The sequence below is a fragment of the Massilia sp. SYSU DXS3249 genome, from assembly GCF_053668055.1.
Genome location: NZ_JBSIPX010000022.1, coordinates 1 through 57,671, shown reverse-complemented (window position 1 = coordinate 57,671; position 57,671 = coordinate 1). Strand labels below are relative to the sequence as shown.

At 65.2% G+C, this 57,671-nt stretch carries 50 protein-coding genes (1 of these 50 running past the window's edge); 31 read left to right on the top strand and 19 right to left on the bottom strand.

All coding sequences use genetic code 11. The features are described 5' to 3' along the window. The 3 genes in view from ACWCIA_RS20525 to ACWCIA_RS20515 are tightly spaced (at most 12 nt apart) and all read left to right on the top strand, a layout consistent with a single transcriptional unit that may run on beyond the window. A protein-coding gene (locus ACWCIA_RS20525) for an indolepyruvate ferredoxin oxidoreductase family protein (RefSeq protein ID WP_454166314.1) crosses the window boundary here: on the top strand, positions 1-3,033 show its 3' portion. The gene continues 528 nt to the left of window position 1, outside the view; the window shows 3,033 of its 3,561 coding nt (coding positions 529-3,561); the start codon falls outside the window, past its left edge; its stop codon occupies positions 3,031-3,033. A gap of 2 nt (positions 3,034-3,035) precedes the next feature. Further along, on the top strand, positions 3,036-3,785 hold the full coding sequence (locus ACWCIA_RS20520) for an electron transfer flavoprotein subunit beta/FixA family protein (protein WP_454166313.1): 750 nt from the start codon (positions 3,036-3,038) through the stop codon (positions 3,783-3,785). 12 nt (positions 3,786-3,797) lie between these two features. After that, positions 3,798-4,733, top strand: coding sequence for an electron transfer flavoprotein subunit alpha/FixB family protein (locus ACWCIA_RS20515; RefSeq protein ID WP_454166311.1), 936 nt, complete (start codon positions 3,798-3,800; stop codon positions 4,731-4,733). Between the two features lie 113 nt (positions 4,734-4,846). On the opposite strand, the gene ACWCIA_RS20510 is transcribed toward ACWCIA_RS20515, so the two are convergent. From ACWCIA_RS20510 to ACWCIA_RS20480, 7 genes are all read right to left on the bottom strand, one after another. Next, positions 4,847-5,293: a MarR family winged helix-turn-helix transcriptional regulator gene (locus ACWCIA_RS20510; protein ID WP_454166309.1), complete on the bottom strand. Its 447-nt coding sequence runs from the start codon at positions 5,291-5,293 to the stop codon at positions 4,847-4,849. A 176-nt stretch (positions 5,294-5,469) separates the two neighbouring features. Then, positions 5,470-6,390, bottom strand: a complete 921-nt coding sequence (locus tag ACWCIA_RS20505; RefSeq protein WP_454166307.1) for a VOC family protein — start codon at positions 6,388-6,390, stop codon at positions 5,470-5,472. Between the two features lie 23 nt (positions 6,391-6,413). Then, positions 6,414-7,172, bottom strand: a complete 759-nt coding sequence (locus tag ACWCIA_RS20500; protein WP_454166305.1) for an SDR family NAD(P)-dependent oxidoreductase — start codon at positions 7,170-7,172, stop codon at positions 6,414-6,416. 105 nt (positions 7,173-7,277) lie between these two features. Beyond that, positions 7,278-7,493, bottom strand: a complete 216-nt coding sequence (locus ACWCIA_RS20495; RefSeq protein ID WP_454166303.1) for a ferredoxin — start codon at positions 7,491-7,493, stop codon at positions 7,278-7,280. 94 nt (positions 7,494-7,587) lie between these two features. Next, entirely contained in the window at positions 7,588-8,376 is a 789-nt protein-coding gene (locus ACWCIA_RS20490) for an IclR family transcriptional regulator (RefSeq protein WP_454166302.1), read from the bottom strand. Positions 8,377-8,500: 124 nt separating this feature from the next. Beyond that, positions 8,501-9,694: a thiolase family protein gene (locus ACWCIA_RS20485; RefSeq protein ID WP_454166300.1), complete on the bottom strand. Its 1,194-nt coding sequence runs from the start codon at positions 9,692-9,694 to the stop codon at positions 8,501-8,503. After that, positions 9,691-10,089 (bottom strand): Zn-ribbon domain-containing OB-fold protein, encoded by a 399-nt coding sequence (locus ACWCIA_RS20480; protein WP_454166298.1) that lies wholly within the window; start codon positions 10,087-10,089, stop codon positions 9,691-9,693. Before ACWCIA_RS20480 ends, ACWCIA_RS20485 begins: the two co-directional genes overlap by 4 nt. Before the next feature lie 136 nt (positions 10,090-10,225). On the opposite strand from ACWCIA_RS20480, the gene ACWCIA_RS20475 reads away from it, so the two are divergent. From ACWCIA_RS20475 to ACWCIA_RS20460, 4 genes are all read left to right on the top strand, one after another. Next, complete coding sequence (locus tag ACWCIA_RS20475; RefSeq protein ID WP_454166297.1) at positions 10,226-10,924, top strand: SDR family NAD(P)-dependent oxidoreductase; 699 nt, start codon at positions 10,226-10,228, stop codon at positions 10,922-10,924. A gap of 69 nt (positions 10,925-10,993) precedes the next feature. Then, positions 10,994-11,980 carry a fumarylacetoacetate hydrolase family protein gene (locus ACWCIA_RS20470; protein ID WP_454166295.1) on the top strand — a complete coding sequence of 329 codons (987 nt, stop codon included), beginning with the start codon at positions 10,994-10,996 and terminating at the stop codon, positions 11,978-11,980. A gap of 84 nt (positions 11,981-12,064) precedes the next feature. Further along, positions 12,065-13,330, top strand: coding sequence for an MFS transporter (locus tag ACWCIA_RS20465; RefSeq protein ID WP_454166293.1), 1,266 nt, complete (start codon positions 12,065-12,067; stop codon positions 13,328-13,330). A gap of 29 nt (positions 13,331-13,359) precedes the next feature. Further along, complete coding sequence (locus ACWCIA_RS20460; RefSeq protein ID WP_454166292.1) at positions 13,360-14,592, top strand: NAD(P)/FAD-dependent oxidoreductase; 1,233 nt, start codon at positions 13,360-13,362, stop codon at positions 14,590-14,592. 15 nt (positions 14,593-14,607) lie between these two features. Here ACWCIA_RS20460 and ACWCIA_RS20455 read toward each other — a convergent pair whose 3' ends face one another. Further along, on the bottom strand, positions 14,608-15,324 hold the full coding sequence (locus ACWCIA_RS20455; protein ID WP_454166290.1) for a DUF2889 domain-containing protein: 717 nt from the start codon (positions 15,322-15,324) through the stop codon (positions 14,608-14,610). A gap of 104 nt (positions 15,325-15,428) precedes the next feature. Here ACWCIA_RS20455 and ACWCIA_RS20450 point away from each other — a divergent pair, with 104 nt between their 5' ends. The 18 genes from ACWCIA_RS20450 to ACWCIA_RS20365 all read left to right on the top strand — a co-directional run bounded on the left by ACWCIA_RS20450 (position 15,429) and on the right by ACWCIA_RS20365 (position 35,877). Further along, entirely contained in the window at positions 15,429-16,229 is an 801-nt protein-coding gene (locus tag ACWCIA_RS20450; RefSeq protein WP_454166288.1) for an SDR family NAD(P)-dependent oxidoreductase, read from the top strand. 3 nt (positions 16,230-16,232) lie between these two features. After that, positions 16,233-16,904, top strand: a complete 672-nt coding sequence (locus ACWCIA_RS20445; RefSeq protein ID WP_454166286.1) for a TetR/AcrR family transcriptional regulator — start codon at positions 16,233-16,235, stop codon at positions 16,902-16,904. Positions 16,905-17,084: 180 nt separating this feature from the next. Next, on the top strand, positions 17,085-18,179 hold the full coding sequence (locus ACWCIA_RS20440) for an amidohydrolase family protein (protein WP_454166284.1): 1,095 nt from the start codon (positions 17,085-17,087) through the stop codon (positions 18,177-18,179). Then, positions 18,176-19,048 carry a fumarylacetoacetate hydrolase family protein gene (locus ACWCIA_RS20435; RefSeq protein ID WP_454166282.1) on the top strand — a complete coding sequence of 291 codons (873 nt, stop codon included), beginning with the start codon at positions 18,176-18,178 and terminating at the stop codon, positions 19,046-19,048. The genes ACWCIA_RS20440 and ACWCIA_RS20435 overlap by 4 nt, the downstream gene beginning before the upstream one ends. Before the next feature lie 13 nt (positions 19,049-19,061). After that, complete coding sequence (locus ACWCIA_RS20430) at positions 19,062-19,967, top strand: 3-hydroxyacyl-CoA dehydrogenase (protein WP_454166280.1); 906 nt, start codon at positions 19,062-19,064, stop codon at positions 19,965-19,967. Beyond that, positions 19,964-21,136, top strand: a complete 1,173-nt coding sequence (locus tag ACWCIA_RS20425) for a thiolase family protein (protein WP_454166278.1) — start codon at positions 19,964-19,966, stop codon at positions 21,134-21,136. The genes ACWCIA_RS20430 and ACWCIA_RS20425 overlap by 4 nt, the downstream gene beginning before the upstream one ends. Positions 21,137-21,207: 71 nt before the next feature. Then, positions 21,208-22,059 (top strand): SDR family oxidoreductase, encoded by an 852-nt coding sequence (locus ACWCIA_RS20420; RefSeq protein ID WP_454166277.1) that lies wholly within the window; start codon positions 21,208-21,210, stop codon positions 22,057-22,059. Positions 22,060-22,284: 225 nt separating this feature from the next. Beyond that, positions 22,285-23,964 carry a DUF1302 domain-containing protein gene (locus tag ACWCIA_RS20415; RefSeq protein ID WP_454166275.1) on the top strand — a complete coding sequence of 560 codons (1,680 nt, stop codon included), beginning with the start codon at positions 22,285-22,287 and terminating at the stop codon, positions 23,962-23,964. 24 nt (positions 23,965-23,988) lie between these two features. Then, entirely contained in the window at positions 23,989-25,344 is a 1,356-nt protein-coding gene (locus ACWCIA_RS20410) for a DUF1329 domain-containing protein (protein ID WP_454166273.1), read from the top strand. Positions 25,345-25,420: 76 nt separating this feature from the next. Then, positions 25,421-26,527: a WD40/YVTN/BNR-like repeat-containing protein gene (locus ACWCIA_RS20405; protein ID WP_454166271.1), complete on the top strand. Its 1,107-nt coding sequence runs from the start codon at positions 25,421-25,423 to the stop codon at positions 26,525-26,527. Positions 26,528-26,586: 59 nt separating this feature from the next. Then, a complete protein-coding gene (locus tag ACWCIA_RS20400; protein WP_454166269.1) occupies positions 26,587-29,037 on the top strand; it encodes an efflux RND transporter permease subunit in 2,451 nt (816 codons plus the stop codon). A gap of 22 nt (positions 29,038-29,059) precedes the next feature. Next, on the top strand, positions 29,060-30,025 hold the full coding sequence (locus ACWCIA_RS20395; RefSeq protein WP_454166267.1) for a lactoylglutathione lyase: 966 nt from the start codon (positions 29,060-29,062) through the stop codon (positions 30,023-30,025). Position 30,026: 1 nt separating this feature from the next. After that, a complete protein-coding gene (locus ACWCIA_RS20390) occupies positions 30,027-30,863 on the top strand; it encodes an enoyl-CoA hydratase/isomerase family protein (protein ID WP_454166265.1) in 837 nt (278 codons plus the stop codon). A gap of 20 nt (positions 30,864-30,883) precedes the next feature. Further along, positions 30,884-31,714 (top strand): SDR family NAD(P)-dependent oxidoreductase, encoded by an 831-nt coding sequence (locus tag ACWCIA_RS20385; RefSeq protein WP_454166264.1) that lies wholly within the window; start codon positions 30,884-30,886, stop codon positions 31,712-31,714. Positions 31,715-31,723: 9 nt separating this feature from the next. Then, on the top strand, positions 31,724-32,650 hold the full coding sequence (locus ACWCIA_RS20380) for a quinone oxidoreductase family protein (RefSeq protein WP_454166262.1): 927 nt from the start codon (positions 31,724-31,726) through the stop codon (positions 32,648-32,650). Between the two features lie 38 nt (positions 32,651-32,688). Next, positions 32,689-33,645: a Rieske 2Fe-2S domain-containing protein gene (locus tag ACWCIA_RS20375; protein WP_454166261.1), complete on the top strand. Its 957-nt coding sequence runs from the start codon at positions 32,689-32,691 to the stop codon at positions 33,643-33,645. Continuing rightward, entirely contained in the window at positions 33,642-34,676 is a 1,035-nt protein-coding gene (locus ACWCIA_RS20370; protein ID WP_454166260.1) for an oxygenase, read from the top strand. The genes ACWCIA_RS20375 and ACWCIA_RS20370 overlap by 4 nt, the downstream gene beginning before the upstream one ends. Then, positions 34,669-35,877 carry a multidrug effflux MFS transporter gene (locus ACWCIA_RS20365; protein WP_454166259.1) on the top strand — a complete coding sequence of 403 codons (1,209 nt, stop codon included), beginning with the start codon at positions 34,669-34,671 and terminating at the stop codon, positions 35,875-35,877. Before ACWCIA_RS20370 ends, ACWCIA_RS20365 begins: the two co-directional genes overlap by 8 nt. 68 nt (positions 35,878-35,945) lie before the next feature. On the opposite strand, the gene ACWCIA_RS20360 is transcribed toward ACWCIA_RS20365, so the two are convergent. From ACWCIA_RS20360 to ACWCIA_RS20350, 3 genes are all read right to left on the bottom strand, one after another. Then, entirely contained in the window at positions 35,946-36,530 is a 585-nt protein-coding gene (locus ACWCIA_RS20360) for a 3-phenylpropionate/cinnamic acid dioxygenase subunit beta (protein WP_454166258.1), read from the bottom strand. Between the two features lie 41 nt (positions 36,531-36,571). After that, a complete protein-coding gene (locus tag ACWCIA_RS20355) occupies positions 36,572-37,972 on the bottom strand; it encodes an aromatic ring-hydroxylating dioxygenase subunit alpha (RefSeq protein WP_454166257.1) in 1,401 nt (466 codons plus the stop codon). A 116-nt stretch (positions 37,973-38,088) separates the two neighbouring features. Continuing rightward, the gene (locus ACWCIA_RS20350; protein ID WP_454166256.1) at positions 38,089-38,556 is read right to left on the bottom strand and encodes a bacteriohemerythrin; all 468 of its coding nucleotides are present in this window, start codon (positions 38,554-38,556) and stop codon (positions 38,089-38,091) included. Positions 38,557-38,835: 279 nt separating this feature from the next. Between ACWCIA_RS20350 and ACWCIA_RS20345 the strand changes: the two genes are divergently transcribed. Continuing rightward, entirely contained in the window at positions 38,836-41,121 is a 2,286-nt protein-coding gene (locus tag ACWCIA_RS20345) for an ATP-binding protein (RefSeq protein WP_454166254.1), read from the top strand. 1,114 nt (positions 41,122-42,235) lie between these two features. After that, a complete protein-coding gene (locus tag ACWCIA_RS20340; protein WP_454166252.1) occupies positions 42,236-43,309 on the top strand; it encodes a DNA-binding protein in 1,074 nt (357 codons plus the stop codon). Positions 43,310-44,567: 1,258 nt separating this feature from the next. Here the strand turns inward: ACWCIA_RS20340 and ACWCIA_RS20335 are convergent. The 4 genes from ACWCIA_RS20335 to ACWCIA_RS20320 form a co-directional block, all read right to left on the bottom strand. After that, on the bottom strand, positions 44,568-45,749 hold the full coding sequence (locus tag ACWCIA_RS20335) for an NADH:flavin oxidoreductase/NADH oxidase (RefSeq protein ID WP_454166251.1): 1,182 nt from the start codon (positions 45,747-45,749) through the stop codon (positions 44,568-44,570). 58 nt (positions 45,750-45,807) lie between these two features. Continuing rightward, on the bottom strand, positions 45,808-46,398 hold the full coding sequence (locus ACWCIA_RS20330) for a hypothetical protein (protein ID WP_454166250.1): 591 nt from the start codon (positions 46,396-46,398) through the stop codon (positions 45,808-45,810). A 10-nt stretch (positions 46,399-46,408) separates the two neighbouring features. After that, positions 46,409-47,596, bottom strand: coding sequence for a zinc-dependent alcohol dehydrogenase (locus ACWCIA_RS20325; RefSeq protein WP_454166249.1), 1,188 nt, complete (start codon positions 47,594-47,596; stop codon positions 46,409-46,411). Between the two features lie 132 nt (positions 47,597-47,728). Then, positions 47,729-48,877 carry a glutathione-independent formaldehyde dehydrogenase gene (locus ACWCIA_RS20320; RefSeq protein ID WP_454166248.1) on the bottom strand — a complete coding sequence of 383 codons (1,149 nt, stop codon included), beginning with the start codon at positions 48,875-48,877 and terminating at the stop codon, positions 47,729-47,731. Positions 48,878-49,196: 319 nt separating this feature from the next. Between ACWCIA_RS20320 and ACWCIA_RS20315 the strand changes: the two genes are divergently transcribed. The 4 genes from ACWCIA_RS20315 (at position 49,197) to ACWCIA_RS20300 (ending at position 54,666) form a co-directional block, all read left to right on the top strand. Then, positions 49,197-50,438 carry a low temperature requirement protein A gene (locus ACWCIA_RS20315; protein ID WP_454166246.1) on the top strand — a complete coding sequence of 414 codons (1,242 nt, stop codon included), beginning with the start codon at positions 49,197-49,199 and terminating at the stop codon, positions 50,436-50,438. A gap of 238 nt (positions 50,439-50,676) precedes the next feature. Next, on the top strand, positions 50,677-50,892 hold the full coding sequence (locus ACWCIA_RS20310) for a hypothetical protein (protein WP_454166244.1): 216 nt from the start codon (positions 50,677-50,679) through the stop codon (positions 50,890-50,892). Between the two features lie 191 nt (positions 50,893-51,083). After that, a complete protein-coding gene (locus ACWCIA_RS20305) occupies positions 51,084-53,900 on the top strand; it encodes an EAL domain-containing protein (protein ID WP_454166242.1) in 2,817 nt (938 codons plus the stop codon). A 328-nt stretch (positions 53,901-54,228) separates the two neighbouring features. Next, entirely contained in the window at positions 54,229-54,666 is a 438-nt protein-coding gene (locus ACWCIA_RS20300; protein WP_454166240.1) for a universal stress protein, read from the top strand. A 21-nt stretch (positions 54,667-54,687) separates the two neighbouring features. Here the strand turns inward: ACWCIA_RS20300 and lpxO are convergent, their stop codons facing one another. The 4 genes from lpxO to ACWCIA_RS20280 all read right to left on the bottom strand — a co-directional run bounded on the left by lpxO (position 54,688) and on the right by ACWCIA_RS20280 (position 57,369). Continuing rightward, positions 54,688-55,587: a lipid A hydroxylase LpxO gene (gene lpxO / locus ACWCIA_RS20295; protein ID WP_454166238.1), complete on the bottom strand. Its 900-nt coding sequence runs from the start codon at positions 55,585-55,587 to the stop codon at positions 54,688-54,690. Positions 55,588-55,742: 155 nt separating this feature from the next. Beyond that, positions 55,743-55,967, bottom strand: a complete 225-nt coding sequence (locus tag ACWCIA_RS20290; protein WP_454166236.1) for a DUF6139 family protein — start codon at positions 55,965-55,967, stop codon at positions 55,743-55,745. A 129-nt stretch (positions 55,968-56,096) separates the two neighbouring features. After that, positions 56,097-56,297 carry a hypothetical protein gene (locus ACWCIA_RS20285; protein WP_454166234.1) on the bottom strand — a complete coding sequence of 67 codons (201 nt, stop codon included), beginning with the start codon at positions 56,295-56,297 and terminating at the stop codon, positions 56,097-56,099. Positions 56,298-56,433: 136 nt separating this feature from the next. Then, positions 56,434-57,369 (bottom strand): methyltransferase domain-containing protein, encoded by a 936-nt coding sequence (locus tag ACWCIA_RS20280; protein WP_454166232.1) that lies wholly within the window; start codon positions 57,367-57,369, stop codon positions 56,434-56,436. Positions 57,370-57,671 lie beyond the last annotated feature (302 nt).

The following is a 57,671-nucleotide window of genomic DNA, read 5'->3' as shown; positions in this document are numbered from 1 at the left end:
GGGATACCGGTGCTGTACCCGTCGAGCGTGCAGGAATTCCACGACTACGGCCTGCATGGCTGGGCGATGAGCCGCCATGCGGGGCTGTGGGTGTCGATGAAATGCGTCACCGACGTGGTCGAATCGTCGGCCTCGATCGAGATCGACACGGGCGCCATGCAGATCGTCATTCCCGAGCCGCCGGCGCTCGAAGGCGGGCTCGGGATCCGCTGGCCCGACGCGCCCCTGGACCAGGAAGCGCGGCTGGTCGACCACAAGTGGTATGCGGCGCTCGACTACATCCGCGCCAACAAGCTCAATAAGATCGTGATGGACGCCCCCGGGGCGCGCTTCGGCATCGTGGCGGCCGGCAAGGCCTACCTCGATTTGCGCCAGGCGCTGGCCGACCTGGGTATCGACGACGCAGCCTGCCACCGGATCGGCATCCGCATTCTGAAGGTCGGCTGCGTCTGGCCGCTGCACGCGGACGACGTGCAGGAGTTCGCCGCCGGCCTGGACGAGATCCTCGTGGTCGAGGAAAAGCGCCAGGTGCTCGAATACGCGATCAAGGAGCAGCTCTACAACTGGCCGCACGGGCAGCGTCCCCGGGTGTACGGCAAGTTCGACGAGCGCGACGGCGCAGGCGGCGAATGGTCGGCCCCGCGCGGTCAATGGCTGCTGCCGGCGCGCTACGAACTCTCGCCCGCGCTGATCGCCCGTGCGCTTGCGCGCAGGCTGGGCCGCGTCGGGCTGCCGGAGGAGCTGTGCACGGCGATCGAGGCGCGCATCGCAGTCATCGACGCCAAGGAGCGCGAAGCGGCGCGTCCCCGTGTGACGGCCGAGCGCAAACCCTGGTTCTGCTCGGGCTGCCCGCACAATACCTCGACCCGGGTGCCGGAAGGCTCGCGCGCGCTGGCAGGCATCGGCTGCCATTACATGGCGCTGTGGATGGACCGGAACACCGAGACCGTGACCCAAATGGGCGGCGAGGGCGTCAGCTGGCTCGGGCAAATGCATTTCACGCGCGACAAGCACGTGTTCGTCAACCTGGGCGACGGCACCTATTTCCATTCGGGCCTGCTCGCCATCCGCGCCGCCATTGCGGCCAGGGCGACGGTGACCTACAAAATCCTCTACAACGATGCGGTGGCGATGACGGGCGGCCAGCCGGTGGACGGCACGCTGACGGTGCCGCAGATTGCGCAGCAGGTGGTGGGCGAGGGCGCCGCGCGGGTACTGGTCGTCAGCGACGAACCGGAAAAATACGTAGACCGGACCGGTTTGCCTGCGAGCGTGACAGTGCATCACCGCGACCAGTTCGACGCCTTGCAGCTGGAGCTGCGCGAGGTGCCTGGCGTGTCGGTCCTGATCTACGACCAGACCTGCGCCACCGAAAAGCGCCGCCGCCGCAAGCGCGGCGATTACCCGGATCCGGCCCGGCGCGCCTTCATCAACCCGGCCGTGTGCGAGGGCTGCGGCGACTGCTCGGTCAAATCGAACTGCCTGTCGGTCGAGCCTCTGGAGACACCGCTGGGCACCAAGCGCAAGATCAACCAGAGCTCGTGCAACAAGGATTTCTCCTGCGTGAACGGCTTCTGCCCAAGCTTCGTGACGGCGGAAGGGGCGCAGCTGCGCCGGCCCAAGGCGGCCGCCGCCGACGCGCCTTCGCAGCTGGCCCCTGACCCGGTACTGCCGCCCTTGACGGGCGTCTGCGGCATCGTGGTGCCCGGTGTGGGCGGCACCGGCGTGGTGACCGTCGGCGCGCTGCTGGGCATGGCCGCGCATCTGGAGAACAAGGGCGTCAAGGTGCTCGACATCACGGGCCTGGCCCAGAAGGGCGGGGCGGTGCTCAGCCATGTGCAGATCGCCGCGCACCCGGAACAGCTGCACGCCACGCGGGTACCGATGGGGGAAGCGGCGGTGCTGATCGGCTGCGATGCGATGGTGGCGGCATCTGGCGACGCCCTGTCGCGGGTGCGCCACGGCCGCACCCGTGCCGTGGTCAACAGCGCCTCGGTGCCGGCGGCCGCCTTCCTGTCCAACCCCGACTGGACCTTCCCCGGTGCGGCTGCCGAAGGCGATGTCCGCGCGGCCATCGGTGACGGCTGCGAATTCATCGACGCCAACGCGCTGGCCCTGCGCCTGTTCGGCGACAGCATCTATGCCAACCCGCTGCTGCTCGGCTACGCCTGGCAGAAGGGCTGGATACCGCTTGGCCGGGCGGCGCTGCTGCGCGCCATCGAATTGAATGCCGTGTCGGTCGAGAAGAACCAGGCGGCCTTCGAAGCAGGTCGCCTGGCCGCGCACGATCCGGCCACGCTGGCCAAGGAGGCCGCCCGGCCGGCCGGCAAAGCCGTCGTGATGGCGATGCCGGTGACGCTCGACCGGCTGGTCGCGCAGCGCGTCGACCTGCTGACCGCCTACCAGGACGCTACCTATGCAGAGCGCTACCGGGGCGCGGTGGAACGCCTGCGCGCGGTGGAGAGCGGGATCGCTGGAAGCGGCCGCCTGGCTCTCACCGAAGCGGTCGCGCGCAATCTCGCCAAGCTGATGGCCTACAAGGACGAATACGAGGTCGCGCGGCTGCACAGCGGACCTGAGTTTCTGGAGGAGCTGCGCAGGCAGTTCGACGGCGAGCCTGGGAAGGACTACACGCTCAATTTCCATCTCGCGCCGCCGCTGCTGGCCAAGCGCGACGCCGGCGGGAAGCTGGTCAAACAGCGTTTCGGCCCATGGATGATGTCCGCCTTCAGGGTGCTGGCGCGGTTCAAGGGACTGCGCGGCAGCTTGCTCGACCCCTTCGGCAAGACCGCCGAGCGGCGCCGCGAGCGCCAACTGGTCGACGATTATTTCGCGCTGGTCGACATGTTCTGCACCAGCTTGAGCCCTGAACGCCTGGATGCCGCCATCGAGCTGGCGCGCCAGCCGGAGAAAATCCGCGGCTATGGCCATGTGAAGGAACAAGCCATGGACGCGGCGCAGGAAAGCCGCACGCTCCTGATGGCGCTCTACGATGCGCCCGCCAACCGATTACAAAAAAGCCTGAGGAGGTAAACATGAAAGTCCTGGTACCGGTCAAACGCGTGATCGACTATAACGTCAAGGTCCGCGTCAAGCTTGACGGCAGCGGCGTGGATATCGCCAACGTCAAGATGTCGATGAACCCGTTCGACGAAATCGCGCTCGAAGAAGCGGTCTGTTTGAAGGAAGCCGGCAAGGTCACCGAAGTGGTGGCAGTCTCGGTCGGCGTGCCGCAGTGCCAGGAAACCCTGCGCACCGGCATGGCGATCGGCGCCGACCGCGGCATCCTGGTCGAAACCGCCGGCGAGACCGAGCCGCTGGCCGTGGCCAAGATCATGAAGGCGCTGGCGGACAAGGAGCAGCCGCAGCTGATCATCCTGGGCAAGCAGGCGATCGACGACGATTCGAACCAGACCGGCCAGATGTTAGCAAGCCTGCTGGGCTGGCCGCAAGCGACCTTCGCGTCGAAAGTCGTGCTGGAAGACGGCAAGGTCACCGTGACCCGCGAAGTCGACGGCGGCCTGGAAACCGTTTCCTTGACCCTGCCGGCCATCGTCACCACCGACCTGCGCCTGAACGAACCGCGCTACGTCACGCTGCCGAACATCATGAAGGCCAAGAAAAAGCCGCTGGAAACGATCAAGCCGGAAGACCTGGGCGTCGACGTCGCGAACCGCCTGAAGACCCTGAAGGTCGTCGAGCCGGCCAAGCGCTCGGCGGGCATCAAGGTGCCGGACGTCGCCACGTTGGTGCAGAAGCTGCGCACCGAAGCCAAAGTCATCTAATAAGGAAACATCATGGTCGCACTCGTTATTGCTGAACACGACAATGGCTCCCTCAAGGGCAGCACCCACCACACCGTGACCGCGGCCGCCCAGTGCGGCGGCGACGTCCACGTGCTGGTCGCCGGTTCCAACTGCGGCGCCGCCGCCGAAGCCGCCGCGCAGATCGCCGGCGTCTCGAAAGTGCTGGTCGCCGACGCGCCGTATTTCGCCGACGGCCTGGCCGAAAACGTGGCCGAGCAGATCCTGGCCATCGCCGGTTCGTACTCGCACATCCTGGCGCCGGCCACCGCCTACGGCAAGAACATCCTGCCGCGCGTCGCCGCCAAGCTGGACGTGGCCCAGATCTCGGAAATCACCAAGGTCGACTCCCCTGACACCTTCGAGCGTCCGATCTACGCCGGCAACGCCATCGCCACCGTGCAGTCGAGCGACAGCGTCAAGGTCATCACCGTGCGCGGCACCGGCTTCGATGCGGCCGCCGCCAGCGGTGGTTCGGCTGCCGTCGAATCGATCGCTGCAGCAGCCGATTTCGGCAAGTCGGCTTTCGTCGGCCGCGAACTGGCGAAGTCGGACCGTCCGGAACTGACGGCAGCAAAAATCATCGTCTCCGGCGGCCGCGGCATGGGTTCCGGCGACAACTTCAAGCTGCTCGAACCGCTGGCCGACAAGCTGGGCGCGGCCATGGGCGCTTCGCGCGCCGCGGTCGACGCGGGCTACGTGCCGAACGACTGGCAGGTCGGCCAGACCGGCAAGATCGTCGCACCGTCGCTGTACATCGCCGTCGGTATCTCGGGCGCGATCCAGCACCTGGCCGGCATGAAGGACTCGAAGACCATCGTCGCCATCAACAAGGATCCGGAAGCGCCGATCTTCTCGGTGGCTGATTATGGCCTCGTGGGCGACTTGTTCGAGCTGGTTCCTGAGCTGACAGCGCAGCTTCACCAGTAATCGGCATAGCGTGGCCGGACGGCCAGGGTGATGAAGCCGAAAGCATCGGCATTCACCCGCCGTGCCGGTACGGGTGCAAGGACGATCTCCATTGACGATCCGGATTAGATATTTCACTCAGCGCGTTCGATGCGCGTACGCAGCTGTTCAAGCAGCTCGGCGGCCTTCGTCAGGGTTTCTTCGGACAAACCATCGAGCATGCCGACGCGAAAGGAATCAGCTTCCCCGCGCACCCGTGCATACAGCGCGCGGCCGTCATCGGTCAGCTGTGCGAGCTTGACGCGCCGGTCGATCGGGCAGGGCGCGCGCCTTATAAGGCCGTCGCGTTCGAGGCGATCGAGCATCGACACCACCGACGGTCCCTCGATGCCGAGCAGGTCGGCCAGCACGCGTTGCGAGGGCGGCTCAGTGGCCTTGGCAATCGTTGCGATCGTCATCCAGCCCGCCTGGCCCACGCCCGAATCTTTCAGGCGCGCCTCGAGCGCGAGGCGCCAGCTGCGCGCAGTCTCGTGCAGGGCAGTGGCGAAGCGTTCGGCTTGCGTTTGAAGGGTCTGGGACATGGATAGGCCCCGGTTCAGGGCAAAGCTTTTCGGATGTCGCGTTCATTGCAACACCGGTGACCTTACTCAGAGCGAAAATGCTGGAGCACGGCCGTGGCAATACTGCGGCGCCGGCAGGCGCTTGCACGACCGCCGGCGAAAGACAATATCGATCGGGCCGTTCGCTAACATGACCTTTAGCGATCGAACACTTCCTCGGGCGAGCGCACGCTGGTCCCGAGTATTGGGCCGACCAGCTCGTGTCCCCAGGTCGACAGTTTCTCCGGATTCAGTTCATAGCCGTCGTCATGCCAGGGCTCGAGCTCGACGATGCATTCGATCGCGAAACCGGAGGGCGTGAAGTGGTAGAAGGACATGTGCGGGTCCTGCGTATGCTGGCCCAGCGTCATCATCATTTGCAGGCCTTTCTTGCGCACCAGGTCGTAGGTCTCGCCGACGTCGCGCACCGAATGGACGGTGATGCCGACGTGCTGCACCCCGGCCTTGCCCGGCCCGAAACCGTAGGCGATGTCATGGCTGGTGTGCGTGTTGAGCTTCGAACGGAAGAATCCCGTCTTGCCCTTGCCGGCGCCAGCGCCGTAGTAGCGCATGCCCATGATGTTGGTCAGGAAGTGCTCGAGCTCGGGCGTGTATTCGGGGGTGATCAGGACCACGTGGCCGACGCCGCGCTCGCCGCAGGTAAAGCCGCCGTGGGGACGGCCCGGCTGGAAGGAGCGCGGCATCCATTTCTGGGCGTAGAACAGCTCGTGCTGGTAGCCGACCGGATCGCGGAAGCGGACGAGTTCCTTGACGCCGCGGCGCTCGCGCAGGGCTTCGTCGGCGAAGGTAAGTTCGACGCCATGCTCGCGGAAGCGTTCGACCGCCGCGTGAAACTCCAGCTTGCCCTTCGCTTCCCAGCCGATGTAGGCGATCCGGTCGATCTTTCCCGGATGGAAGGCGAGCCGGTGGCGCCGGTCGTCCATTTTGAAATACAACGAATCCGAATCGCCTTCCGGCGAAGGGGCGACCTGGAAGCCCATCACTTGTGGGCCGTAGTCGCGCCACGCGTCCAGGTTGGCGGTCTCGAAACCGAGGTAGCCGATACCGATGATGTCCATTGATTCTCCTGTTGGAATGGTGTTCAGATCGCGAGCAGTCCGCCGTCGACCACCAGGTCGGAACCGGTCATGAAGCGCGCCTCGTCGGATGCCACATACAGCGCCAGCGACACCACTTCTTCCGGTTCGCCAGGACGGTCCTGCAGCACGCCGTCGAGGATGATGCGGCGCGTGACGGGATTGTCGACGAAGGCCGCGGTACCCGGGGTCTTCACGAAGCCCGGGCTGATGCTGACGGCGCGGATGCCGAGCGGCGCGCCCTCGACCGCCACCTGCCGGGTGAACGAGACGACTGCGCCCTTGGCCGCGCTGTGGGCGCTGATGCCGGCCGCCTTCGAGCCGCCCCAGGCCGCCGTCGAGGCGATATTGATGACCACGCCGCCGTGCACCGACAGGTGGCGCCAGGCGTATCTGGTAGTGAAGAAGATGAGATCGAGTTCGTTACGGATCGTGAAATGCCAGTCCTCGATCGACATCTCGCCGACGCCGCCGAATTTCGCGGCCGAGGCGTTGTTGTAGAGAATGTCGATGCGGCCGAGTTCTTCCGCCGCGGACTCGACCCAGAGCCTGGCCTGTTCAGGGTCGCCGAGGTCGACCGGCGCCGAGCCGTGCAGGGTGTAGCCTTCAGCCGCCATCAGGCGCGCCGTTTCTTCGTGGGCGGCACGATCGACGTCGCAGCCGACGACGATGGCGCCCTCGCGTGCGAAGTACAGGGCCGCGACGCGGCCCTGGCCGCCGCCCGTGCCCGTGATCAGGGCGACTTTTCCAGCTAGTCTGTTCATGGGTTATCCCCGCAGGTAGGCGTCATGCCATGCGCGGGCTCGCCTTGCACCGTCAAGCCGGCTGCAAGTCGGCCCTGCGCCTGGCGCGTACGCCAGGTTGGAATCTCAGGCCGGGGCCTGGACTGCGATCGCTTCGGCCGGGCAGGCGGCGGCGCCTTCGCGCGCCGACTCCAGCAGCGCGTCGGGGACGATGTCGCTGTCGACGTAGACGATGCCGCCCTCGTCGAGCTTGTAGACTTCAGGGCAGATGGCGGCGCACAGGCCATAACCGCAGCACTTGCTGCGTTCGATGATGACGCGGTGAAGAAGTTGGTCGCTCATGATTCGTCTCTTTAATAATTATCCGACCGCGGGGGTCTGTGAGACGATTATGCACACAAATCGAAAATCTGTCACGTTTTGTGATGCGCGTATGTCAGAACAGGATATTCCCGATCTTGCCGGCAACTTTCCGCAAGGCCGCGCCGAGCTTGTCGATTTCCTCGCTGCCGTGCTGGCCGCGGAAGGTCACCGCCGATACGGCATAGGCGATGGCGCCGCTGCGGTCGGCGACGGGCGCCGCCACCGCCAGGATGCCCGGCGAAAAATAGCCGTCGTCGACGGCCCAGCCCTTGATGCGGGCGTCGGCCACTTGCTGGCGGTATTCCTCGAAGTTCAGAGGGCGCGGCCAGCGGATTTTTTCGAAGGCGGCGCGCAGGCGCGCCTCGTCGAGTTCCAGGTGGGCGGCAAACAGGCGGCCGCTCGCGCCCATCAGCATCGGCAGCCGCTGGCCGATCGCCATGTCGATGCGCAGGTCGCCCGGACTGGTTTCCGAGCTGACGAGCACGATGCGCTCGTTGCCCATGCGCCGCCACAGGGTCACGGTGACGTGATGGGCCGCGGCAAATTCCTGCATCAGCGGGCGCACCACCTCGAGCCGCTGGCCCTGGGTCACCAGGTGCTCGACCAGCTTGGCCAGGCCCAGGCCCGTGGAATAGGTTTTCGAGAGGGGGTCGAAGTCGAGCATTTCCTCGGCGACGAGCGTGCGCAGGGTATTGAAGCAGGTACTGGGATTGAGCGCCAGCTCGCGCGCAATGTCGGCCGCGCGCTCGGGCGAGCCGGAAGCGGTCAGGAAGCGCAGTATGCGGATCGCGTTCACGACCGGTTTGACGATGACACCCGTGGCCAGCTCGGCCCGCTCTTCGCTGCTTGTAGTGGTGGCCATGCGGCGCTCCAGTGGGCGACCAGAGCGGCGATGCGCGACTGAGTCGATATTTAAAATACCATTCTAATATCAGAATCAGTCGCGGGCAAGCGTGCTTGTTCGAAAGGCCCCTGACAATGCTTGTTCAATCCCGTACCAGCAGTAAACTTCCTCCCAGCGGGCCGCCGCCGGAGGCCGCCACCGCTACCTTATGAGGTGCGACCTGGCGCGCAGCGGCGCGTCCCCAGAGCTGGCTGCAGGCCTCATGCACATACCCCAGGCCATGCGTGCGCCCGCCGGACAGCTGGCCGCCGTTGGTGTTGACCGGCAGCTCCCCCGACAAGGCAATGCGCCGCCCACCCTCGACGAAGGGACCGCTCTCGCCGCGCGGGCACAGGCGCAGGCCTTCCAGCCACATCATCGTCAGGATCGAAAAGCCGTCGTACAGCTGGGCATTGCCTACCTCCGAAGGTTTGATATCGGTGCGCGCCCACATCATGTCCCCGCAGTCGCGCGTGGCCATGGCGGTGAGGTCGAGCTGGTCCCAGGACCAGGGCTGGTGCAGCGCGGCGCCGATAGCCTCGATGCGCACCGGCGGGTTCGGGCCATCCTTCGCCGCATCGACGCGCGAGAGGATGATGGCGGTCGAGGCGTCGCAGTGGACGTCGCAGTCGAGCATGCGCAGCGGCGTCGAGATCATGCGCGAGGCCATGTAGTCGTCCATGCCGAGCGGCGTGCGGTAGATCGCCTTCGGATTGAGCGCCGCATTCGCGCGGCAGGTGAGGGCGATCTGAGCCAGCTGCTCCGGCGTGGTGCCGTACTCATGAAAGTGGCGCTGGGCGTACATGGCCATCAGGTTCACGCCGGACAGTACATTGAAGGGCGTGTACCACTGCCAGGCGGCGCTCGTATCGCGTCCCACGGTCTTGTTGGTCAGCGCGCTGGCGCCCTTGTCGGTCTGGCGCCGCGTGGCCTCGGTAATCGTGCGGAACACCAGCACATGGCGGCACAGGCCGGCGGCGATCGCCATCGCGCCATTGATCACCCCGGCCAGCGGTCCCGGTCCCTCGTAGCCACCGCCATACCAGTTCACGTTCAGGCCGAGGGTGCCAATCAGGGCATTCGGGCCGACCGGAGAGAAGGCATCGCCATTATTGTTGTCGCCGGGCCAGCATGACACGCCGTCGATATCGTCGCGCGACAAGCCGGCGTCGGCGATGGCCTCCAGGCAGGCGTCGAGCGTCAGGCGCATGGCCGATTTGTTCGACGGACGGCCCACTTCCGATTGGCCGATGCCGGTAATCGCCACGTCTTTTTCGTAGAGTCGGTCGAACATCATGCGGCCTTTTCAAAGAGGGGAAGCCAGACATCCTCGACCTGCTCGAAGCGCACTTGTACCGGCATGTCGATGCCTACCTCCTCGGGCGCCGTCCCGACGATATTCGTGACGAAGCGCAGGCCGGCCTGTTCTGCCAGTTCGACGATCGCGACCACGTAAGGCTCCTTCAGGTCGGCGCGCCAGGGCTGGTGATTGACGGTATAGGTGACGACCTTGCCGGCGCCGGACACCGCTTTTGGCGCCACGTCTTCCGACAGGCAGCGCGGGCAGATTGGGGCGGGCGGGTGGAAGAACTGGGCGCAGGCGCCGCAGTGGTGCATGCGCAACTCGTTCTCGGCGCCGCCTTGCCAGAAGGCGCGGTTCTCGAGTGTCAGGACAGGAAGTTTTCTGGTCATGCTGAGGCCTTTCAACGCGGGTCGGCGTGGGCTGTCGATGCAAAGATTCTACAACTATGTAGACAGAAATTGAAAATATGTTTAAAGTTTTCCTCAGTTGTCCCGGTTTCAACCGCTTTACCTACGAAAGCCAGCCATGAGCGCAAGACTCGCATCCCGCATCATCGTCGTTACCGGCGGCTTCGGCATCCTCGGCCGCGCCGTGGCCGATCGCCTGCTTGAAGAGAGCGCGCGCGTCGTCCTGCTCGACCGCGCCGCCGCGCCGGCGTCCGGGCTGCCGCAGGTGGCGCTGGCGCTCGGCGGCGTCGAGCTCGGCGACGAAAGCGCCTGCCAGGCGGCCTATGCCCAGGTGCGCGAAGTGCTGGGCGGCGTGGACGGCGTCGTCAACGTCGCCGGCGGGTTTACCTGGGAGACGCTGGAAAGCGGCGCCCTGGGCTCGTGGGACCGCATGTACGAGACCAATGTCCGCACCGCCGTGTCCAGCTGCCGGGCGGCGCTGCCGCACCTGCTGGCGCGCGGAGCCGGCCGCATCGTCAATGTCGGCGCCGCCGCCGCGCAGAAAGCGGGCATGGGCATGGGCGCCTACGCAGCATCGAAGGCCGGGGTGGCGCGCCTGACCGAGGCCCTGGCGGAAGAATTAAAAGACCGCGGCGTTACCGTCAACGCGGTCCTGCCGAGCATCATCGATACGCCGGCCAACCGCAGCGACATGCCGGACGCCGATGCCAGCCGCTGGGTCGCGCCAGGCCAGCTGGCCGCGGTGATCGCTTTCCTGCTGTCCGACGAGGCCGCGGCGCTCACCGGCGCTTGCATTCCGGTGAACGGCCGGGTGTAGTCGCGCTATCCATTCAGAGAGGGTACAGCCACGACAAAAGGCATGCGCCCCGCAACGGAGACATGAAGCATGAGACTCGTAACCTACCGTGACGAACGTGGCGCAATGCGCCCCGGCGCCCTGATCGAAGCCGATAGCGCCATCGTCGACCTGGCCAGCGCCGCGCAGGAAACCGGCCTCGGGCGCTGGCCGGCCTTCACCAGCATCCTGGCGCTGGTCGAGGCCGGGGAGGAAGCACTGGACGAGGCGCGCCGCCTGGTGGAGCGTGCGCCGACGGCCTCGGTGATCGAACGCGCCAGCGTCAAGCTGTGCGCGCCGATCCAGCCGCCGCCCCAGATGCGCGACTGCTCCTGCTTCGAGCTGCACCTGAGGCAGAGCTTTGCCGCCGCCCGCCGCGCGCGGGTCGCCCACCTGCCCAATCCCGAGGAGGCGCTGGCGCAGATGAATACCCGCGCCGACGAGCGCGTGCTCGCCACCTTCAACCGCCAGCCGATCTATTACAAGTGCAACCGCTTCGCCGTGATCGGTCCGGACGAGGACGTGATCTGGCCGGCCTACAGCCGCGCGATGGACTTCGAGCTCGAATTCGCCTGCTATATCGGGCGCAAGGCCAAGGACGTGCCGCGCGAACGGGCGCGCGAGCATATCGTCGGCTACACCATCTTCAACGACATGAGCGCGCGCGATACCCAGGCGCTGGAAATGGCCGGTATGCTCGGCCCCGCCAAGAGCAAGGACTTCGACACCGGCAACGTTATGGGTCCCTGCCTGGTGACGGCGGACGAACTGCCCGATCCGTATGACCTCAGCATGGTCGCCCGCGTCAATGGCGAGGAGTGGGGCAGGGGCAGCACGCGCGACATGCGCTGGCAGTTCGACGACCTGATCGCCCATATCTCGCGCTCCGAAACCCTCTATCCGGGCGAAGTGCTCGGTTCGGGCACGGTCGGCAACGGCTGCGGGCTGGAGCAGCTGCGCTACCTGAAGCCAAACGACGTGATCGAACTCGAAGTCGAGGGCATCGGCATCCTGCGCTCCCGAATCGTCAAATTGTGAACCCGCACGACTGAAGCATTCAACGGCGCCACCTGCCGCGAGAGCCAGGGGCGCCGCTTCCCAACGACCTTCGAGGAGACAAGCATGGTCGGAACCAAGAACGGCGCGGCGATCGATTTCGCCGAATTCAGGCAAGCCTGGCGCGTCCTGCTGCTGGCGATCGCCGGCGTCATGATCAGCATAAATGCGGCACTGCTGTACGGCTTCGGGGTACTCGTGATTCCCCTGCAAACCCAGTTCGGCTGGGACCGGCCCGCCCTGCAGGCCGCGATCAGCTTCCTGTTCGGCGGGGCCGTGATCGGCCTGCAGCTGGTCGGCTGGCTCAACCTGCGCTACGGGATCAAGCGCGTCACGGTGGTGTCGCTGCTGACGATGGCACTCGGCTACCTGGCCACGACGCAGATCGGCGGCTCGGTCTGGACCTTATATGCGGCCTTTTTCCTGCTGCCGATCGTCGGCATGGGCGCGCTCGCCGTGACCTGGACCCAGCTGCTCGCGCTCTGGTTCGTGCGCAACCGCGGACTGGCGCTGGCGCTCGGCCTGTCCGGCACCGGTATCACCGCCGCGGTGACGCCGCCGCTGTTCGCCTGGGGCGTGGCGCACTGGGGCTGGCAGGCGCCGTTCGTGATTCTCGCCCTCGTCAACGTCCTGATCGGCATCCCGCTGACGCTGGCCTGGTTCCGCCTGCCCGAAGTACGCGTGGCCGCGCAGACGGCGGACGGCGCACCGGTGGCGCTGGCGGGCATGAATTTCCGCGCGGCGCTGGCCTCGCCCAAGTACTGGATCTGCAATATCGCTCTGTGCCTGGTCGTTTCGGCCGTGATGGGCGTCGTCACCAGCACGGTGCCGATGCTGCGCGACCGGGGGCTCGACAGCGCCGCCGCCACCGCGGTGTTCGCATGGTTCGGCATCGCCCTCGTGCTCGGGCGCCTGGTGGTCGGCTACCTGCTCGACCGCCTGTGGCCGCCGGCCGTGGCCGCGATCAGCCTCGCGCTGCCCGCCGCCGGTTCCTTTATCTTCCTGTCTGGCAGCACCGACATCGCTTTGCTGTCGGGTGCCGCAGCGCTGGCGGGCCTCGGCGCAGGCGCGGAATTCGACATTGCCGCCTTCCTCATGGCGCGCTACTTCGGACTGAAGGACTATGGCCGCATCTTCGGACTGCACCAGGGCCTGATCACGGTTGCTTCCGCAGCGGCGCCGCTGATGTTCGGCGCCATGTTCAGCGCCACCGGCGGCTACACCATGATGCTGACCTATTGCGCGGCCAGCACGCTGGCTGGGGCGGCCATGCTGCTGATGCTCGGCCGCAGTCCGCAGGCCTCCGTCCAGGCGCAAGCTGTCGGCGCCTGAGCCTTCATTTCATACCGGGAACCAGAATCATGTCGCTCAACAGTGTCGTCATCGCAGGAGCCGGCCACGCCGGCGTGCAGGTCGCCGTCTCGCTACGCCAGGAAGGCTTCGGCGGGCGGATCGCGCTCGTCAACGACGAACCCTGGCTGCCCTACCAGCGCCCGCCGCTCTCGAAAGCTTTCCTGCTGGGGAAGATCGATGCGACTGCCATGCAGTTCCGCAGCGAGGCCTTCTACCTCGAGCAGCGCATCGACCTCGTGGCCGACCGCGGCGCGGCGATCGACCGCCAGAACCGGCGCCTGCTGCTGGCCTCCGGCGAAGCGCTCGACTACGACCACCTGGTGCTGGCCACTGGTGCGCACAACCGCCCGCTGAACCTGCCGGGCGCGGAGCTGGATGGGGTGTTCGGCGTGAAGACCCGCCGTGATGCCGAAACGATCGCGCCGCTCCTGAAGACGGTCAAGCGCGTGGTCGTCATCGGCGCGGGCTTCATCGGGCTGGAATTCGCCGCCGTGGCGGCTGCCGAGGGCGCCGCGGTCGAGGTGCTGGAACTGGGCGAGCGGCCGATGGCGCGCGCGGTGTCGCCGCAGATGTCCGCGCTGTTCCGCACCGCGCACGAGTCCTGGGGCGTGCACTTCAATTTCCGCTGCGGCGTGTCCGAGATCGAGGGCGACAACGGCCGGGCGGTCGCCGTCATCACCGCCGATGGCCGCCGGCTGCCGGCCGACCTGGTCGTCTACGGCATCGGCGTGATTCCGAACGTGGCGCTGGCGCTCGAGGCGGGACTGGACATCGATAACGGCATCCGCGTCAATTCCAGCCTGCTCAGCTCCGATCCGAACATTTCGGCGCTGGGCGACGTCGCCGCCTTCCCCTGTGTGCAAAACGGCGAGCAGCCGACGCGGCTGGAGTCGGTGCAGAACGCGGTCGACCAGGGCAAGCTGATTGCCGCGCGCCTGATGGGAAAGCCGGCGCCCTACAGCGCGCTGCCCTGGTTCTGGACCGACCAGGGCACGCTCAAGCTGCAGATCGCGGGACTGGCCTTCGGCGCCGACAACCATGTCGTGCTGGGCGACCCTGCCGCGCGCCAGATATCGGTGCTGTGCTTCCGCGGCGAAGAGCTTCTCGCCGTCGAATCCTGCGGCCGCGTGGGCGACCATATGGCGGCGCGCAAGATCCTGGCGCGTCCACCGGCTTTGACGCCATCGGCCGCCGCCGCGCCGGGCTTCGAACTAAAAGACTGGGAGGCGGCCAACCGCTGAGCGGTCTGGCCGGATTCAGGCGCGGTCCGCGGCCAGCCAGGCGCTGTCGTCCAGTGTCAGCGCCTCCGGGCGGGCCGAGAAATCCCACGTCGAGCCGACGATGCGGATCGCCTGCGGGGCGCGCTGCGGCTGCTGCGCGTAGCATCTCCCGGTCAGGTGCGCATGCGGCTCCTTGTCGATATCCTTCAGGCGCCCAAGCGAAATCAGGGCGCAGCGGCGCAGCACCAGCGCCGCTTCCGCTTCTTCCACCGGCAGGGTCGTGAGCGCCCAGCGCGCCATCCCCTGCCGCATGTCGACGCCGGCATAGGGTGCCGGCCCAAGGATGGCGCTGCCCTCGACTTCCCAGTCCAGCACGGGGACGCCGTCGCGCAGCAGGCGCGCATGGGTGCGCCCGTCGACATGGCGCGGGATTTCGATATCGAAGCGGCGCGCCGTGTCGCCCCGGCTGGCCGCGGCAATCGCCAGGCCCGCGAGGTCGAACATGTGGGTGCACTGCTGGGTGGCGTCGGTATGCAGGGTCACCGAATTGGCGACCGCGTCGAGGCGCATGCCGGCCAGCTTCTGCAGTTCCGGGGCCGCGCCCGGGCAGGCGCTGAAGGGATGGCGCGGCGTTTCCCCACGCACGGCCGTCACCACCCCGTCGCGGTAGTCGACTGCGACCCGGAAATGATGGAAATCGTCCTCGAGCGCCGCCCGAACCTGTCCGTGCCCTGTGCCGTGTTGCCCGATCAACTCGATCCGCCTGCGAAAGCATTGCATATTGAATTTCCCGATAGGGGTTATTTGCACGAATGTGTACAATAACAGAAAAAATGTTCAACAGTGAGGAGGCGGGCATGGGACTTCTGCAGGATAAGGTAGCGCTGGTCACCGGCGCAGGCGGCGGTATCGGACGCGGTGTGGCACGACGTTTCGCGCGCGAGGGAGCGGCGGTGGTGATCGCCGAAATCGACCGCGAGAGCGGGGCGCAGGTCGCGCGCGAGCTCGAGGAACTGGGCGGGCGCGCCCTGTTCGTGCATACGGACGTGCTGCGCAAGGAATCGGTGCAGGCGGCCGTGGCGGCGGCGGTCGCGCATTTCGGCGGCCTCGACATCCTGGTCAACAATGCCTTCGTGCCGACCCCCAACGTACTGTTGGAGGACAAGACCGACGAGATGCTGGAGCAGACGCTGACCTCCACCATCAAGGCCAGCTGGTGGGCCATGCGTGCGGCGCTGCCGCACATGCGTGAGCGCGGCGGCGGCAAGGTCGTCAACTTCTATTCGATCGACGTCGAGATCGGCGCCTGGCTGCATGCCGACTACAACACCGCCAAGGCCGGGATCGTCGGCCTGACGCGCAGCGCGGCGGCCGAGTGGGGGCGCTTCAACATCACCGTCAACGCGATCGCGCCGACGGCAATGGGGGCGACCTTCCACAAGCTGGCGGCCGAGAACCCGGGCTTCGCCGAGCGTGCGGCGGCGATGCGCCCACTGGGCCGCTGCGGCGATCCGGAAGACGACATCGGCCCGGTGGTTGTCTTCCTGGCGAGTGACATGTCGCGCTACGTCACGGGCGAATCTTTCCACGTCGACGGCGGACTGCACCTGCCCGGCTATAACTCCCGGCCCGCGCATGTGCCGGTGAGGGAGGCCTGACAGGTGGGACTCGAGAGCGCTGTCGATCCGATGCCAGCTCCGGAGCGCATCGGCCCGCGTGGTGGCACGCCGCCGAAAACCCAGGGACGCGCCGAGGCTACGGTCGCCGCGATCCTGGCGGCGACCGAGCAGATCGTCCTGCGCGAAGGATCGGAGCGCATCTCGATACTCGACGTGTGCCAGCTGGCCGGGGTTTCGCGCGGCACCTTCTACCGGTATTTCAGTTCGCAGGACGAGCTGCTCGACGCCTTTGCCCGCCACAAGCGCGCTTCCTTCCAGCAGGCGATGGCGGACGCCGTCACGCCCCATGCGGAGCCGGCCGCGCGCTTCCATGCGCTGGTGCGCTACCTCGACAACTACGCCGCGCACGGCCAGGCCCGGCTGCTGCTGGGCGCCGCCCCTGAATACACGCTGCGCCTGTTCGGTCGCCTGTTCAACGAGTCCCTGGTGCGCATCGAGGAACTGATGCGCAGCGTGTTCGACGCCTGGGACGCGCGCCTAGGCATCCGCATCGACCGCGAACTGGTCTGCGAGCTGATGATCCGCTGCGTGCTGAGCGAACTGGTGGTGCCACAGGAGCGCCCGCAGGACGGGGTGCAGCGGATCGTGACTTTCCTGTATTCGATCGTCGACTGCGAGGCGCGCGCAGTGTTGCAAAACCAGCCGCAAAAATAAAAGTTAAACAGAATTGCAAAATCTGTCTATCTTTGGCATGATGGGTCCTGATGTAAAAGCACCGACCGAGTGCGCCGGATTGAGACATGGAGCTTGTGGGCAGGCTGATTACGGCCGTCCGATGTGTCCGGCCGATTGCGCCCAGCGTCGGGATAACCAATCGTCACAGGGAGACACCCCATGCTCATCGACCTTCACGCCCACGCGCCGCACCCGGACTACTACGACCAGCACCCGCACTGGGGCCCATTCTTCGAAAAGCGCCCCGACGGCGACATCAAGCTGCGTGTCGGCCACTGGATCCTCTCGCTCGGTTCGCCTGAACGCAAGGCCGCGCTGAAGAAGGCCAAGGCCGAAGGCAAGGACCTCGACATCAACCAGTACCTGGAGCGCTGGGCCGATCCGAAGACCCGCCTGGCCGGCATGGATGCCGCCGGACAGAGCGCGCAAGTGGTCTCGGTGCCTTCGCACTGCTACATGTACTGGGCCGAGCCGGAATTCGGCGTACCGTTCGCGCAGAAGGTCAACGACGTGATGGCGGAATACTGTTCCGCTGCGCCGAACCGCCTGATGGCCTGGGCCCATGCGCCACTGAACGTACCGACTGAAGCGGCGAAAGAAATTCGCCGCGCCTGCACCACCCTCGGGGCCAAGGGCCTGGTTGCGGGTGGCGCGAATTTCGGCGGCCTCGAGTTCGACTCGCCCGAGATGGACCCGGTCTGGGAAGCCCTGTGCGACGTCGACCTGCCGATGTTCGTGCACGGCTATAACCAGTCGGTGACCTGGGGCGAGCAAGCCAATACCGACCGTTACGAGACCACCGCCATCGTCGGCATGAACTACGACGAGACCAAATGCTTCTGGAACATTATCAACGGCGGTGTGCTCGACCGTTTCCCGAACCTGAAGATCTACATTACCCACGGCGGCGGCTTCGTCCCGTACCAGCTGGGGCGCCTCGCGCAAACGAATCCGAACCTGGACGTCTCGCACAACAAGAAGCCGGTGCTGGACTACATGAAGAACTTCACCTTCGACGTCGAGCTGCACGAGCTGCCGATGCGCCAGGCCATGATCGAAGTCATCGGTGCCGACCACGTCGTCTACGGTTCGAACTTCGGCGGCAGCGACGCGGTGCGCCACGACCTGACCGATGGCCTGCGCCTGTCGGATGAGGACTTGCAGAAGATCCGCTGGAAAAACGCCTGCGAGCTGCTGCGCATCGACCCGTCGACCCTGGTCGAGGTGGCGAAGCCGGCGGCGATCGCAGCATGAAGATCGCGCGCTGCACCAATGGCGGGACGCCATTCTGGGCGCTGGTCGACAGCGAGACAGGAACACTGCGCGAGATCGCGGGCGTATTTGCCGACTGGGGGCCGGCGCTGACCCGTGCGATCGCGGCAGGCCGCGCGGCGGAAGGGCAGGCAGCCTTGCCCCTGCTGGGCGCGGTGCGCCACCTGGCCGATGTGCGCTTGCTGGCGCCGGTTGAACCGGTCAACCGGGTGGTGGTGGCCGGCGCCAATTACGCCAAGCACCTGGCGGGCGACTTCGGCCTGACCTCACCCTCGCAGCCGATCGCTTTCCTGAAGGCGTATGGGGCGCTGATCGGCGCGAACGATCCGATCCGCTATCCGCCGCTCACCGCTGAACTCGACCACGAAGTCGAACTGGTGGTCGTGCTCGGCGACGCACCGGTCGACCTTGAGAACCCGCTGGCGGCGGTGCTTGGCTATACCGTCGGCAACGACGTGTCCGCCCGCGACCTGCAGCGCAGCGGCCCGGCCGGCATCGGCATGGACCTGTTCGCGGCCAAGAGCCAGGACCGCAGCACCGGCGTCGGTCCCTGGATCGTCACGCGCGACGAATTCCCGGCCGGCAGCCCGCAGCTGCGCCTGAGTTTGAGGGTCAACGGCCAGCTCCGCCAGGACAGCACGACGGCCGAAATGACCTGGGACGTGGCGCAGTTGCTGCGCTTCGTCGAGCAGCGTTCGAGCTTTGCAGCGGGCGACATCATGTTCACCGGTTCTCCGGCAGGCGTTGGCCAGGGCACCGGACTTTACCTGAAGCCGGGCGACGTGGTCGAGGCGAGCGTCGAAGGGATCGGGACCATCAGCAATGTAGTCGGGCAGAAGCCCGGCGCTTGAGGAGACAAGAACAATGAGCGACAAGAACGAAGTAGTGGTCGTCGTCGGCGCCGGCCTGATGGGCACCGGTATCGCGCACGCCTTTGCCGGCAGCGGTTATGTGACGCGCCTGGTGGACAGCAACGGCCAGGCGCTGGAAAAGGCCCTGCATGGTATCCATGCCATCCTCGACGGCGGCGTCAGGCTGGGCAAGCTCGCGCCTGAGGCGGCCGAGGCGGCCAAGGCGCGCCTGAGCGTGCATACGGCGCTGGCCGAGGGCGCGCCTGGGGCCCACCTGCTGGTCGAAACGGTGTCGGAAAACCTGGCACTGAAAAAGGCGATCCTGGCCGAGGCGGCGCCCTTGCTTGCCGAGGGCGCACTGCTGGCGACGAATACCTCGGCCCTGTCGGTGACGGAAATCGCGGCCTCGGTGACGCATCCGCAACGCGTGATCGGCATGCACTTCTTCAATCCGGTGCACAAGATGAAGCTGGTCGAGCTGGTGCTCGGCATCGCCACCGACGAGGCGACCGTCGCGCGCAGCCGTGCCTGGGTCAATGCCATCGGGAAGACCGCAATCCTGGTCAACGAATCTCCGGGCCTGACTACCAGCCGCATGTCGGCCATGCTCGGCAATGAGGCGATGTGGATGCTGCAGGAGGGAACCGCCAGCGCCGAAGACATCGACACCGCGCTGCGCATGGGTTTCAACCACCCGATGGGACCACTCGAACTGGGCGACCTCACCGGCTGGGACACGCGCCTGTCGGTACTGCGCTACCTGCACTCCACGCTCGGCGAAAAATTCCGTCCTTGTCCGCTGATCATCAAGATGGTGGCGGCGGGCCGGCATGGGCGCAAGACCGGCCATGGGGTCTACCAGTACGACGCGGCGGGCCAGCGCGTGCCGGGCTCCGGGCTGAAGGCGAGCAATCTATGAAAGACATCTACATCGTCGAAGCCGTGCGCACGCCCGTCGGCAAATACAAGGGCAGCCTGGCCGGCGTGCGCGCCGACCACCTGGGTGCGCACCTGCTCAATGAAATCGTGCGCCGTGCCGGTATCGAAGCCGCCGAGGTGGACGACGTGATTTTCGGCTGCGTGACCCAGGTCGGCGAGCAGTCGGCCAACATCGCGCGCACCGCCTTGCTCGGCGCCGGCTGGCCGGCCTCGATTCCCGGCCTTGCGATCGACCGCAAGTGCGGCTCGGGCGAAGTGGCGGTGCACCTAGCGGCCGGGATGATCGCGTCCGGCGCCGCCGAGGTGGTCGTGGCCGGGGGCGCAGAAAACATGAGCCGCGTGCGCATGGGCGGCAACCGCGAGATCTACGGCGAAGCCTTCGGCTGGATGGCGTCCGACAAGTGGGAGCTGACCAGCCAGGGCGAAGCCGCCGAGCGCGTGGCCGACAAGTGGGAACTCAGCCGTGCAGAGCTGGACGCCTATGCCGTCGAGAGCCATCGCCGCGCCGCGGCGGCCACCCAGGCAGGCTTTTTCGAACGCGAGATCGCGCCGGTGCCGGTCGCCGCGCTGATGGAACGCGGCCATGCCGAGCCCGTGCCGGACGTGCTGTCCCATGACGAAACCATCCGGCCCGGCACGAATGCGGAAAAGCTGGGGACACTGAAGACCAGCTTTCGCGAAAACGGCAAGCTCAGTGCCGGTAATTCCTCGCAGATTTCAGATGGCGCCGCCGTGCTGCTGCTGATGTCGGCGGCTGCAGTCAATCGTCTTGGCGTCAAGCCGCGGGCCCGCATCCGCTCCTTCACGACGGTCGGCTCCGACCCGACCCTGATGCTGACCGGCCCGGTGGCGGCCACGCGCAAGGTGCTGGCGATGAGCGGCCTGGAGGCGGGCGACATCGACCTGTTCGAGGTAAACGAAGCCTTTGCCTCGGTGCCCCTGATGTGGGCGCGGGAACTGGGCGTCGGCCAGGAGCGCCTCAACGTGAATGGCGGGGCAATCGCCCTCGGCCATCCGCTGGGCGCGAGCGGCGCCCGCATCATGACTTCGCTGCTGCATGAACTGGAGCGGCGCGGCGCGCGCTACGGCCTGCAGGCGATCTGCTGCGCCGGCGGCATGGGCACGGCGACCATCATCGAACGCATGTAGCAAGGCAGGGCGGCAGGACCGGCACAGAACCGGCCGCCGCCAATACGCAGTACCTATAAAAGGAGACAGCAATGCACATCGACCTGAGCGGCAAGCGGGTGATCGTTACCGGCGCCTCGCGCGGCATCGGCCTGGCCATCGCCCGCGCCTTCGCGGCGGAAGGGGCGCGCGTCGCCATCTGCGCGCGCGGCGGCGAAGCGCTGCAGAGCGCTGCGCGCGAACTGTCGGGGGGCACGCACTGGGTCATCGCCCGCGAAGTCGACGTCACCGACAGCGCCGGTGTCCAGGCCTTCGTCGCCGAAGTGGCCGAGAGCTGGGGCGGCATCGACGTCCTGGTCAACAACGCGGGACAGGGGCGCGGGGGCAATCTCGACACCCTGACGCCCGAACAAATCCTCGAGCACGCCAACATCCTGCAGATGGGGCATTTCCGCTTCGTGCAGGCGGTGGTGTCGCATATGCGGCGCCAGCGCTGGGGGCGTATCGTCGAGATCAATGCCCTGGCCGGCGCGTTTCCGACGCCCGACGGCATTCCTTCGGTGATCAACCGCGCCGCCTGCCTTGCGCTGTCGAAGTCGCTCGGCATGTCGCTCGCGAAGGACAACATCCTCGTCAACTCGCTGAACATGGGCTGGATCGATACCGGCCAGTGGGACCGCCACTACCGCGAAGTGGGGCCGGGCGTCTCGCGCGAGGAATTCGACGCGATGGTGCTCAAGGTCGTGCCCCTCGGACGCTTTGGCAAACCCGAGGACGTGGCCGGCATGGCGCTGTTCCTGGCAAGCGAATACGCCTCCTTCATCAGCGCGGCCTCGATCGACATCGCGGGCGGGCTGCAGGGCCAGATCGCCTACTACCCGACACTCAAGCGCGATTTCACGGAGATGGTCCGGGCCCGTAACCAGGCCGCCGGCACTGAGTAATCCGTCGTACGAAAGCGACTGGACCATGCTCTTAAAATTCTCCATACAGAATCTTCGTCAAACAGTAGAATTGTAAGAAGATTAGGACTACAATCAAAACGTCGTAAAAGTCTCGTATCCGTTGGGCCGAAGACAGTCGAGCAGCACGGTTCACTGGAAGGACTTGCAAGCAGTGCTGAACGATTTCTAAAAGCGGTCATAACCGATAAACAGGAGACAGGTCCCATGAAACAAACCCGCGGTGTTCCATCGCCCGCCAGCCTCGCGCTGCGCGGTATCGCAATCGCAGCGTCACTCGCCTGTGCCTTCCCGGCGCTGGCGACCGAGATCGCAGTCGCCAACCCCGACATCAAGATGCGCCTCGATACCACGGTGCGCTATACCGGCGGCTTCCGCATGGAGGGACAGGACCCGCGCCTGCTGCGCAACTTCGTCTACGACGAGGGCGACTCGAAATTCGACAAGCACGACATGGTGACCAACCGCGTCGACCTCCTCACCGAGTTCGACGTCAGCTGGCGCAACAAGCTCGGCGCGCGTGTTTCCGGCGCCGCCTGGTATGACCGTGCCTACGACGACCACTCGGTGCGCTCGCCCGCCGGTTTCTTGACCGCCTACCGCAACGCCGAGTACAACAACGAAGTGCAGCGCTACGTGAACGGTCCGTCCGGCGAAATCCTCGACGCCTTCGTCTGGGCCAACGTCGAGCTGGGCAAGGTGCCGGTGAATATCAAGGTCGGTCGCCAGACCAATGTCTGGGGCGAGGGCCTGCTGCTGGGCGCGCATGCGATCTCCTACGCGCAATCGCCGGTCGACGGCGTCAAGGCTGCGATCAACCCGGGTGTCGAGACCAAGGAAGTGTTCCTGCCGATCGGCCAGGTTTACGTGAGTGCCCAGGTCACCGATGCGCTGACCCTGGTCGGCCAGTACTACTACGAGTGGAAACCGACCCGCATCCCGCACGCCGGCACCTACCTGATGGGTGCCGACACCGCCCCTTCCTCGGACAACCTGGTGTTCCCGATTCCCGGCGTGGCTGCGCAGCTGGTCCAGGCGCGCAAACCCAGCGACAACGGCAACTGGGGTGTGGGCGCGCGCCTGAACGTCGAGTCGATCGAATCGAACTTCGGCGCCTATTACCGCCGCTTCGACGATTATTCGCCGGAGCTGGGCGTGCAGCTCCTCAATTTCAGGGGTCCGCTGCCGACCCAGGCGCGCTTCCTGTATCCGGACAAGATCGACCAGTACAGCCTGAGCTTCAGCCGGGTGATCAAGTCCGTCTCGGTCGGCACCGAACTGTCCTACCGCAAGAACGGCGCCCTGAACACGCCTTCCTCGATCGTCACCCCGACCGGGGCGCGCGGCAATACCTGGCACGCGGTCGTCAACGGCGTCTTCATGCTGCCGGCGACCCCGCTCTGGGCCACCGGCACGCTGGTCGGCGAACTGGCCTACAACCGCCTCGACAAGGTCACGACCAACCAGACCTTGTACCGCGAGGTCGGCGCGGCCACCTGCGTCGACTCGCGCACCAGCGTGCCACGTTCCGGCACAAAGGACGACGGCTGCTCTACCAAGGATTCCTGGCTGATGGCACTGCGCTTCACCCCGCAGTACCTCAACGTGCTACCTTCGTGGGACCTGGCGCTGCCGGTCAGCGCGACTTACGGCCTGAAGGGCAATGCACCATCGTCGGGCGGCGGTACCGAGGGTGAACTGCGCTGGTCCGTCGGCGCCACCGCCACCTATGCATCGAAATATGAATTCTCGCTCCTGTATGCCGACCGCACGCTGCCCGTCCGCGAGCTGAACGGCAGGATCACCGGGGGCGCGGCCCACAGCAATTCGTCGGTCGGCGTCATCGACCGCGGCTGGCTGTCCTTTACCTTCAAGACGGCATTCTAAAGCGCCGCAAACAGGAGACAATACATGAAAACCAATCGCATTCTCGTGGCACTGCTGGCAAGCCTCGCCGCCGGCGCACAAGCAGAAGTGACCCAGGACGAAGCCAAGCAGCTCGGTTCGACCCTGACCAAAGTCGGCGCCATCAAGGCCGCCAACAAGGAGGGCACGATCCCGGCCTATACCGGCGGGCTGACCAAGGCCCCACCGGGCTTCAAGGCCGGCAGCGGCGTCTGGGCCGATCCGTTCAAGGACGAGGCGCCCCTGCTGCGCATCGACGCCAAGAACTGGCAACAGCACGCCGACAAACTGTCGGACGGCCAGAAAGAGCTGTTCAAGAAGAATCCCGGCTTCTACATGGACGTCTATCCCAGCCACCGCACCGGGGCAATGCCGGACGAGGTACTGGAAAAGACGGTGCGCAACGCGACCACCTGCAAGACCACCAAGGGCGGGCTCGGCGTCGACCAGGGCTGCCGCGGCGGCATCCCGTTCCCGATCGCGAAGACCGGCAATGAGATGATGTGGAACCAGCAGCTGCGCTACAAGGCCGACACCACCACGCGCTCCTCGCGTTCCTGGGTGGTCGATTCGAGCGGCAAGGCGGTCATGACCTCGCAGCAGCAGACCTTCGAGGAAACACCGTATTACCATGCCGACCTCGATGGACGCGACGACCAGATGTACTGGCGCACCTATTCGGTCACCAGCGCGCCGATTCGCAAGGCGGGCGAAGTGACCGGCCTGATGGACTTCCTCGATCCGACCCAAAAGCCGCGCCGCGCCTGGAGTTATGCGCCGGGCCAGCGCCGCATCAAGCTCGCGCCCGAGTTTTCCTACGATACGCCAGTGGCCAGCATGGGCGGGGTGACCCTGTTCGACGAGCTGTTCGTGTTCTCGGGCCAGATGGACCGCTTCGATTTCAAGCTGGCGGGCAAGAAGGAAATGTACGTCCCCTACAACGCCTACAAGCTGTATTTCGGCTGCGGCGTCGAGGAACAGTTCAAGGAGAAGTATCCAAACCCGGCCTGCTGGCGCTGGGAGCTGCACCGCATGTGGGTGGTCGAGGCCATGCTCAAGCAGGGCTTCCGCCACGCCTACGCCAAGCGCACCTACTACATCGACGAGGACACCTATGGTGCGATGCTGTACGACGCCTATGACCGCAGCGGCCAGCTCTACCGCTCGATCTTCAACTCGATGATCCAGCTCTACGACGTGAATGCGCCCTACACCGTCAAGAACGTGATCTTCGACTTCAACAAGGGCATGTACGCGCTGGTGAACGATGGGCTGGTCGGCGGCTATGGCGTGGTGACCACGCCGCGCTCGAACCGCGACTTGAACCCCGAGACCATCGTGGCGAAAGAGACTGCGCGCTAGGCATCAAGCTCGCAAGGTGGCGGCGCGGGCAGCCGCGCCGCCGCACCGGATTGACCGCACCACGATGGAGTCTCCATTGAAAAGCCCTGATTACTTCGCGACTGCGCGCGCCTGCCTGGGCGCGGCCCTGTGCGCCGCATGCTTCGCCATTCCCGCGGGCCCCGCGGCGGCGGCAATGGCCGACGTCCTCGACCTTCCTGCACCGCCTTCCCCGCTCGCGCTCAAGCGCCCCTTGTCCGGTATCGCCGTGCAAGGCGCGAACGCCTTGGCGGTCGGCGTGCGCGGCACCATCCTGGTGTCTCAGGACGCCGGCAAGAACTGGAAGCAGGCAAGCGTCCCGGTCAGCGCCGACCTCACCACGGTGCGCTTCACCGGCTCCGGCTTGGCCTGGGCCCTCGGCCACGACGGCGTCGCGCTGCGCAGCGGCGACAGCGGCCGCAGCTGGACCCGCGTACTCGACGGACGCATCCTAGCAGCGCTGATGAAGAAGCATTACCAGGCACTGGCGGCGGGCGGCAATGCCGAAGCAGGCGAGGTGCTCGCCGAACTCGAGCGCGCCCTGCGCCAGTCCGCCACCCCCGGCGTGCTGCCATATCCATTGCTCGATATCCGTGTCGACGCGAAGGGCGAAGGCTTCCTGGCCGGCGCCTTCGGCCTCCTGCTGCGCACGCAGGACGCGGGGCAGACCTGGGAGCCTATCCTCGAAAAGGCAGCCAACGACCGCCGCATGCACCTGTACGCGCTGGAGCAGGGCGCCGACGGCGCCGTCTACCTGGCCGGCGAGCAGGGCCTGCTGCGCCGGTACGACCGCGCCGCCGGCCGCTTCACGGAGCTGGCCAGCCCTTACGCCGGCACTTTCTTCGGCCTCAAGGCCAACGGCACGGCGCTGGCCGCCTACGGCCTGCGCGGCAACGCCTTCGTCAGCGAAGACAATGCCGCTACCTGGAAGCCGCTGGCACTGGGCGGCGCCGCGACCGTGGTGGCGGCGATCCCCGCAGGTCCGGGACAGTTCGCCTTCGTCACGCAGGCGGGGCAGGTCGTCCTGGCCGGCAGCGACGGCGAGACGGCAAGCGCCGCCAGCCGCGCGCGCGGCGAAGTGTTCGACGCGGCGCTGTCCGGCCCAGGGCAGCTGGCCCTGGCCGGTAGCGGGGGCGTCACGCTGCAGCCCATGCCGTCCAAATGACGGTGGATGAGTGAACAACTGGGAAGAATCAAATGGTAGGCCATAGCGAACAACCCCGGATGCCCGTGATACGGGATCCCAAAGACTTCGACCGGCGCTCGGGCAACCTGCTCGAACGCGTGATCTTCAATAACCGCCTGCTGGTACTGCTCGCCTGCCTGGTCGCGACCATCCTGCTCGGCGCGGCCGCGACCCGGATCAAGGTCAACGCCAATTTCGAGCGGATGATCCCGCATAACAGCCCGTATGTGCAGACCTACTTGGCCTACAAGAACCAGCTCCCGGGCCTGGGCAATACGGTCAGGGTAGTGGTGGAGAACAAGACCGGCGACATCTACGACCCGGCCTATCTCGAGGTAATGCGCAAGATTAACGACGAGCTTTACCTGATTCCCGGCGTCGACCGTTCGTGGATGAAGTCGATCTGGCTGCCGATCGTGCGCTGGCGCGAAGTGACTGAGGACGGCATCACCGGCGGTCCCGTGATGCCGGCCCAGTTCGACGGCAGTGCCGCCGAAATCGCCAAGCTGCGCACGAATATCGGCAAGGCCGGCATCGTCGGCAGCCTGGTCGCGCTCGACGCGAAGTCGAGCATGATCGTCGCGCCCCTGCTCGATACCGATCCCAAGACGGGCCAGAAGCTCGACTACAGCGCCTTCTCGCAGCGCCTGGAAGCCAAGATTCGCGCTTACGAGAGCGACAAGATCGGCATCCACATCATCGGCTTCGCCAAGATCGTGGGCGACCTGATCGAGGGACTGCGCGCCGTGATGCTGTTCTTCGCCGTGTCGGTTGCCATTTCAATGGTCTTCGTCTACCTGTACACCCGCTGCGTGCGCAGTACGGTGATGCTGGTCGCAGCGGCCGTGATCGGCGTGGTCTGGCTGCTCGGCCTGATGCAGCTGCTGGGCTACGAGCTCGATCCGTATTCGATTCTTGTTCCCTTCCTGATCTTCGCCATCGGCCTGTCGCACGGGGCCCAGAAGATGAACGGCATCATCCAGGACATCGGGCGCGGCACCCATAAATACGTGGCGGCGCGCTACACCTTCCGACGCCTGTTCGTGGCGGGTGTCACGGCGCTGCTGGCCAATATCGTCGGGTTCGCGGTGCTGGTCATCATCGACATCCCGGTGATCCGCGACCTGGCCATCACCACCAGCGTCGGCGTGTCGGTACTGATCTTCACCAAGCTGTTCCTGATTCCCGTGGCGCTGTCGTATGTCGGCATCAGCGAGTCGGCGGTGCGTCGCGCGATCGCCGACGAGCAGAAGTCGGCCCAGGGGCGCTCCCTGCTGGGCCGCATCTGGGGCGGGCTCGATGCGCTGACCGAACGGCGCTGGGCAATTCCGGTGGTGCTGGCCTCGATCGTCGTGGCGCTGGTCTCGGCGTTGGTGATGCAGGACCTGCGCATCGGCGACCTCGATGCCGGCGCGCCCGAGCTGCGCGCGGATTCGCGCTACAACCGCGACAATGCCTATATCACGCGCCACTACGGGCTCTCGAGCGACCAGTTCGTGATCATCATGAAGACCGGCGACGAGGGCTGCCGCCTGTACTCCTCGCTCAACAAGATGGATGGCCTGGCCCAGCTGCTGCGCGCCGATCCGGCCGTGCAGGCGACCACCTCGCTGGCCGAGAACGTTCGCTTCGTTACCGCCGCCATGTCCGAAGGCAGCGGCAAGTGGATGACGATCAGCCGCAACCAGTCGATTACCGACGGTTCGATGTCGGCTGCCGTGATCGCGACGCCCGACATCACCAACCAGAGCTGCTCGGTCTCGCCCCTGGTTGCCTATCTGTCGGACCACAAGGCCGATACCGTGGCGCGCATCCTCAAGACGGCCGAGACCTACGCCAATGCCAACAATACGGCGCCCGGCGCCGCCGAGCCGGTGCAGTTCCTGCTCGCCGCCGGCAGCGCCGGGATCGAGGCCGCGACCAATATCGAGGTCCAGAAAAGCATCATCACCATGTACCTGGCCGTCTACGGCTCGACCGCGCTGCTATGCCTGATCACCTTCCGCAGCCTGCGCGCCACCATCGTGGCACTGATCCCGCTGGTGATCACCACGCTCTTGTGCAAGGCCCTGATGGTCTGGCTCGGCATCGGCCTGAAGGTCGCCACGCTGCCGGTGATCGCGGTCGGGGTCGGGGTCGGGGTCGACTATGCGCTTTACCTGCTCAGCGTGCAGCTGGCCTGCCAGCGCCGCGGCGACAGCCTGCGCGCCGCCTACCGCCGCTCGCTCGACTTCACCGGCAGGGTGGTGGCCCTGGTCGGCATGACGATGGCGGCCGGCGTCGTCACCTGGGCCTGGTCGCCGATTAAGTTTCAGGCCGATATGGGCATCCTGCTGACCTTCATGTTCCTGTGGAATATGCTCGGCGCCCTGGTCCTCACCCCGGCACTGTCCTATTTCCTGCTCAATCCGAAGCCGCGCGCGCCACTGGCGGCCGCGGATGCGGGCACCCAACCCGCCGCCCCGGCCCGCGCCGCGGCCGGCCGCTAACCGAACGAAACGGAGAAAAACAATGTTTGATTTGCTGATGTCCGCGGACATGATGCTGCCCGACCCCGACGGGATGGCGGCCCTCCTGATCGACAAACTGGGCATCCATGGCCATGCAAACTGGCGCCAGGCCTTCGACAACCACCCGTATATCGCCCACTTCCTGCGCGTGCATAAATCGCTGGCGGTGGCGCCGACCCGGGTCGAGCCCCAGTGGCACCTCGACTTCGAGAACCCGGGCGACCCGATGTTCCACGAATTCCTCGAAAGCCTGAAGGACTACCAGGGCCGCCACCGTCCGATGCTGACCCACTCGGTGGTACTTTCGCTGCATGGGCCCAAGTTCGACGTCTTTGTCGACCGGCTGATGCGCCGCAAGCTGGCCTTCCGGATGGCCCAGCGCACGCCGGAGATGCCCTTCGACCGGCTGTGGCTGGGTGCGACGCCCGAGCGCCCGCGCTACAGTCCCGAGGTGGACGGGGGCCTGTGCATCGAGGTGATGCCGATGGAGCCGCTGCAGATGCCGGCCGAGACCTTCGCCACGCCGCCGGCCCAGCCGCGCGACCCCAAGCCCGCCGACATGGTCCGGGTGACGGCGCGCGCCTTCCTGGTACGCGACCTGAACTACACGCTGCGCTGCTGCGCCGACAACCTCGACTGGGAGCCGGCCGGCGCCGTGCAGGAGCTGCGTACCGAGGGCTATCGCCGCGCCGTGATGCCCTTCACCGTCGCCAACAGCGCCGCACTGCACGTGATCCAGCCCCAGGCCTGGAATACCGACGCCGCCCACTACCTGAACAACTGGGGACCCGGCCTGTACTACATCCGGATCGCCGTGAATGATCTGAAAGCCAAGGCCGAGGACCTGAAGGCGCGCGGCACGGCCTTTACCTGGGTCCCCGAATCGGAAGCCGTCGGGGGGCGACCGCTGATCCGGATCGATCCGCGCGGCATGCGCGGCCAGGTCTTCGAATTCGAGGAGGCTTGAAATGGGTAGCCACCTCGCCGACGCAGGCAGCGCCTGCGCGCTGCAGCGGGAAGCCGTCAACGGCTCGGTCAGCATCGAGCGCGACGGTGCGCTCGGCTGGGTCGTGCTGACCCGCCCGGCGCAGATCAACGCCATCAACGACGAGATCCGCCAGGGTGTGCCGCAAGCCCTGCGCGCCTTCGACGCCGACCCTGAGATCCGCGTCATCGCGATCCGCGGCGAGGGCCCGCGCGGCTTTTGCGCGGGCGCCGACATCAAGGAGGCGCGCGGTCCCGAGACCGCGATCGAAGTGCGGCGCCGCATGGAAGGGGTGCGCTGGATCGAGGCGATCGACACGATCCAGAAACCGGTGATCGCCGCAATCCACGGCTATTGCCTGGGTGGCGGCCTCGAACTGGCACTGGCCTGCGACATTCGCTTCGCTACGCCCGACGCGGTCTTCAGCCTACCGGAGACGGCCTTGGGCTTGATCCCCGGCGGCGGCGGCACCCAGCGCCTGCCGCGCATTGTCGGCCCGGGGCGTGCGATGGACCTGCTGCTGACGGGGGAGCGCCTCGATGCGGCCGCCGCCAGGGGCATGGGCCTGACTACGCGCACCGCCAGCGTGTCGGAAGCGCTGGTCGACGAGGTGCGGGCTTTTGCCTTGCGTATCGCCGCGCGGGCGCCGGCGGCGACGCTGTCGGCCAAGCGCGCCGCACGCGGCGCTTTCGATCTCGCGCTCAAGCAGGGGCTGGACCTCGAACTCGACCTGTTCGCCATGCTCAAACCGAGCGACGACGCGGAGGAAGCGGCCAGCGCCTTCCGCGAAAAGCGGGCACCGAACTTCACCGGCCACTGAGCCACAGCAGGAGACAAACGATGAGTGAACGAAAGCTCGATGGTCGGGTAGCGATCATTACCGGTGCCGGCGGGGGGCTGGGCGCCGAAGCCGCGCGGGTGCTGGCCATGCATGGCGCAAGTGTAGCCGTGGTCGACATCGACGGCGAAGCTGCACAGCGCGTCGCGGCGGAGATCGAGAGCGCCGGAGGCCAGGCGCTGGCGGTACGGACCGACGTGTCGTCCGAGACTGAGGTCAAGGCCATGGTCGAAGCGGTGGTGGCGCGCTTCGGGCGTGTCGACGTCCTCCACAACAATGCCGCGATACTGAGCGTCGAACAGCGCAGGCGCGACCGCGACGTGATCAACATGGATGTCGAGGCCTGGGACAGGGCGATGGCCGTCAACCTGCGTGGCGCCATGCTGTGCACCAAGTACGCGGTGCGCGAAATGCTGAAAAATCAAAAGGGTTCGGTCATCTTCGCGACTTCGGGCCTGGGCGCACAGGGTGACCTGTCGCTGTCCGCCTATGCGGCCTCGAAGGCCGCGCTGATCATGCTGAGCCGCTCGGTGGCGGCCCAGTATGGCAAGCAGGGCATTCGCTCGAACGCGCTGCAGATCGGCCTGGCACCCGCCGAGAACGCGCACGAGAGCATGCCGGCGCCCTTGATCGGCATCCTGCGCGACAACCACCTGACGCCCGACGTCGGCACGCCGCGCCAGATCGCGGACGTGGTCGCCTTCCTGGCCTCGGACGAATCGTCCTTCGTTACCGGAACGACCCTGGTCGCCGACGGCGGCTTCGGCAGCCACACGCCTTCGCTGGTGGCGATGAAGGCCTTCTTTGCGCAAACCGGCGCCAACGGAATGTAGGGAGTACGCATGAAAGCAGCCATCATTACGGAAAAGGGCGCCGCCCCGGTCATCCGGGAATTCCCCGCGCCTGACGCGCAGCCGGGGGCCTTGCTGGTCGACGTCGACACCGCCGGCCTGGGCGGGTGGGATGTGCTGGGCGCTTACCGCCTCGGCGTCCAGTTTCCCTGCGTGATACGCGGCGAAGGAGTAGGGCGGCTCGAGGATGGGCGGCGCGTCTACTTCGGCGAACGCTCGGTCCAGCCCTACGGCGCCTGGGCCGAACGCACGGTGGTGCCGGTCGAGGAGCTGTGGGACGTACCCGACGACGTCGACGACCGCACCGCGATCGCGATGGGCATCGCCGCCACCGGCGCGCTGGTGCCGCTGGAAGCGGCCAGGATCCAGCCCGGCGAACAGGTGCTGGTGCTGGGCGCGACCGGTACCCTGGGACAGATCGCCCTACAGCTGGCGCGTTACCTCGGCGCCGGCCGTGTCGTGGCGGCGGCCCGCTCGGCGTCCGCCCTCGGGCGTCTCAAGGAGCGCGGCATCGCTGATGACATCGTGGTGCTGGGCGGCGACGACGACGTCGCGGAGCTGAAGGCCGCCGGCGGCGCCGGATTCGACGTGGTGCTCGACCTCGTCTGCGGCCAGCCCATGCTTAATGCCCTCAAGGCCACGCGCTGGGGCGCGCGCATCATGACCATCGGCACCGGCGCCGGCCGCAAGCTCGATCTCGATATCGCCGATCTGCTGTTTCGTACCCTGTCGTGCATCGGCACCGGCCAGCGTCCGCCAGCCGACCGCCGCGCGATCTGGGAACGGCTGCTGCGCATCGCCCGCGAGCAGCAGATCCAGATCGACTACGCCGACTTCGCCTTCGAAGACGCGGCGGCGGCGTGGGCGGCCCAGATCGACGGGCCGCACGCCAAGATCACGGCGCGCATACGCGGCTGAAAGAACGCACGGGAATGCATGGATCCAGGAGGAGCGCGGTGGGAAAAGGACTATGGTGGACGGTGGCGCTGTCGGAGCAACTGGCGGGCGTCAAACCCCTTGCAGTGGTCTGCGACGGACGGCAACTGGCGCTGTTCAGGAATGCCGAAGGCCAGGCCTTCGCCCTCGATGACCGCTGCCCGCACCGCCGCGTACTGCTGTCACCCGGCGTGGTCAAGCCGGGCGGCCTGCAATGCCCCTACCACGGCTGGACCTTCGACGGCGCCAGCGGCAAGTGCGTCGACATTCCCAACCTGCGGCGCGACGAGAAGATTCCCGCCGCCGCCGTGCGCGCCTGGCCGGTAGCCGAACGCAATGGCTTCATCCACGTGTTCGCAGGCGACGGCGAGGCGCCCGACGTCCTGCCCGCTGCCGGCTATCGTGCCCAGGGGCGCGAATACACCGGCAGCGCCGTCGCCGGCATTGCCTTCGACGACTACCTCGACGTCATGCTCGATGGTCCGGAATGCCTGCTCTCTTTTCCGGGCGTACTGATCACCGATTTCTTCCTGGGCGAGCCGCGGCGCGACGGCGCCCACCTGGTGCTCGACCGCGGCGCGGTGTGGAAGGGCAAGGGGCTCGGGCCGGCCTTCGTGAGCGACCACCCGCTGCTGGTGCGCACCCGCGTGCCGCTGGCCGGCGGCGACATCCTTATCGAACTGTTGAATGCCGGCGAAGAAGCGCTGGTCACGGTCCAGGTCGCGGCCACATCCAACCGGCGCGGCACGACCAGCCTCGCGTGGCGCGGCTACGCCCACGCGCGGGCGCAGACCGGGCCGCTCGCCTGGCGCCTGCGGCGGCTGGCCGGCAAGGCGCTCTTCACCGTGTTCGCGAACATTGAAGGGCGGGCCGTCGCAGCGCTCGAAAAGGCGCCGTCCCTGGCGCGGCGGGGCATCATTCCGATCGCAGCGCATCCGCACGGGCAGCCTTGCGCCTTTGAGGAGAGTTTCGCATGACCAACGAGGACCTGACCCCTGCCATGGCCGCAGCCGACCCAAAACGCGACTGGATTCCGTCGAGCCTGGACTTGCGCGACACATGGTTCCCTATGGCCTATGGCGCAGAAGTCGGCAGCCGGCCGCTAAGGCGCATCGTGCATGCCCAGAACGTCTACCTGTGGCGCGACAATGGACGCGTCCGCGCCGCCGAATTTCCACCCGATCTGATCGAGAGCATGCGGCCCGGCGCCAGCATGTTCACCGGCGGCTCGGCGCATTATCCCGTGCACGAGCGCTACGGCTATGTGTGGGTCTGGTACGGCGACCCCGAACGCGCGCACGAGGGACTGATCCCGCTGATCCCTTTCCTGCCGGCCGACGGCGTCGGGATTCCGCGCTATACCCAGCGCTCGGTGCGCTTCGACGCCTCGACCGCGCTCTCGGTGGAAAACCTGATCGACCTGACCCATGCCGACTTCCTGCATGCGAACACCATCGGAGACGGGCAGTCGGAAAGCGACGTGGTCGAATTCAGCTCGACCTCGGAGACGCTGACCCGCACCCGTATCGTCACGCGCAAATCGGTGGCGCCGGTGATGCGCTGGATCGGCGGCGTGCGGGCGCAGTACCAGGACCTGCGCGCGGTGCTCCACGTCCACCTGCGCAACAACCTGTGCATCTCCTACCCCAGCTTCACGCCCGGCTATGCCATCCCGAACGTGCAGCCCTTCGTCCCGGTCGGACGCCACCGCTCGCGGGTCGACCAAACCAACTACACGGTCCACGCGCCGGCGCCATTCCGCTGGCTGATGCCGCGCATCTCCTACATCATCCAGCCCCAGGACAACGCGGTGCTGCGCCCGCAGAATGCGCGCTACCTGGAGGCCGGCCAGCCGCGCGACATGAGTTCGCGCTTCGACGCGCCCGGCAACCGCTACCGCGTGCTGATGGCGCGCCTGGCCGAGCGCCAGCGCCAGGGCGACTTCAGTTACGGCGCCGATGCCGATCCGGCCAGGGACATCGCGGACCTCCTCGGCATGCATGGCTGAGCAGCGGCCGGGGCCCGGCACGCGCACGGACCTGCTGGCCATTACCCTGATCCTGGCCGGCCTGGCAATGCTGGGCCCGTTCTCGATCAATGCCTATCTGCCGTCCTTCCATGAGATGTCGGTGGTGCTGCAGACCGACCGGGTGGCGCTGCAGCAAACCATCTCCATCTATTTCGCAGCCTTCGCCTTCATGTCGCTCTGGCACGGCGCGATCTCCGATGCGCTGGGACGGCGCAGCGTGGTGCTGGTGGGGCTGGCACTGTACGTCCTGGCCTCGCTCGGCTGCGTCTTCGCTACCCGGGTCGAGCAGTTGTGGGTACTGCGCGCACTGCAGGGCTGCTCGGCCGGCGCCGGCATCGTGATCGGCCGTGCGGTGGTGCGCGACCTGCACGAAGGGCCGCTGGCGCGGCGCATGATGTCGCAGGTCGTCATGCTGTATGGGCTGGCGCCGGCAGTCGCCCCCCTGATCGGAGGCGCGCTGCAGGTTGCGTTCGGCTGGCGCGCCGTATTCCTCTTTCTCGCCCTGCTGGCGGCCGGCCTGTTCGCGGCGGTGGCGCTGCGCTTGCCCGAGACTTTGCCGGCGGCCGCGCGCCAGCCCTTCAATGCCCGCGCGCTGGCCGTGGGCTATGCGGAATTGCTGCGCCATCGCGCCTTCATGGTCTGGGCCTGCGCATATGCCCTGATGTTCGGCGCCTTCTTCGTCTACGTGCTCTCGGCCCCCGTGTTCCTGATGCAGCACCTCGGGTTGGGGGAAACGGATTTCATCTGGCTGTTCGGGCCCGCCACCGCCGGCCTGATTGGCGGCTCCGCGCTGGCCGGCCGCTACGCGGTGCGCTGGTCCGGCAGCAAGACCCTGGTGCGCGGTTTTGCCGTGATGGCGGCGGCCACCTTGTACAACCTTGCGGTGTGCGTGGCCGCGCCGTCCGGCCATGCCTGGTACGTGGCCTATGTCTTCGTCTTCAATCTCGGCATGTCGCTGGCGATTCCGACGCTGACCATGCGCGCGCTCGACTGCGTTCCGGCGCGCCGCGGTACGGGCTCCTCGGTGCAGCTGTTCGTGCAGACGGGTTTCAATGCCTTCATCGCCGCGGTGCTGGCGCCGCTTGCCTGGGCTTCGCTGCTGTCGCTGGCGGCCGCGGCGGCGGGGCTGTGGCTGACTGCCGGGCTCGCGGTGCTGCTGGCGAACCGCCTGGGGCGCTGACCGCGGGTATGAAAAAACCGCCCGGTGCCTTGCGGAGCGCGGGGCGGCTTGCGGTGGGCAGCCGTGGCTTACAGGAAGATGCCCAGGTTCGGCGTGCCCAGCACGGCCTGGTCGATGATGACTTCGCGCCGCGCCAGCAGATAGCCTTCGTCGGTCTTGCGCAGCACGTCGTGGCGCTCGCAGGGCACCAGGTCGAAGCGGTCGTTGTCGAAGCGGTTGCGGGTCAGCAGCAGGTAGCTCTGGACCTTGAACTCGTTCTCCTTGTCGGTGCGGTAGACCCGGATATTCGACACCATGTGTTTGGTGCGCGAGGGCGGATCCTCGCCCCAGGCGCTGCGGGTGTCCATCACCCGCATCACGCGCAGCATGATCGAGCGGTAGTCGTCGAACATGTGCTGGACCGTGCGTACGATCGACTTGTCCTGGTCGCGCGTGGCCCGGGTATGGCGCAAGGGGACCGTGTATTCGATGTCCTTGGCTACCATCGCAATCCAGTCGCGCAGCCGCAGCGTGTCGAACAGTTCGGCCTCGTCGTACAGGAATTCGACGACGTCGTTGTACACCTGGCTGCCGATCGCAACCCGGTTGGCGCGCAGCGACGGCGGCAGCGGCGTCGGTTCGAGCGGATTTTTTTCCTTCAGGTTCGTTTCCATGTGCGTCTCCTGGCGTTTTTGTAGGGGTTCGAGCGGCTGGTTCATTTGTCGGAAGTCATCAGCTCGTGCCAGTATTTCCACCATGCCCACTGGGTGTCGTCCTTGGTGAATCCGTCGCCCACATGGCCCGGTCCCGGCCAGCCTTCCGGCGCGCCCTGTTCGAACTTTGCCTGGTATTTCAGCGTGATGGTTTTCGCCATGGCGCCCTTCGCCACCTCGGTCTGGTGCGGCCAGGTGTCGGAGTCTTCCATCTCGACCATGCCGGACGTACCCAGCATCTGGACCGACTGGCGCAGCATGCGCGCCTTCAGTTCGGGCGGCGTGTCCTTCTCGGCGAAGATCCAGTTCATGAACTCGAGCTGGCCCGGGCCCTTCGGGATGTAGGCGTGCAGGGCACAGGCGCCGACCACGGTGCCGTCGGGCTGGGGCAGGTAGATGAATTCGAACAGGCCGTTCGGGAAGAAGCCGCCGACTTGGGGCGGGCGCCAGGACATCAATTTGAGCTGGCCGTCGTCGAAGCGCTCCAGCAATTCCGGCACCATTTCCGGCGTGATGCCGGGCGGCGGCAAGGCCTTCAGCTTTTCCACGACCGAGAGTTCGGCCGGGTTCTTGCCGGTCAGGCGCACGATCTTGCGGTCGAGGTCGATGCAGCGCAGGGCGTGGCCCTGGTCGGTCCAGACTTCGCAGCCGTACATTTCAGGCGACAGGTCGGCGCCTTTGCCTTCGGCATCCGGTTTCTTCGCGTAAGGACCCACTTCCGCCAGCCAGCGGTGCAGGGTAAGGGTATGGAAACCGTCGGCTGCCGACTGCTCGCAGGCGGTCTTCCAGTTGGCGTTGATGCGGAAGCGCTGCGGCGGGCCGAGGACTTCGAGTCCGCCTTTGGTACGCAGGAAGAGGGTATCGAAATAGTATTTGGCGTCGCCGAAGAATTCTTCGAGGCTGGGACCGTCGATGTTCCAGGTGGCGAAGATCAGGCCGCCGTACAGGGCGACCCGCGCTTTTTTCAGGCCCAGCTGGTCTTTCGGGGTCATATGCCCGTGCATGCATTCCTTCTCGACCGGCGCGCCGATGAAGTCGCCGTTCGGCTTGAAGGCCCAGCCGTGGTAGATGCACATGTGGACATTGGTATTGCCCGCGTCGTGGGTTTGCACCTTCATGGCCCGGTGCGGGCACACGTTCAGCGAGACATGGATCGCGCCTTCACGGTCGCGGGCGACGATCACCGCGTCCGAACCCATGTCGCGGGTGATGAAGTCGCCCTTGTTTGGAATCTCGGTGTCATGGCCCAGGAAGATCCAGGCCTTTCCGAAGATGCGCTCCATCTCCAGTTCGTACAGCTCCGGGTCGGACAGGGTCCGCACCTTGACTTCGCGGGTCTCGTGGTTGATGAGGTCCGAGATCCTGGTCCCGTCCCGCAGTCTCGTTTCGGCATTCTGGTGCATCGTCGTCTCCTTTGTTTTAACCGCTTCTGAATTGTACACAAATCAGAATTATGTTCAACAAAAGGATGTCGCTAACGCCGACTTATTTTGCGTGAGCTATCTCCACTACAAGGAGACTAGGGCGATGTGGACGGTGGACTGGACGCGCCCGCGCGGCGCAGTACGACGGGAATGCCGCCCATGCGTTTCTTCACGAGCCATTGGGCAAGCGACGCGTCCATGTAATCGGCATGGCCCGGAAACCAACGGGCCAGCTCGCGCGCGAGCGCGCGGCAGGTCGCCTCATGCCCGCCGCCGCCGAGCAGCGCCTTCACTTCATGTACTGACGCCAGTACGGCCTTATGCTCGTCGATATGACATTCGGCAGCAGGGAAGTCGGTCGAGAGCATCCACTCGCGCTCTTCATTGAAGTGGCGCTCGGCGTGGTCGGCGAAGGCATCCAGGAGACGGCTTAGCTCGTTGTCGGGTGCCGCTATCATGGCGCTGACCAGGTCCACGAATTCGCGGTGAGTCGAATCCATGCCGCCATGACCGAGCAGGAAGCGGTCGGACCAGGTGAAATTCTGTTCGGGGTTCGCTGACACGGGTGCGCCTTCTCGAAAATAATATGGGACAAATATTTTAAAAGTGTCCATCAAAATGGTAGCACAGGTTTGTGGGTGTGCAGGGGTGGCCGGGGGAGATTGCCGGATAGCGTGCGCAGCGCGTGCTCCGGCTGGGATAGGTACAATTCGTCCTCCGGCCTATCGCGCGCCGAATCGAAGGTAAACACGCTCAAGATGTCCACAATGTCACCAACATCAACACCAGCGACGCCGGCAAGCGCCGCCGCGCCCGTCTGTCGCGCCAACGGTAGACCCGTCATGCGCGAGCTGGTGCAGACCCACGACTGGTCTTCGACGCCGCTTGGCCCGATGACGCAATGGCCCGCCAGCCTGAAGGTCATCGTCGCACTCATCCTGGACTCGACGGAGCCGATGGTGGTCTGGTGGGGCCGCGAATCGCTTCAGATCTATAACGACGCGTATGCGCCACGGGTCGACAGCGACGACGGTGTCCTCGCGCTCGGGCGACCCGCCGCTCAGAGCTGGAAGCATGCCTGGGCTTTGCTGCGTTCTCAGGTCGAGCTCATACTAGCCGGGCAACCCTCGACAGGCTACGTGGATTTCCAGGTGAGCATCGAGCGCGACGGGAGAGTCGTAGATACGTATTGGAACTATTCGCTGACACCTGTGCGCGATGATGGTGACGCGATCCAGGGAGTACTGCTGATTTCAAGCGAAACGACCGAGCGAATCCTGACGAGACGACGCCAGCAGACACTGGATTTTTTACGGCATGAACTTTCCAGCGCCAACACGATCGATGCGCTGGGATGGGCAATCGATGCGGCGGTTCGATCCAACCGGGACGATTTGCACGGCGCGCAGCTCGTAGGGCTTCACACGGGCATAACGGGGATAACCCGGACACCACTGCATGAACGTGTGACGGCGCCCGAGGTCGGCGTCGACGTCGACATTGCCATCCTCTTCCGGCGCTCGCCGAAAGTTGCGCCGAATGCAGCTTATCGGCTCTTTCTCGAACAATTCACGCTGCTGGTCGCGACTGCCCGCCACCGCATCGACAGTGAAGCGCTACGCAGGGCCGTGGAGGCCGAGCGTGACCGGCTGTTGCTCGATGCGCCGGTCGGCGCAGCCGTCATGATCGGCGAAGAGCTGGTCTATCACCTGGTCAACCCGATCTACGCAATGGTCAGCGGCAGGCCGGCAAGCGCGATGGAGGGCCGGCCTTTTGTCGACGTTTTCCCTGAACTGCAGGGATCTCCTGTACACGAGCAATTCAAGGTGGTGTATCGCGCCGGAGAACCCTACGTTTCCAAACCGACGCTGGTACAGATTCACCGTCACGGCGGCGCGCTCGACGACCGCTACTTTACCTATAACCTGGCGCCACTGCGCACCCTCGTGGGCGAGGTATACGGGCTGATGGTGATTGCCGTCGATATCACTGTCGAAGTCGAGTCGCGCGCAGAGGTGGAGAAGCTGAACGTTGAGCTGCACACCGCGGCCAGGGCGAAGGATGAGTTTCTGGCGCTCCTGGGACATGAACTGCGCAACCCGCTTGCGCCGATCGTCACCGCGCTGGAATTGATGCGCATGCGTGACAGTTCGACGCAGCGCGAACAGGTCATCATTCGCCGTCAAATCACCCATTTGACACGCCTGGTCGACGATTTGCTCGACGTCTCACGAATAACGCGTGGCAAAGTCGAGTTGCGCAAAGAAGTGGTCGACGTCCGCGAGGTGCTGGCCCGGGCGGTGGAAATGGTAACGCCCCTGATTGCGCAAAAAAACCAGCGCCTGCACGTTGATATCGCCTCGGCCCAATGGTACGGCGACCCGGCGCGCCTGGCGCAAATCGTCTCCAACCTGTTGACCAATGCATCCCGCTACAGCCAGCCGGAAGCCGATATCGTCGTTCGTACCGCGGTCGCGGAGGGCAAACTCGAAATCGAGGTATCCGACAACGGCACGGGCTTGTCGGCGGACCTGCTGCCGCGGATATTCGAGCCCTTCATGCAGGGTGAACGTACACTGCATGGCGCCGTCGGCGGCCTCGGGATCGGCCTTGCGCTGGTGAAGAACCTGACGGAGCTGCATGGCGGCTCCGTGGCGGCGCGCAGCGAAGGTATCGGCGAGGGCAGCACCTTTACCGTGCGACTGCCCTTGACATCGGAAGTGACAACGCCCGAGCCTGCAACAGCCGTGCAGCCCGCGCCGGCCCTTCGCAAGCAACAACACGTCCTTGTGGTAGACGACAATATCGATGCGGCCGATACCCTGGCCGAGATTCTGCGCGCTTATGGGCACGTCGTCACAGCCGTCTACACGCCCGAGGATGCTTTACAGGCCTTCATGCAGCGGCACGTGGACCTTGCCATTCTCGACATCGGATTGCCTGGGACCGACGGGTATGAGCTGGCCGACCTGATGCGGGGTAGCGGACACAACGTCGGCGTGCGCTACGTCGCGTTGACCGGATTCGGGCAGGCGATCGATCAACAGCGAAGTGCGACTGCAGGATTTGCGGCGCACCTGGTCAAACCTTTGGCATCGGATTCCCTGGCCACACTGCTGGGCATATGACGCAGGTGCGCTCGGTTGAAGCTCGAAGCTTGCGTGCCGAAGCCGGCACGATGTCATGCCGCCCATCCGTGCGCGTGGGACGATGCCGGAAGCCCGGCGATCCGGTTTACCGTTGGATCAGTGCTCCGGGCCAGCCGTTGTTGGAGCAGAGACGCCGCAAACAGTTGCGATGTCTGCTTTCGGTGAGGCGCCGACGTCCGAAGAGGCCATGAAACGCTACATGGCAGTCGTATTGGCAGAAGCAACAGTGCCGCGGCCCAAGCACATCGGGATCGAAGCAGGCTCCATGATGCGCAAGGGCGACATAAAGTCGAGTAGTAAATTGCCGCGTATAAGCGCAACAACATGCTGGTAGGCCTGTCAGCCGGCTTGCCGGGAGGAGGGTGCCGATTGGCGAGGCACGTTGGTCGTTCCCGACGTGGTGCATACGATGCTCGGACAAAGATCTCCCAACCAAAATCGGGAGCGGTTACTGTCAAGTTAGATCGCCCGCGGCAGCAGCTCTGCACGCGCTGCACTACTAGCATGCCGATGCCCTGGCGATCCAGCAGGAGCGGAAAGACTCGGGGGATACCGAGCTTTACTATCCAGTACCTTGCCCACTGGCTGAGTCATGGCGTTGTCACGCGCGAACTTGTGGAGGAGGCTCTGCGGCGGATATCGCGGGTCGCCAACCAACTGACCGCCGGCGACGCGGCTACCAGACCACGGCGGGGCAATTTCGAGGATTTGCTCAGGTTGCAAGCCAGTCATGCCCTTGTTTATCAAGACTGTGAAAAGCCAGGAGGATGTGCGGAATTGCTGGGCTACAGTTCAGCCTTGACTAGAGCGCAGGAACCATAGTGACGTAAGCCGTCCTACCTGACTCATCCGAGGCGCTGCTATAACCGGCGCCTCTTTCTTATTCGGTATGTCTCAGAAACAAACCATCGTGGTGCATCGCATAACTCCACTAGGACGACTCAAGCAGCATTAGCAAACCGCGAACAAGCGGTCGCAACGTCTACGTTTGTTCTGACATTATAGAAGTAATGTCACATTTCGCTGGAGCTTGGCTAGGTTTCTTACGTATTATGTAATAATATAGATGCCCTCGATGCCCGGAGCCTTAACAATGAAGACTGAAGAGCTTTCCACCGAAAGCGCCATCGCTGTCAGTGTCGCGGAGCTGCGTGAGCGGTTTCCGCGCACCCAGGATCTTTACCGTGAGGTCTGCGTCTTATTATTTTTTCGGCACAGCATCACGCCAACAGCAAACAAGCTGTATCAGCTCGTGCGCAAGGGCAGTATGTCGGCGCCGACTGAAGCACTGAACAACTTCTGGAAGACGCTACGCGAACGCTCCCGTGTCACGGTCGAGCATTCCGACCTCCCGGACGAGTTGCGGACGGCAGCCGGCGACCTAGTGGCTACTTTATGGAAGTCAGCTCAGTTAAAATCGCTTGAGTCCTTGACCACACTGCAGGCAGAGGCCGCTGCCGTAGTCGACAGCGCAAAAGCCGGCGTAGCAAATGCCCAGGCCGAACGCGCTGATGCCTTGCAAGCCCTCGAGCACGTCCACACACAACTGCGAACGAGCGAGGACGCCGCCGCTCTGCTTCGACAGGAGCTCGCGGCCGCTGCCGCCACCAGAAAAGGACTGGAGCAGCGGCTGGAAGATGCTCGTCGCGAGCTTGACGTCATGCAGGTGCGCATGGAGCACTTGAGCGCCGAACACGCCGCGGAGCGGGAGAGGCTGGCCGATCGTACTCGTTTGGCTGAGGATCGGTTCGCCGACATGGAAAGACGCGCGCTCCTCGAAATCGACAGGGAACGCACAGCCGCGACGAAGCTTCAGAAGAAGGCCGAAGCGGAACGGGCAGAGCATGCCGCTGCCATTGAGCGGGCACGCATCGAGCAAAACGTAACGCAGGCGACAATCGGGCAGCTCAGGGAACAGATCGGCGCGCTGCAGAACTCCGTTAAGACGCTGACTTATGAGCGTGACCGCGAGAGGGCAGAGCTACAGTCAGTGCGGGAGCAGCTAGAAGCAGCTATACGTCAAGCAGCTACTGACAGTGCACGAGCAAACCTTCTGGGGGACGAGTTGGAGAGGAGCCGAGCCAAAACTAGTACTCGTCGAGAGCCATCCACTCAGCGCAGCGTAAGCAAACGGCGCGCCAAAGGAGTCAGTGGAAGCGACCGATAAATAGGTCAACTTTTCCGCCGCCTTTCGACTTTGGATAGACTGGTCGATGCCTCAGCGCCTGTGATGGAACAGAGAATCCGCTTGATTAGAGCTGATGACGCAGGCCGTGAAAAATGAGAAGTCAACGATTCATCACGTTACTTCGCGCTTTTTTCCGTAACTCGACAATATACTTGCTAATGTCGAGTTCGTTTGATCTGAGATTGGTATCACTCCTTGAAACCTCCCTGTACACAGCAATCGCGTCACAAGCCGCCTAACGGCCATTGAGTACACGCAACCTCACTGGCTAATCCGACAACACCAGGATAAGCTGCGCATTTAGACTGGCATCGGCACGAGACTCTAGTGATTCAGATTCATTGCCCCCCGTGCGATTCTTACGAGGGTAACGACACTAAGCTCGACCTCTAAGGCCCTCAAGTTACCGCTGTGCTCTCGTGCATCATTCGTCCGGAAGACTGGAAGCATGTCGGTCCATGCCTTCAGTATGCGATCGAAAGCTCGCCGCAGCACCCATTGCCGTTTCCTGTAGCGGAAGAAATAAGCTGCCGTAGCACCGAAAGGGTTCTGTTCCGTTTAAGACCTACATGTAAGCAGGCCTGGCGGGCACTGTACAGGCCGCAGAATCCCGTTGTTCCTGGCGACGATGGACCACTCGCACCGGCAGGATAGTGTGAGTGCTCTGTCGGCGACAAAAAGATGTGAGTATGTTGTCCGTTTACCGTCTCGAGTGCATAGAGCGGCGCGACAAAATCTTGTGCATATGTCGAAAAATGGATCATGAGAGCCGAAACGAGTGCTCGGGGAGCGACAGAATGGTGTGAACTTTCTGAAGACCCCCTCTGAACCATGACAGAATAGTGTGAGTAAGTCGCGTTCGTTTCCAGATGTGCAAGAACTCACAGCATTCTGTCGCTATGGAGGGGTATATTCTGTCGGTCGACTACGGAGGCGGTCGCCTGCCAGTCCTGCCACCTGATCGATACCGTATTTGACATAATATAGATTATGCGAAGAAGAGTCTCAACGTGGACGCCGCCATGATTTCGGCAACCTGCCTCGCTCTCAAGCTCCCGGAAGCAAAGCTGCTATCTCTCTGGGCCAATTCAGCGCACGCCCCATACGGCAGCAATATCGATCGACTCAGCAGCGTTGGACCGAATGTGCCTTCACGCCGAACTCTTCCTGACCCGGGCCATTTCAACTGTCTGCTTCGGTCGCCCGCGCGACGCACATCGAAGGTCTGGTGGCACGCTCATTTCGCCCGCCGCTTCACTGCATATCCATATTGCACCGGCCAATCCGGCTCCTCCTCGAACGCATGCTGGGCTTTCAGTGCCCAGTACGGTTCACGCAGCAGTTCGCGCCCGAGCAGCACCAGGTCGGCGTCGCCGCCGGTGATGATTTCGTCGGCCTCCTTCGGATCCGTGATCAGGCCGACCGTGCCGGTCAGGATGCCGGCGTCGTCGCGGATGCGGCGGCTGCATGGCACCTGGTAGCGCTTGGCGACAGGAATGCGCGCGGTCGGCAGATTGCCGCCGGTTGACACGTCGATGAGATCGACGCCCAGGTTCTTGAGGCGCCGCGACAGTGCGACCGACTGCTCGATGTCCCAGCCGCCCGCGACCCAGTCGGTGGCGGAAATGCGCACGAACAGCGGCAGCCCGGCGGGAACCGCGGCGCGCACGCGTTCGGTCACGCGCAGCACGAGGCGCATCCGGTTCTCCAGACTGCCGCCGTACCCGTCATCGCGCTGGTTACTGTGGGGCGACAGGAACTGGTGCAGCAGGTAGCCGTGCGCGGCGTGGACCTCCAGCACCTGGAACCCGGCTGCAAGGGCACGCCGCGCGGCCGCCTCGAAGGCGTCGACGATGCCCTCGATGCCGGCTTCGTCGAGCGCAAGGGGCGCCGGATCGTCCGGATGGAACGGAATCGGACTGGGCGCGACCACCGGCCAACCGCCCTCCTCGGCCGTTTTCAGCGTCGCGCCGCCCGTCCAGGGTGCCGCGGTGCTTGCCTTGCGCCCCGCGTGCGCCAGCTGGATGCCTGCACAAGCGCCCTGGCTGTTCACGAAGCGTGCGATGCGCGCGAGCGGTTCGATGTGATCATCGTTCCAGATGCCGAGGTCGCCCGGGGTGATGCGGCCGTCCCAGGTGACGCCGGTCGCCTCGACGATGACGAGCCCGGTCCCGCCCACGGCACGGCTGCCCAGGTGGACCAGGTGCCAGTCACTGGCCATGCCTTCCTCGGCCGAGTACTGGCACATCGGCGCCATCGCGATGCGGTTGCGTACGGTGAGGCTGCGCAGAGTTAGCGGACTGAGCAGGTCAACTTCCGGTACTTCGCGGTCGTGGGCAGCGTCGGCCACCGCGCCGTGTGCGCTCGGCTGGAACGCCTGGGCAGCGCCGACGGCGGGTTGGACATTCGTCGCGTTCATGATTCGCCTCCGGGCAAAAACGAAAGTGGCGCGCCCGGCTGGCCCGGGCGTTGCGGGATCAGTAAGCTCTACGGCGTTTGCGCAGCATCATGATGCCGCCCACCACCGCAGTGGCGATGAGGGCCTTGCGCACCAGGCCGGCCGGGTTGTAGCGCAGCTCGGAGCGGATGCCCATTTCCCCGAGCACGTTCGGTACGTGGCCATGCGCCAGGTCCTCGACGATGCCCTCGACCATGTTGACGCGGTCGGCGGCGATCAGCATCAGCCAATGGCGAAGGTCGTTCTCCGGGAGCTTGTAGGCCAGGCGCCGGATGGAGCCAGACAGCCACTTCGGCGGCTCTGCGGTGCCGAAGATCGGGGTGATGCCCGGCCGCTCCGGCGAGCAGAACACTTCGACGGTCTGCGCCTGCTGTACCGGCTGTCCTTCCGGCACGTGGATGAAGCGTGGCGGCGTGCGCTCCATCGGCACGGCCGGCCGGTTCTGCTTGTCGAGGTCTGCGCCCCAGCCGTTGATGCGCTTCAATTCCTCGACGGGTGGACTGTGCCGGTTCAGGTCGTAGTCGATCTGCCGCTCATAGTCGACGTGACCGTGATGATGCGGGTGGCGCCGCTGCTCGGCAAGATCGCGCTTGGCGGTTTCGGTATCCATGTCTGCTCCTTCAGTGAATGATGCTGCTCGCCGTCGCGCGCGCCGACGCGCCTGCGCGCGGGGGAATCAGCACGGTCTTGATGCATTCGTCGTACTTGCTCGAGAAGATGTGGTACGCATCCGAAACCTCTTCCAGCGGCACCCGATGGGTAATGATCTCCTTCGGGTTCAGGCGCCCCTGGCGGATGTGCTCGATCAGGTGCGGCACATGGCGCTTGACGCTGGCCTGGTTCATGCGCATCGTGAGGCCCTTGTTCAGCGCGTTGCCGATCGGGACGGCGTTAAAGGTCGGCCCGTAGACGCCGACGATCGACACGTTGCCTCCCTTGCGCACCGAGTTGATGGCCCAGAACAGCGCGGTCGCCGCGCCTGCCTGCAGCATGGTCCAGCGCCCGGTGACGGTCTGCGCCAGGCTGCCCGACGCCTCGCAGCCGACGGCATCGATGCACACGTCCGCACCCAGCCAGTCCGTCATCTTCTTGATGTGCACGGCCACGTCGCCCACCTCGCGGAAATTGATGATTTCGCAGGGGGCGTAGCGCCGCACGAAGTCGAGCCGGTAGTCGACATGGTCGACCACGATGACGCGGCCGGCGCCGAAGAGCCAGGCCGACCTGGCGGCGAAGATGCCAACCGGCCCGGCGCCGAACACCACGACGGTGTCGCCCTGCTTGATGTCGCCCATCTCGGCGGCCTGGTAGCCGGTCGGGAGCGCGTCCGTCAGCAGCACTGCGTCTTCGTCCACGATGTCGTCGGGGATCTTGTACGGCCCGACGTCGGCCATCGGGACGCGTACGAACTCGGCCTGGCCGCCGTCGTAGCCGCCGGTGGTGTGCGAGTAACCGTAGATGCCGCCGACCGCCGTCGCTTCGGGGTTGGTATTGTGGCAGTTGCTGTAAAGTTCTTTCTGGCAGAAGAAGCAGGAACCGCAGAAAAGGTTGAACGGCACTAGCACGCGATCGCCCGGCTTGAGCGTCTCGACCGCCGAGCCGACTTCCTCGACGATGCCGACGAATTCATGCCCGAACGTGTGCCCGATGCGCGTGTCGGGCACCAGTCCGTGGTACAGGTGCAGATCCGAGCCACAGATGCAGGCGCGCGTCACGCGGACGATGGCGTCGCCCGGGTGTTCGATGACAGGATCCGGTTTTTGCGACGCCCGGATGCGGTATGGTCCACGGTAGTTAGTGGCTAGCATAAAAACCTCCTGTAAGGATTGTCCTCGTGTTCCCGCGGTGGCCGCCATCGGGCGAAGAAATTCAGACACCAGCGATGGCGGTACGTTCGTCATCGACGCGCGGGCCTTTTTTGCAAAAAGCGCCCTGCTCCGCTAGGAACCGGGATGCAGCACCACCTTGGTCCAGCCGTGGTCGCGCGCGTCGAAGTGCTTGTAGGCGTCCGGCGCCTGCTCCAGTTTCAGCTCATGGGAAACGATGAACGAGGGTTTCGCGCGGCCGGCGTGGATCAGGTCGCGCAGTTGCCGGTTGTAGGCCTTGACGGGGCACTGGCCGGTTGCGACGCGCTGCCCCTTAAACCAGAGCATGCCCCAGTCGAGCGCGATCTTCCCCTCTTTCGCGAGCGCGTCCGGGGCGTTCGGATCCTGCGGGACGAACACGCCGACCACTCCGATCCCGCCGGTAAACTTGACGGAGTTGACCAGGTTGTTCATCGTGAGGTTGGGAACCTCTTTCCGGTGATGATGGTGGTCGTGGCACTGGTAGCCGACGCATTCGCAGCCCGCGTCCGCGCCCCGCCCATGGGTCAGGTCCATGACCCGCTGCACCGGGTCCTCTTTCGAGTAATCGATCGCGATCGCGCCGATCGACTCGGCCAGCTTGAGCCGGTCGGAATGGCAGTCGACCACCATCACGCTGCAAGCTCCCTTGATCATCGCCGAGTGCGCCGCCATCAGGCCCACCGGCCCGGCGCCGTAGATGACCACCGCGTCCCCGGGCTTCATGCCCGCCAGTTCGGTCGCATGCCAGCCGGTCGGGAAGATGTCGGCGCACATCACGTAGTCGGTCTGCCGCTTCTCGGCGTCCGGCGGCAGCTTGAGGCACATGAAGTCCGCCCAGGGCACGCGCAGGAATTCGGCCTGGCCGCCCTGCCAGGGACCCATGTCGGCAAAGCCGAAGGCAGCGCCGGCCATGCCCGGCTCGTTCGCCTTCAGGCAGTAGTTGGTCAGGCCGCGCTCGCAGTTCTTGCAGTGGCCGCAGCTGACATTGAAGGGTAGGCACACCCAGTCCCCGGGCTTGAGGTTCTCGACCGCCGGCCCGACTTCCATGACCACGCCAAGGTTCTCGTGGCCGAAGACGCGGCCCTGCTCGAAATCCGTCCGCCCCTCGTACATGTGCAGGTCGGATCCGCAGATATTGGTTGTCGTAATCTTGACGATGGCATCTGTCGGACGTTCAATCTTAGGATCCGGCACGTCTTCGACAGCTACCTGGTTGGGTCCTCTATAGACGACTGCTTTCATAGTTTGCTCCTGTGAGCCACCAGGATCGAGCTGACCCTGCACGACAGCACAGGTTCCCTGGCGGTTGTTGATGTAGCCGCAGGGAGTGCCCGCGGACGCGTCCACCACTGCGGAAGCATCGGCCGCCGCGGAAGTACCTGTCACAGTGAACCCGACCTCCCCGATAACAAGGGCGATCTCCGATTTCATTTTTTGATCGGACCACGGATTCGGATAAATTGCAGTGCGTCTCAAATAATGTGCAGAGCGTCTTGCATTGGCGCATGCGTGACGATGCACCGCGGGCAACGCGCGAGCCGGTAATCACCGGAGACGGCACGTGCGCCTACAACTTCATCGTGTGTTCCATGCCAGAATCGGCAACCATGGCCGTGCGGCGCAAGCATGGCAATGGAGCGATATGCACAACACAAAATATGTCGATCCCAACCGTCATGCCACCTGGCTCGAGTGTTTCTTCGACCTGATCTTTGTGGTGGCGATCGGTGACGTCACGCATATCCTGAGCCACACGCACGAGGGGCATCTCGACCCGCGCCAGTTCTGGAAGTTCGTGCTCATCTTTATCCCTCTGTGGTGGATCTGGGCGAGCCACACGATGTATGCCAACCGGTTCGATGCGGATGACCGGAAGCACCGGCTGGCCACCCTGTGCATCATGTTTCTCTTGATTATCATCTCAGGCTTGATCGGCCAACGCTTCCTGGCCAGCTTCGAGGCCATCGTCGCCTGCTACGCCGGCGCGAAATACATCATCGGCGCAATGTATTTCGTATCGAAACGCCGCCACAAGGAAAGCACGGCACTCGCGACGGCCGTCGGCTGGGTGATCCTCGCCGGCGCCACCATCAGCCTCGCTTCGATCCTGTTCCCGGCGCCACGGCGATATGTCGTGTTTTACCTTGGGATCGTGGTCGACCTGGTTGCGTTCATCTTTTTCTTGCCGAACCGGCTGCGGGTGATCCCGCCCCATACCGAACACCTGATCGAGCGGGTCGGCCTGCTTACGATCATTATCCTGGGGGAGTCCATCAGCAGCCTGTCCGCCGGGCTGGCCAACATCAGCTGGACCGTGGAGAGGCTGATGACCGCCGCCACGGGCTTCGTGATGATTTCGAGCATCTGGTGGGTCTACTTCGACAGTTTCCACCTGCTGTCCGAACAGAAGCTCACGACCGGGCACTCGATCCTGTACTCGCACTTGTTCGTCTTCATCGGGCTGTCGATCCTGGCCAGCCTGATCCGGCACGCGATCCTGGACGACATGGCGCTGTCCGATTTCCGGATACTGTCGGTCATCGGCACGGTCTGCTTTTTCATCGGCAAGCAGTACGCCTATTTCATGGAACGTCCCGAACTGCGGCGCCACCTGGTCTTCAACACCCTGGTGGTCTTCGCGCTGACCGGGTTTGCCCTGCTGTTGCCCAGGACCGATTACATGCTGCTTGGGCTGACCGTGACGGTGATTTGTTATGCTTTCCTGAGTTTCAGATACCAGGATGTGCCCCCCGCGCGCCGCGGCCATCCGCGCCACCGGGCTACGGCAGGCGACGGGTCCTGAGCGATACATGGGGCTGCGCCGGGGATCGGTAGCAGCTGTGGGAAGCCGTGGCGGGTTCGAACACGACAGGAGCAAGCATGCGCAACACACCACTTCCATCCGGAGAGCAAGTTCCGGTGCTCGGTCTGGGAACCTGGCACATGGGCGAACGTCCGGGAAAACGCCTGGCGGCGTTCGATGCACTGCTGCGCGCCGGGGAAATCCGTTACTGGGCGTCAGCAATGTCGACACGGCGGACATGGAGGAACTGCTCGGCCTGCCGGGAGGGGACGCGGTGGCGGCCAACCAGGTGCTGTATAACCTGACGCGGCGCGGCATCGAGTTCGACCTGGTGCTGCGCTGGGTGCTGCGCAACACCGGGACGATCGCGCTGCCGAAGGCCGGCACCCCCGGCCACGTCGAACAGCTTCGTCGCGCGCTCGACATACCTTTCTCGCCCTCGGACCTGGCCTAGCTGGATCGCGCCTTCCCGCCCCCGAAACGGAAGGTGCCGCTGGAAATGATCTGACGCGTGGCGCCGTGCTCATGTGTACATTCGGACCCGCCGGGAAACTGGCTGCCGGCCGGGATGGCGTGCGCTCCGGGGGAACAGGCGTCTTGCGACGGTGGTCTACAATGTAGGCGTCCTGCCATTAGGTGCTTGCCATGCCCCAAGATTTAGGTTCAGATCATCTGCCGGACACCGGCGAGTCCGTCAGCCCGTTCGGCTTCTGGGAAGTGGACCTGCGCAACATGACGCTTGCCCTGTCGGACACGGCCTGCAGCATCTGCGGCCTTGGCCCGGCCGCGTGTCGCCTCGACGACTTCCTGCAGCGCGCACACCCGGACGAGCGGCAGCGCGTGAGCAACACGGTGCACGCGGCACTAGGCTCCGGAGCCCGGCTCGATGTCGGGTACCGCATCGTGCTGCCAACGGGCGCGGAACGGCACTTGCGCGTACGCGCCGAGCTGCTGCCCGCAGACGACGGCCGCACGCGCTACCTGGGCACGGTCCAGGACGTGAGCGAACAGGTGCGGCGCGAGCGCGAAAACGGACTCAATGCAAGGCTGCTGCAGATGGCAAGCGCCGTCGCGCACATCGGTGGCTGGACCTATGACACGGCGCAGGGGCGCGTGATCTGGTCGGACGAAGTATGCCGCATCCACGATGTGCCGGCCGGGACCACCCCCACGGTCGAGGAAGCGATCGGATACTTCGTGCCGGAATCGCGCAGCAGGCTGCGCGGCCTGGTCGAGACCTGCCTGCGCGACGGCACGCCTTACGACGAAGAACTGCGGCTCATCAGCGCGCGCGGCCGCGACGTGTGGGTCCGGGCCATCGGCGAGCCGGTGCACGGCCCGGGCGCGGCGATCACCGGGCTGCAGGGCGCGTTTCAGGACATCAGCGACAAACGCAAGGCCGAACAACGGGCGGTCAGCGTAGCCGCGCAGCTGTCGGCCACGCTCGAGTCGATCACCGACGCGTTCTACACCCTGGACCGCGAATGGCGCTTCACCTACCTGAACCGCGAAGCCGAGCGCCTGTTCCGGCGCCCGCGTGCGCAACTGCTGGGCAAGGTGTTGTGGGACGAATTCGCCGCGCTCAAGGGCCAGATCGGCTATTGCGAGTTCCACCGTGCGGTGCGCGAAAACCGCACCGTCGTGTTCGAGGAATACTACGCGCCCTACCAGGCGCTGTCCGAGGTGCGCGCTTATCCTTCCGGCGAGGGCCTGACCGTCTACTTCCGCGACGTCACCGAGGCGCGCAAGACCGAGGAGTCGCTGCGCATCAGCGAAGAACGCTTCCGCACCATCGCCCGCGCCACCACGGACGTGGTGTGGGACTGGAACCTGGAAGACGACACCTTGTGGGCCAGCGACAGCATCGAATCGGTGTTCGGCTACACGACAACCGATTTTTCCGGGCCTATCCGCGCATGGTCGGAGCACATCCACCGGGACGAGCGGGAACGGGTCGTCGGCCGCATCAGGTCCGCCCTCGAGGGCGGCGAGACGCAGTGGATGGACGAGTACCGCTTCCTGCGCAAGGATGGCTCGATCGCCCTCGTGCTCGACCGCGGCTACATCATCCGGGATGGCGCCGGGCGCGCCACGCGCATGATCGGGGCCATGGTGGACCTGACCGAGCGCCGCCAGGCCGAACGCCGGATCGAATACCTGGCCTATTACGACGTGCTGACCCAGCTGCCGAACCGTCAGCTGCTGATGGACCGGCTACAGCGGGCGTTGGACAACTGCGCCCGGCAGCGCCGTACCAACGCGCTGTTTTTCATTGACCTGGACAACTTCAAGTCCCTCAACGACACCCTTGGACATGCACTGGGTGATCAGTTGCTCAAGCAGGTGGCGCAGCGCCTGACCGGTTGCCTCAGCCACCATGACACCGTTGCGCGCTTCGGCGGCGACGAGTACGTGGTCCTGCTCGAGGGCATGAGCGCAGACATGGAAGAGGCAAGCTCCCATGCCCGCGCGGTCGCCGAGCGCATGCTGCTGACGCTGCGCCAGGCCTACAAGATCGACCAATATTGCCACCACGGTACGGCGAGCATCGGCATAGTGCTGTTCGGCGACGCCGGGGAGGACATGGGCGAGTTGCTCAAGCGCGCGGACATGGCCATGTACGAGGCCAAGGGGGCCGGGCGCAACACGGTTCGCTTGTTCAACCCGGACATGCAGGCCGTGCTGTCTGCGCGCATGGCGCTCGAGAACGACCTGCGCCAGGCCTTGCGCGAGTGCGACCACGAGTTCGAGCTGCACTACCAGCCGCAGATCGACCGCCACGGTCAGGTCACCGGCGTGGAAGCGCTGGTGCGCTGGCGCCATCCGACGCGCGGCATGGTCTCGCCGGTCGAGTTCATCCCCCTCGCCGAGGAAACCGGGCTGGTGCTGGCGCTCGGACAGTGGGTGCTGAAGAAGGCCTGCGACCAGCTGCTGGCCTGGGCGGCCAGCCCGGCGACTGCGCACATCGAGGTCGCGGTCAATGTCAGCGCGCGCCAATTCCACCATCCGCACTTCGTTGCGCAGGTGCTGGCGGCGGTGGCAGTGCCCGGGATCGATGCGCGCCTGCTCAAGCTCGAACTGACCGAGACCTCGCTGCTGGAGAACGTCGACGACACGGTCGCCAAGATGAATGTACTCAAGCTGCACGGCGTGAGCTTCGCGCTGGACGACTTCGGCACCGGCTATTCCTCGCTCGCCTACCTCAAGCAGCTGCCGCTCGATATGCTCAAGATCGACCGCTCATTCGTGCTCGATATCCTGACCAATCAGAGCGACGCGGTGATCGCCCGCACCATCATCGGGCTGGGGCGCAGCCTCGGCCTGCGCGTACTGGCCGAAGGTGTCGAAACGGTCGCCCAGCGCGACTTTCTGTTCGAGCACGGCTGCGACGCCTACCAGGGCTACCTGTGCGCCCGGCCGTTGTCGGCCGACGCCGCGGTCTCGGTCATCTGCACGCCATGACCAGGCGGTGCGGATGTAGCCGGTGACGCCGTCCTCGCTGGGACTGGTTTTTCCTTTCCGGGCAACCCTGCCAGTGCCGGTTTGCGCGCCGGCACTGGGAGCCGTCACCGAAGCAAGCGAATCATGTGCGGCGGCTCCCGCCCGGCCTGGCGCAAGCAGCAGGGCGATCGACCGGGCCTGCCGGTTTTGACCGCTTAGCGGCGGGAAAGCTAGCCCGTACGTTTGATGCGGATCAATATCCGGACATTCCCGTTCCGCAGACTGATACCGACCGCACGTGAATGACCATGCGGGCGCAGGGTCGCGCGCCGGGCGAGGAGGAGCCACCATGTTCAAACAGATTCTATTGCCCACCGACGGGTCCGAACTGTCCGCGCGCGCCGCGCTGGCCGGCGTCGGCTTCGCGAAGGAGATCGGCGCCCAGGTCGTCGGCATGACGGCCGTGCCCGACTTCCACACCGTGACCGTCGATGCCGACATGCTCGAGAGCACCGAGGACGAGTACCTCGCCGCCAGCGAAGCCCGCGCGAACGGGCGGCTGGCGGCCATCGCCAATGCCGCGCGGGAAGCGGGTGTGCCGTGCAATACGGTACTGGTGCGCTCCGACCAGCCCTACGAGGCCATCCTGCATGCGGCGCGCCAGCACGGCTGCGACCTGATCGTCATGGCCTCCCACGGCCGGCGCGGCATCAGCGGCGTCCTGCTGGGCAGCGAGACGCAGAAAGTGCTGGTGCACAGCGCGATTCCGGTGCTGGTCTACCGCTGAGCTTGGTTCGTCCTTGCCGGCTCAGAGCCAGACGATGAACGCGACCAGCGCAGCGACCAGGGCCAGCTTGGTGAGCTGGTAGGCCCGGAGGTTCCAGGCCTTGTAGCGGCGCCGGTACTGGCCCATCGTGTGCGAGATGCGGAAGGCCTTGCTGACGAAGCCGGTCTGGTCGCCCGTTTCGTTGGGAGAGCTGGCGGCCGTCATCATGGTGCGGCCGAGCCAGCGGTTGATGGCCTGCATCCAGCGGTAGCGCATCGGGCGCTCGACGTCGCAGAACAGGATGATGCGGTCGCTTTCGCTGCCGTTTTCCGCCCAGTGGATATAGGTTTCGTCGAACAGGACGCCCTGCCCGTCGCGCCAGCTGTAACGCTCGCCATCGACCTCGATGAAGCAGCGGTCGTCGTTGGGCGTGGCCAGGCCCAGGTGGTAGCGCATCGAGCCGGCGAAGGGGTCGCGGTGCGGGTTCAGTTTGGCGCCGGGCGGCAGTTCGGCGAACATCGCGGCCTTGACCGATGGAATCGCCTGCAGCAGCGCGAAGGTTTGCGGGCACAGGCGCTGCGCCGAGGGGTGGCTGGCGTCGTACCACTTCAGGTAGAAGCGCTTCCAGCCGGTCTTGAAGAAGGAATTGAAGCCGGCGTCGTCGTTGCGCTCGGCTGCCTTGACCTTCTTCAGGGCAATCATGTCCAGCGCCTCGGCACGGATCAGCTGCCAGTTGGCCTCGAGCGGGGCCAGGTCGGCGAACTCGCGCAGGGGAATGTAGGGAGTACTCGGCACCCGCGAGAACAAGTGCATGAAGAAATTGATCGGCGCCATGAACGACGAGTGGTCGAACACTTGCCGGCGCAGCGGCAGGCGCACCTTTCCGCGCAGGTGTATGTGGAGAACCGAGACAAGGTAAAAGCCCACCACTGCCCACTTCATCTTTCCCTCCAAGCTGATGGGGGATCAGCCTACCGGATCGGGGGGAAAAGAATAGCAGATTCGCCAGGCGCCCATCGGGGCCCGGCGAAAACCATACAGATTGTCAGCACAGCAGCGTTTGCGCGTCAAACGGCCTCGGCGCGCAGCGCCACCATTCAGTGCAGCGCCGTCATTGCATAGCCTTTTTCGGCAAGCTGTCCGCTCAGGTTGTCGATCTCGTAGTCGGGCAGCTGATCGGCGTTGTCGTCGATCTCGAAGGCGCGGGCCTCCACTTCCCAATCGGTATTGGTGGCTTCCTCAGGGATGTTGCGGGTTTCCGGAACGGCCAAGTAGGAGAACTTGCCGTCGCTTTCGGCTCTGCGGTAAATGTCCAGGCGCATAATCGTTTCCTTACGTGAAAGCTCGCTTTCGGATGAAAGCGGACGGCTCCACAGTAGGCGATCGCGGGCGGCGCGTCTGTTAATTGCCCCACACTCTGCCGGGTCGGCCGCGTCCCCGGCAGGCGCTGCTCAGCGCGACGGATTATGGCCGAGCACCCGCGCCGGCAGCATCAGGACCGCGCGCAGCAGCGCGAAGACGGCGTCGACGCCGATGCCGAGCAGGCGCAGCGGCAGGAGCAGCAGCCACACCAGCGGATACAGCACCAGGGCCAGCAAGGCAAGCGGCCAGCACAGCAAGAGCAGGACCAGCCATAGCAGGAAACCGAACATCGTATGCTCCAGAATGAAGGGGAAGCGACAGTGTACGGTCGCCGGCCGCCGCAGTCATGGACCATGCGACGGACGGCAGGCCGGCGCGACAAACCGGCCGAATGGCGGGATGAGCGACAGGCCTCGTCAGGCCATGTCAGGCAAACTCGGCGCTGCGCAGCTCGGCCGGACGTCCGATCGCCTCGGCCGCCGGCTGGGCCAGCTGCACCCGCAGGGCCGCCTGCAGGCTCGGGATCGACGCCCCGGCGCGGTATTCGAAGGCCACGTCGACCACGTCGCCCGCCACCACGTCCAGCGGACGCGCCAGCGGCAGGGTCATGTAGTGGTTCAGCCAGTCGATGGTGGTGCCGCGCGCCTCGACGATCGCCAGCACGTTCTTGGTCACGAAGCGCAAGGCATTAAGCGTGCCGTCCTGCTCGATGGCGAAGCTGCCGCCCCAGGCGATCCGGCTGTCGACCGGTCCGGCGAAGTCGAGCACGCTGTAGACGGCAGGCGCGGCCAGCTCCACGGTGCCGGCATAGGCGACGCCGGTGTCCTGGAATTGGACGATGGGCGCATGGTAGCCGTTGAATTCGTAGCGTTGCTGCAGCGGCTGGACGGCCATGATCACCGCTTCCGGCATGAACAGCGGCAGCGGTCCGCCGAACTTGGCGAGGTAGCGCTGCTTGAAGGCCTCGATCACGGCGACCTGCTTCTCGCGCAGCATGGCCACGTGGATCATTTCGCAGATGACGACGTCGACCGGCTCCGGCGGCAGGTAGTCGAAGGCATCCGCGTGGATCACCTCGACCTTGTGGCCGTTCGGATTCATCGCCAGGAAGCGGCGCGCTTCGAGCACCAGGTCGGGATTGAACTCGACGCAGTAGACGCGCTCGGCCTGCTGCGCGGCGAAGAAGGACAGCACCCCGGTGCCGCCGCCCAGTTCCAGCACCTTCATGCCGGGGCGTACCGCGTGCGCGATCGCGGCCTGGAAGGCATCCATGCGGTGGTGGTCCATCAGCATGTTGTGGTGGTAATGAACCGGGATGAATTGCCCGAGGTAGCAGCTTTCGATGTCGCGTTCGTTCAGCATGGGAGTTCCTTTGGTCGGCGCCGCGTTTCTCCGGGCGCAATTATTTGCTCAGTGGGAACATTATGCGGGTGCGATACGTGGGGCGATTGGTCGAGGTGGGGTGGGAATACCTGCCAATTCAGAGGACACCACGGGGATCGGAGCCGCGTTTTTAGCCGTCGCAGAAACGCGTGGGGTCAGGACTGTATAGCACAGACACATAGGTAACAGGTGTCTAGACACATAGGTAACACTGCCGGGTTAAATTTTAGCGGCTTTTGAGGTCGATTTGCGTCACCTCGCGGTCGCAGAAAATGACCTGG

Bases quoted from the DNA above. Each gene is read 5' to 3' on its own strand.
- ACWCIA_RS20510 (WP_454166309.1), bottom strand. From the start codon at position 5,293: ATGTCCCAGACCCTTCAAACGCAAGCCGAACGCTTCGCCACTGCCCTG.
- ACWCIA_RS20435 (WP_454166282.1), top strand. From the start codon at position 18,176: ATGAAGATCGCGCGCTGCACCAATGGCGGGACGCCATTCTGGGCGCTG.
- ACWCIA_RS20480 (WP_454166298.1), bottom strand. From the start codon at position 10,089: ATGACCAGAAAACTTCCTGTCCTGACACTCGAGAACCGCGCCTTCTGG.
- ACWCIA_RS20390 (WP_454166265.1), top strand. From the start codon at position 30,027: ATGGGTAGCCACCTCGCCGACGCAGGCAGCGCCTGCGCGCTGCAGCGG.
- ACWCIA_RS20470 (WP_454166295.1), top strand. From the start codon at position 10,994: ATGAGACTCGTAACCTACCGTGACGAACGTGGCGCAATGCGCCCCGGC.
- ACWCIA_RS20365 (WP_454166259.1), top strand. From the start codon at position 34,669: ATGGCTGAGCAGCGGCCGGGGCCCGGCACGCGCACGGACCTGCTGGCC.
- ACWCIA_RS20420 (WP_454166277.1), top strand. From the start codon at position 21,208: ATGCACATCGACCTGAGCGGCAAGCGGGTGATCGTTACCGGCGCCTCG.
- ACWCIA_RS20440 (WP_454166284.1), top strand. From the start codon at position 17,085: ATGCTCATCGACCTTCACGCCCACGCGCCGCACCCGGACTACTACGAC.
- lpxO (WP_454166238.1), bottom strand. From the start codon at position 55,587: ATGAAGTGGGCAGTGGTGGGCTTTTACCTTGTCTCGGTTCTCCACATA.
- ACWCIA_RS20340 (WP_454166252.1), top strand. From the start codon at position 42,236: ATGAAGACTGAAGAGCTTTCCACCGAAAGCGCCATCGCTGTCAGTGTC.
- ACWCIA_RS20395 (WP_454166267.1), top strand. From the start codon at position 29,060: ATGTTTGATTTGCTGATGTCCGCGGACATGATGCTGCCCGACCCCGAC.
- ACWCIA_RS20320 (WP_454166248.1), bottom strand. From the start codon at position 48,877: ATGAAAGCAGTCGTCTATAGAGGACCCAACCAGGTAGCTGTCGAAGAC.
- ACWCIA_RS20355 (WP_454166257.1), bottom strand. From the start codon at position 37,972: ATGCACCAGAATGCCGAAACGAGACTGCGGGACGGGACCAGGATCTCG.
- ACWCIA_RS20385 (WP_454166264.1), top strand. From the start codon at position 30,884: ATGAGTGAACGAAAGCTCGATGGTCGGGTAGCGATCATTACCGGTGCC.
- ACWCIA_RS20305 (WP_454166242.1), top strand. From the start codon at position 51,084: ATGCCCCAAGATTTAGGTTCAGATCATCTGCCGGACACCGGCGAGTCC.
- ACWCIA_RS20450 (WP_454166288.1), top strand. From the start codon at position 15,429: ATGGGACTTCTGCAGGATAAGGTAGCGCTGGTCACCGGCGCAGGCGGC.
- ACWCIA_RS20500 (WP_454166305.1), bottom strand. From the start codon at position 7,172: ATGAACAGACTAGCTGGAAAAGTCGCCCTGATCACGGGCACGGGCGGC.
- ACWCIA_RS20490 (WP_454166302.1), bottom strand. From the start codon at position 8,376: ATGGCCACCACTACAAGCAGCGAAGAGCGGGCCGAGCTGGCCACGGGT.
- ACWCIA_RS20520 (WP_454166313.1), top strand. From the start codon at position 3,036: ATGAAAGTCCTGGTACCGGTCAAACGCGTGATCGACTATAACGTCAAG.
- ACWCIA_RS20430 (WP_454166280.1), top strand. From the start codon at position 19,062: ATGAGCGACAAGAACGAAGTAGTGGTCGTCGTCGGCGCCGGCCTGATG.
- ACWCIA_RS20425 (WP_454166278.1), top strand. From the start codon at position 19,964: ATGAAAGACATCTACATCGTCGAAGCCGTGCGCACGCCCGTCGGCAAA.
- ACWCIA_RS20300 (WP_454166240.1), top strand. From the start codon at position 54,229: ATGTTCAAACAGATTCTATTGCCCACCGACGGGTCCGAACTGTCCGCG.
- ACWCIA_RS20475 (WP_454166297.1), top strand. From the start codon at position 10,226: ATGAGCGCAAGACTCGCATCCCGCATCATCGTCGTTACCGGCGGCTTC.
- ACWCIA_RS20415 (WP_454166275.1), top strand. From the start codon at position 22,285: ATGAAACAAACCCGCGGTGTTCCATCGCCCGCCAGCCTCGCGCTGCGC.
- ACWCIA_RS20290 (WP_454166236.1), bottom strand. From the start codon at position 55,967: ATGCGCCTGGACATTTACCGCAGAGCCGAAAGCGACGGCAAGTTCTCC.
- ACWCIA_RS20380 (WP_454166262.1), top strand. From the start codon at position 31,724: ATGAAAGCAGCCATCATTACGGAAAAGGGCGCCGCCCCGGTCATCCGG.
- ACWCIA_RS20330 (WP_454166250.1), bottom strand. From the start codon at position 46,398: ATGGATACCGAAACCGCCAAGCGCGATCTTGCCGAGCAGCGGCGCCAC.
- ACWCIA_RS20280 (WP_454166232.1), bottom strand. From the start codon at position 57,369: ATGCTGAACGAACGCGACATCGAAAGCTGCTACCTCGGGCAATTCATC.
- ACWCIA_RS20310 (WP_454166244.1), top strand. From the start codon at position 50,677: ATGGAGGAACTGCTCGGCCTGCCGGGAGGGGACGCGGTGGCGGCCAAC.
- ACWCIA_RS20370 (WP_454166260.1), top strand. From the start codon at position 33,642: ATGACCAACGAGGACCTGACCCCTGCCATGGCCGCAGCCGACCCAAAA.
- ACWCIA_RS20410 (WP_454166273.1), top strand. From the start codon at position 23,989: ATGAAAACCAATCGCATTCTCGTGGCACTGCTGGCAAGCCTCGCCGCC.
- ACWCIA_RS20465 (WP_454166293.1), top strand. From the start codon at position 12,065: ATGGTCGGAACCAAGAACGGCGCGGCGATCGATTTCGCCGAATTCAGG.
- ACWCIA_RS20325 (WP_454166249.1), bottom strand. From the start codon at position 47,596: ATGCTAGCCACTAACTACCGTGGACCATACCGCATCCGGGCGTCGCAA.
- ACWCIA_RS20400 (WP_454166269.1), top strand. From the start codon at position 26,587: ATGCCCGTGATACGGGATCCCAAAGACTTCGACCGGCGCTCGGGCAAC.
- ACWCIA_RS20515 (WP_454166311.1), top strand. From the start codon at position 3,798: ATGGTCGCACTCGTTATTGCTGAACACGACAATGGCTCCCTCAAGGGC.
- ACWCIA_RS20360 (WP_454166258.1), bottom strand. From the start codon at position 36,530: ATGGAAACGAACCTGAAGGAAAAAAATCCGCTCGAACCGACGCCGCTG.
- ACWCIA_RS20460 (WP_454166292.1), top strand. From the start codon at position 13,360: ATGTCGCTCAACAGTGTCGTCATCGCAGGAGCCGGCCACGCCGGCGTG.
- ACWCIA_RS20285 (WP_454166234.1), bottom strand. From the start codon at position 56,297: ATGTTCGGTTTCCTGCTATGGCTGGTCCTGCTCTTGCTGTGCTGGCCG.
- ACWCIA_RS20495 (WP_454166303.1), bottom strand. From the start codon at position 7,493: ATGAGCGACCAACTTCTTCACCGCGTCATCATCGAACGCAGCAAGTGC.
- ACWCIA_RS20505 (WP_454166307.1), bottom strand. From the start codon at position 6,390: ATGGACATCATCGGTATCGGCTACCTCGGTTTCGAGACCGCCAACCTG.
- ACWCIA_RS20485 (WP_454166300.1), bottom strand. From the start codon at position 9,694: ATGATGTTCGACCGACTCTACGAAAAAGACGTGGCGATTACCGGCATC.
- ACWCIA_RS20345 (WP_454166254.1), top strand. From the start codon at position 38,836: ATGCGCGAGCTGGTGCAGACCCACGACTGGTCTTCGACGCCGCTTGGC.
- ACWCIA_RS20335 (WP_454166251.1), bottom strand. From the start codon at position 45,749: ATGAACGCGACGAATGTCCAACCCGCCGTCGGCGCTGCCCAGGCGTTC.